Here is a 57,671-nt window from a genome sequence, read left to right as displayed (position 1 = left end):
AACGGCGTAACGTTGACCAACGATCCAAATATAATCAATCTTTGGGGCGATCAATTGAACAGCGTCCCATGATGATTAATCAACGTAAGCGCATCGGCGATTTTGAACTAGATACAGTCGTTGGTCCTCGTGGGCATAGCAAGGCAGTTTTATTAACTTTAATCGATCGCAAATCACGGTTCCTTTGGGCATACCGGTTAAAAGATCGGACGACAGCGACTGTTAATGAAGCACTAACTAAGTTCCTAACCACTTTTAATGGTCCGGTGCACAGCTTTACTGTGGACCGTGGCACTGAGTTTAGTGGGCTAGTATCACTTGAATCACAATATGGTATTAAGACCTATTACTGCCATGCTTATACGCCAGCTGAACGTGGTAGTAATGAACGCTTTAATCGGAATTTACGTTATTTTTATCCTAAAGGGACTCGTTTTGAGCACATTAGTGTTCAAGATTTAACGACGACGTTACTCCAAATTAACCAGCGACCGCTTAAAATACTCGACTGGCAAACACCGTATCAGGTTATGCTGACAAATTTGTCCAAAAATTCGGATTAAATTTGCAATCTACCAAAACATTATAAATTCAATTAATTCGCAAAATGGTTACGTGCTAGTTTCATTAAATCTGAAACCAATCGAACCTTTAACAAAAATAATCCACCAAAGTAGACCGCAGATACGATTAAACTTACAACAATCATGTCTAGAAAATGCACATCAGCAAACACGGGTAGATTCAATGATATAAGTAATGCAAGTCCAAACGCAAATATCATTTTTAATTGTCCAGAAAACAGTGTGTTATACGGAAGATGTTTATGCACTGTAATAACTCTTGACACACAAACAAAAAGTTCCGTTATAATGATGGTTGCTGTTCCCCCGTCAGCTTTGAATAGCGTGACTAGAATTATGTTTAACACAACACTAAACACAGCACCAATATAATATGGAAGTGCATACTGCTTGTATAGTCCCTTAGCCAAGGTATACTGGTTTGCTAAAACACCTCCATATGAAATAAACACAACAATCGGGCTCACAAAGTACATATTATCGATCATTGAAGCAAATTCATTACCAAAAAACCATGGGACAAAATCATTTGCATTCGCCATCAATAGTAACGTAAAATACAAACTAATCATTAGCGTATAATCCAGTGATATCTTCAAAACTTTATTTAACAAAACTTCATTATTTTGCCTTACAAATTGTGCCATCTTAGGCATTAATACAGTACTGACAGATGTTATTACCGCCACCACGATTCGTGCGGTTTTTTGTGACTGATCATAATATGACAATTGCAACGGTCCTGCTATCATTCCAACTAACGTACTATCAAAACTAGCGTATAATTGCACAGCAATTTGTGGAGATACTAAAAGCAAAGATTCCCTTAAATACACCAAATTAAAATTACGAACCAATATTTTCAGATTTAATTTCCATTTTTTAACTAAAGTAACCCAAAATACACCATTTGCAAACACAATTCGAGTACTGTTGAGAAGTACATATAACCATAAATCTGACGAAGATTTTACAAATGTGAAAATAAAAATTAAAGACCCAGCCTGGACTATGGTATTTCTCAATACGACTTTTTTTACTTCACCGATTCCAGTAAAAAACCAGGAAACATCTAATACATATCCCAATAAAATCGGTGCTTCCAGTAAAAAATAAAATTTGTATGGTAAAAATAGAAATACAACCATTAAATATATTATGATTATCAAAATCCCAGATAAAAGCTGAATAAACCATAGCCGTGAAAAATTGTCCATTATCGTCTCACGACTTGACTGAGCAATTACCCTCGATCCTAATTGTAACATTCCCATGGTCACTATAATTCCTAGAAAAACACCTATTGAAGAAACATATGAATTAATACCTAATAATGTAGCACCCAATACTCGTGCAACATATGGTACCGTTACAATAGGGATAGCAATAATTAACAGTTGGTAAAGACCGTTATAGAAAATGTTTGAAATAGTTTTATTAATTAGTCTCGCCTCCATGCATCCATACTCAACAAGCTTTTAATGAAGGAGCTAACTAATCAGTCAGTCATGCATCGAGACTCTATCTCAGTAACTACCTGTCGGTCTTTTTCTAAATTAAACTTCCTAGCAAATAGGCAGCCACTTCTATACATTTGATCTAAATCCTTCATAGTTAGATCTTGAGGCCCAATATCTGACCAATGTATAAACCGTTGGTTAGCCGTTAACGAATCTGAAAATTGCCGTTCATAAATATAGTTCTTAAAACTTGAATTAACTAATATCGTTTGAATAAAAATTTCATCACAACACTTTGTATATCTGAAAGTTTCATTAATCATTTTTTCATTAGCAACTATTAATTTCGCAAAATTATCCGTTATGCTAAACCAATTCGATCCCATCTGAAACTCAATATTTGTATTACTAATTCTATTAATTCGAAGCAGCTCTTGTAAACGCAAACTTACCTCTTGAAAATGCGCTAATATCCCTGCTTTTTTCTTTAAATGTTCTTGAAATAAATAAAAGTACTTAACTCGTCTTTTCTTAATTTCGCTAATTTTTGATTTTTGAAATTGAACAAATTCCATTCCCTGATTCAGGTCAAAGAAATTGTGAATTTTATCCTGATTAACAAGCGGTAAATCTGCCCCCGAAAGCAAATGGTAATAATCATAATGTTGCTGTTTCGTTGCCGCTTTCAACAATATGATTTCACTCTTTATTTGTGAATACCCCCCCCATTTGACTCGTGTTCGGGAAGTAAAATATAACTTTGATCTGCCTACGCTCTCTTTAATTTTTTGATATGGAACATGATCTGCTTTGCCATCAATGTGAATAAATATATCATTTCGCACATCATCAATCAGGGTAAGTAGTTTACATAACAATTCAAACTGATGATGGGCGATGATTAGATACGCATGTTTTGACATTTTGTAATCCCCCCTCGCATTATTATTGAGTATTCTTTGTAATAATATTCACCGCAATATCCGTTGCTTTTCCACATTCATAATTACCAACATAGCTATTCAAATCTCTTGTTTTCTCTGACAATTCATCTAACGAATTTTCCTCAAGTATTTTGCATATTTCAATTGCAGTAGTCGCATGTGTAATCGGTAATTCATTAATGTTTAAATATGTTCCACGTTCCTGTATATAATCTAGATAATCATAGGTAAATAATATGATGGGTTTCTCCATTAACGCATAATCAAAAAAGATGGAAGAATAGTCCGTGATTAGTAGATCCGCTACACAAAGCAAATCTTCAGTTTGGTAATCGTTAGTTACATCTTGAACTTTTCCACCGTATTTACTGAAGATAAATTTACTATCTATCTTTTTAGAGACATTTGGATGAAAATGTGTTAAAACCATGCACTTACGTTTGAATTTTTTTAAGAACATCTCACATAATAGGTTTGGATTTAACTGTTCAATCTGTGTGAATCCATTCTTACTATCATTTTTTTCATAAACTGAGTTTCGAAATGTAGGTGCATACAGTACAACAAAACAATTTTCATCAATATTCAACTGTTTTCTAATACTAGTAACTAGTTCAGCCTTATCTGAAAAAAACACGTCATTTCTCGGAATCCCCGACCGAACATAACGACTGCTCGAAACTCTTAATGCAGTTTGATAAACATTTTCAGAATATTCATTTCCAACAAGCAAATACGTAATACTCTGATTGTCCACCCGACTATAATTCAAGTAATGTTTTGGTAACTTATGCCTAGCATCAAATTCAATCTTCTTGAGGGGAGTACCATGCCAAGTTTGTAAATATAACTGTTTTTTCCTTATATGATATACAATTTGTTTTTGACAGTTATCAATCAGGTATTTTGAAGTCCATAATAAATAAATTGATTTGATTGTATTGATTTTTACGGGAATTACATATGGAGGAAATATATCAGTCTGCATTTCTATATCACAAATCCAATATATCTTCGCATTTGGATCAACTTCGTGAAGGTATTCTGAAATATTTTTTGGGCTATCAGTATACTTTCCGTAATAACTTGAGAATAAATACTGTTTTCGAATAGGAAATAATTTGAAAACCAATGGCATTACGTTACGAAGAAGTAATTTTTTTATTTTTAAAAGATTTTTCAACTTAGCTCTAACCTTCTAAACATCAATCTCACCATCCTAAATTTTGATAATATATAAAGTCCACCCGGCATAAGCATGATTAACATTACAAGTCCACGGTATCTTAACGATAAATTTGAATCATGTTTTACGCTATTACCATATAATCTAATAATTTTCTGACATTTTCGATAATTACCTTTATCTCGATTATTTGACTCAATCAAAGCCATCTGCATTCTAATTGCTTCATAAACATATCTTTCTCGAACTAAGGGAATTAATTCAGGGTGACAATATGACATGTAGTGTAATATTTGGTCATGAATTTCAAATGAATCAAATTTTTTAGCATTAAAGTTGCTCTTCATAATACTTGTTGAACGCATAAAATAATGATATTTGGGACAACTTGATACAACAATTCCATTTCTAGCCTGATCAATAACCTTATACGTTGTTGCCTTATCTTCCATTAGCTTACCATAAGGGTATCGAATGTTATTAAACAAACTAATTCTGTATAGCTTGTTACAAGCAGAATAGCCAATATTGTTATTAGTAAAAAGTTCTTGCAATGCTTTCGTTCGTTTAAAATGACGCCACTCATAACTATCTTTTTCTGTACTATCATACATATTCGAGCATACTTCTTTTTTCATATGAAAAACTGAAATATCTGACTTTGTATTCTCTAAAACATCTACCATTGAACCAATATAATCGTGATCAATCCAGTCATCACCATCAATAAAAGCTATATAATCACCTGTTGCAATATCAAGTCCAGCATTTCGAGCACTCGAGAGACCGCCATTTTGCTTGTTAATAACAGTTACCCGATTATCCAATTTACAGTATCTCTCACATATCAATTGTGAACGATCACTGGAACCATCATTAACTAAAATTATTTCAAGATTTTTATAGCTCTGTTGCCTAATACTTTGAATACAATTCTCAATATAACTTTCTACATTATATACAGGAACCACAATTGAAACTCTATTAGTCATACCATACCTCCAAACCAGTCTGTTAACTCGAATATTAGTGCGTGAATAGATGCAAAACTAAACGATGCATACTCGTTAAAAGTAACAATGTTTGCAATAAACATAAAAAAGCATCCGATGAAAACACAAAATAAAACTATAGATACAATGTCGGAGGAAATATTTTTCCTAGATAAAAAATCAGAATATTGAGGCACTGAGATCATCAAGAAACCAAATAATAAACGCATATAGACCGGCATTCTTATCGAAAATGATACACATGTTATAATTCCTAGTAAAAATGAGAATAAGTTCCATTCCGTCTTTTTCGCAATATAGTTTCTGTAAATCACAAGTGTAGTTATAACAGAAACAACTGCATTCATTGCTTTAGTTATTTGCATGAATAAGCTCTGATTTATATACGCGACATACTCGACATTACCATCGTTAACCGTTGCATACTGGGTACCTTTACTAATTATTTCTATAATAACATTTCTGCTATATGGAATAAAAAAGATGGCAATTCCAACAACTATTAACAATAGAAAATTAAAGAAACTTTTATTTCTACAGATATTCAGAGCGATTCGTAACATTATAATAACTGCTACTGCAATATGAAAACTTAATCCCAGAAGGTAGAGAACAATCGTACCAAAATTCATTTTCTTCTGTACCAAGTCTCGATAAATAGCAACCATAATCAAAGAACACGCTAAAATATTTCTGACATTACTATACGCAGCTGCAAACGGAAAAATAAACATAATTATCAAAATGAGATATATTCGTATCGACTTAGATGTGGAGTTTCTTGAAAACGAATCCGCAGCAATATACAGTAAGCACGTTCCAGTGACAAATCCAACAATTGCAGGCAATAATTGTAAATTATTCAATATCGCAACTAATTTAAATAATAAAAAAGCGCCTAAAAAAATACCTTGCGATTGAAGTACGTCTGAAATACGGGGGGGAGCTACTTGGTATTGCTGTATAATAGCAAAATACCTTGTCAGATCAATCTCATGAGATGGTAAAAAATAGTACCCATATAGTCCTAATAATACTGCAAATGCCATAGAGTATATTAAACGGTATTTGTTACTGAAAATAATTCCTGAGAATCCAATAATAGCCGCTCCAAATGGGTAAAAAAACAATGCAATTACAGTTACAATCAGTGATAACACCGTTTAACCTCCGTTTACATAGGAACATTTTCGCAATTTCCGATAAATTAGCATCAAGAACCTTTTCGGTATTAGCCTACTTCCACCCCTGGTCAAAATATTGAATAGGAATTGGGGTTTATTGATAAAATTAAGCTTGAGAAGCAAATACTGAAAAAAAGATTCCTTTTTAAAATAAGAAAAACCTCCTCGCTTATACACAAAATATTTATCAACATGAGCACATACTAAAACATCATTCAAGTTGCCTACCCGATATTTATTTTGTATTACTCTAACCCATAAATAATAATCTTCAAATAAGGAGACATTCTGATATCCTCCCACACTCTCAATAACTGATTTCCGAAACGTTACAGACATATGGTTAAATGGATTTCTTTTACGAGCCTTATTTCTAATACAATTCAATGATCTAGGTACAGATTTAATCACAGGTGGATCATTTCTTTTGTTATCAAATTCATATATTTGAGTTCCTAGTACCGCAAGATCTGGTGTAGAACTATAGTAACTGATAGTTTTTTCCATTCGCTCTGCAAAGTTAATATCATCTGAATCAAATCGAGCTACTAATTCAGTTGGACATTCCTTAAGTCCAATATTAAGAGATCGTCCTAGCCCATAGTTTTCCCTATTAGTAATTTCAATAAATTCAATATTGAAAGTTTGAAATCGTCTTCGCTGATTTTTAATTATTTCATTCAATTCTTTCCCTAGCGCACCATCTTTAACAAGTACAAAATAAGTTGGTCTACACGTTTGCATAAGAATCGACTCTAAAGCTTTTTCAAAAAGCTCTGGCTCCTCTCTACTGTATACAGACATTAGTCCGGTATACAATGTTGATGTAAGTTTGGGAATTTGTCGATATTTTGATTGCATCCCCTTCAACGTGCACCATCTCCAGTAAACACAATTTTGACTGTTCCTAATAACATCTTAATATCGAACCAAACCGAAAAATGTTCAATATAGTAATTATCCAACTTACATTTCTCATCTGGCGTAATATCGTAGCCACCATTAATTTGTGCATACCCTGTAATACCAGGAATAATACGTAACCGTTTAGGGAAATCTGAAAATTGCCGACTAAACTCCTCTGTCAGCACTGGCCGTTCTGGTCGCGGTCCTACCAAACTCAAATCACCTTTTAACACATTCCAAAATTGCGGTAGTTCGTCTACTCGAGTTTTACGCATAAACCGACCAATGGGCGTAATTCGCGGATCATTCTTTTGGGCCCAAACCGCACCGGTTCGTGCTTCAGCATCCTTATACATCGACCGCAACTTAATTACATTGAAACTCTTTCCCATTAGGCCAACCCGTTCTTGCTTATAAAATGCTGGTCCTTTAGAAGTCAGTTTTACAAGAATGGCAAACACTAGGACAATTGGCGCACTCAAAACCGTCCCGATTAACCCAACAGTAAGGTCAAAAATCCGTTTTACAAATAGTTTCCAGCCTGTAACTGGCTTTCCAATCATAGTTGGAAAACGATAATCCGTTTGTGGTTGTACATGACCAACTTTAACTGTTTCATTAATTTCGACTTGCGTCACGTCGTTGTGCCCCTTCCCAATATTTGCTCAAACCCGCTTCTAACGACCACTTCGTCGTGTACCCTAACTTAATTAACTTACCGATGTTGGCCACTGAACGTTTTACTTCCCCTTCACGCCCTGGCGCCTTTTTAATCTGCAATGACGTTCCTGCAACCTTCTCATATGTTTCAATAATGGCATTTAAGCTGGCTTCATTACCATTGGCGATATTAAAGACTTCATGCTCAGTATCACTTTTCGTTATCAACCATAATGCTTGGATAACATCTTCAACATACACAAAATCTCGTGTCTGACTCCCGTCTCCGTACAAGGTAAATGGCTTCTTGTTATTGAGACAATCAGTCAAGATCGACAGCACCCCTGAATATGGCGAACTGGGATTTTGACCAGGGCCATAAACATTGAAGAAACGCACACAGACAGTTGGTAAATCATAAAGTTCACCATATGCTAGTACAAAACGTTCCGTAGCATACTTATCAATCGCATATGGTGATAATGGATCAACTCGTGAGTCTTCTTTCTTAGGTAATTCTGGCAGATTACCATAAACCGCTGCCGAAGACGTAAATAGGAACTGTTTAATTGGTAAATTAGTCTTCCGAATATATTCCAACATATTGAATACTGCAGTTTGATTCACTGAATGGGTTTCAGCTGGACGTTCAATCGAATCGGCAACACTAGCAACAGCTGCTAAAAAGTAAATATAATCAGGTTGTTCTTCCTGTAACAATTGTTGCATGAATTTTTCGTTGCGAACATCTTCGACATAAATGGTGACTTCATCCTGATGCTTAACATTATGTAGGTCCCCCATGGACAAGTTATCAACTACGACAACGTCCAATCCTTCTGCAACCAAGTGGTCCACAAGGTGGGAACCAATAAATCCCGCTCCTCCAGTTACCAATGCTTTCATTTAACTCGCTCCTTCTTCTAGAACAACCAGTGCTTTCGCTGTTTTCGTGGTATTTCAATTCCGCCAATATCAATCTGTTCACCATTCAACAAATCCCGAGCATTGGCTGCAAAACGTTCAGGATATTGAGAATCCATATCATTTAAGACTTGATAGGTCTTAGTCATAGCAAAGCCCCGATTTTTCAGCGTATGCGCATCTGATGCGACCACTTGAACCAAACCACACTTAACGAATTCTTTTGCAGTTCGCTGGACGTGGTCCCCAAAAGTGCCAACTAAACTCGTGGCCGTAACCTGTGCCAAGACCCCATCCTCGGCCAACTTGTATAATCGCTGCGGTTCGGCAATAATTTGAGCATTCCGTTCAGGGTGTGCAATGACCGGGGTAATCCCCTCACAAGACAATTGAAAAATCATCTCATCCAAGTAACTTGGTACCATCTCGTGAGGAAGTTCTAACAATAAATAGTGTCTACTGGTATCTATGCCCAACAAATCATCAATATTTTCCATCAACTGACCATTCAGATGTACCTCCTGACCAGGAAAAATAGTTAATGGAATATCATTTGCATCTAGCTCTGCTTGAAATGCCTTAACCGCCGCTGCCACATCACCGGCATGATTGAGATAGTGCCGATCCATATGATGTGGTGTCGCTAAAATATAGCGAATCCCGTCAGCAACCGCCTGCCGTGCTAATTCCAATGACGCTTCTAAGGAAGGCGAACCATCATCAATGGCTGGTAAGATGTGGCAATGTAAGTCAACTAAATTATTTATCTGCATCGCTGTAGTACCCATAACCGCTACTATAGCCGTAATAGCCATGGTGCGAACCATCGCGAACATCATTCAGTACTGCGCCCAGAATATTGGCTTGAGATTTTTTCAACGAATTAACAGCATCACGAACCGCTGCTTTTTGGGCTACACCTTGGCGAACAATTAAGACCGTGCCATCAACTTTATTAGCGAGCAATTGTGAGTCAGCCACCGGCAAAATTGGTGGTGCATCAACGATTACTAGATCTAACTTGCGAGTTGCCGAAGTTAAGAATTCTGTCATTTTGTTGCTTCCTAACAGTTCCGCGGGATTCGGTGGCTTAGGACCACTCGTCATCACAAATAAGTTACCAATTAACGGGATGGATTGCATCATTCACATTGTCCATTTGATTAGCCAACCATTAACACCAAAAAAAGCTCCTAGAAGCAATATCATGCTATACTTATACTTCTGCGTATCACTAGCAGCCAACAGAACAACTGGAAATCCCAGTACCGGTAACAAAAGCATTACTGGCGCCAATATTAATACCATATATCAATACCTCTTATTTAACCCCAGTGACTAAGAGTTAAAGTATCTATTACAAGTCTTAAATCAATTAAATGACTCAAGATCCTGTTTAATTTTAGTTGTTGAAATTCCTTCCGTCCGAGGAATATAAATAACTTCACAATATTCTTTCAAATAATCAAACTTGCCCTTCCAATCATCACCCATCACAAATATATCAATATTATTAGTCATCACATCATGTATTTTTTGATCCCAGCTATTCTCAGGAATCACTCTGTCAACACAACTTAAAGCTTCTAAAATATACTTTCTATCTTCAAAAGAAGTATATGCTCTTTTACCCTTAATCGAATTAAAATCATCCGTAGAAACTCCCACAATTAAGTTGTCTCCTAGATCTCTTGCACGCTTTAAAAGTCTGACATGGCCCTTGTGTAGCAAGTCAAACGTGCCATACGTTAATATCCTTTTCATAACCAATTACTCCTAATTTCTCATTAAATTAACAATACTCATTTGCTTGTATTTCTTAGATGTAAATATATCAAACGTAATACCTTAGATGGTAAGATTCTGATACTACCACGCACAACTACATTATATACATATTGAAAAATACCTATATAATGTCCTTTTAAAAGTAAATTTTGAAAATGAATTTCTTTTAATAGATAATGAAATCCACCACGTTTACTTGTAAAACATCCATCAACATGAGCTTTAACTAAAATATCATCTAAATTCAATACTGGATATTTTGAATGAATAACACGAATCCACAAAAAATAGTCCTCAAACAATGGCACATCAATGTAACCGCCCACTTTAGAGATAACACTTTTTCTAAACGTTACAGACATGTGATTAAAAGGATTCCTTTTTACACTGCATCTTTTAATATCATCATTAGATGTCGGCACATTTTTTACGTCCAATGGATGACTCTCGTCTGTATTAAACTCAAAGATTTGGGAACCGACAATTACTAGTCTAGGATTTTCTCTAAAAGCATTCATAGTTTTTTCCATTCGTAAATCTACATTAACGTCATCTGAATCAAAACGTGCGACAAATTCTGTTGGACATGCCGTCAAACCTCTATTTAAAGATGCCCCTAACCCTAAGTTTTGCTTGTTTTGTAACTGGATAAATCGGATTCCGCAGTGTTCAAATTTATCTTTGACCATCTTGATAGTATTTTCTAATTCATCTGTTAACATTCCATCTTTGACAAGCAAGAAGTAATCAGGTCTTATGGTTTGATTCAATATAGAGGTCAGTGCGTTTTCAAACAACGTCGGATTTTCACGTGCATATACGGACATCAAGCCAGTATATGTATACTCTTCAGAATCAGTTATCAACGTGCACCATCTCCAGTAAACACAATTTTGACTGTTCCTAATAACATCTTAATATCGAACCAAACCGAAAAATGTTCAATATAGTAATTATCCAACTTACATTTCTCATCTGGCGTAATATCGTAGCCACCATTGATTTGTGCATACCCTGTAATACCAGGAATAATACGTAACCTTCTAGGAAAATCTGGAAATTGCCGACTAAATTCCTCTGTCAGTACTGGCCGTTCTGGTCGCGGTCCTACCAAACTCATATCACCTTTTAATACATTCCAAAATTGTGGTAATTCATCTACTCGAGTTTTTCGCATAAACCGACCAATGGGCGTAATTCGCGGATCATTCTTTTGGGCCCAAACCGCACCGGTTCGTGCTTCAGCATCCTGATACATCGACCGCAACTTAATTACATTAAAACTCTTCCCCATGAGGCCAACCCGCTCTTGCTTATAAAATGCTGGCCCTTTAGAAGTCAGCTTTACAAGAATGGCAAACACTAGGACAATTGGCGCACTCAAAACCGTCCCGATTAACCCAACAGTAAGATCAAAAATCCGTTTTACAAACAGTTTCCAGCCCGTAACTGGCTTTCCAATCATAGCTGGAAAGCGATAATCCATTTGTGGTTGTACATGACCAACTTTAACTATTTCATCGACTTGCTTCACGTCGTTGCGTCCCTTCCCAATATTTGCTCAAGCCCGCTTCTAACGACCACTTCGTCGTGTACCCTAACTTAATTAACTTACCGATGTTGGCCACTGAACGTTTTACTTCCCCTTCACGCCCTGGCGCCTTTTTAATCTGCAATGACGTTCCTGCAACCTTCTCATATGTTTCAATAATGGCATTTAAGCTGGCTTCATTACCATTGGCGATATTAAAGACTTCATGCTCAGTATCACTTTTCGTTATCAACCATAATGCTTGGATAACATCTTCAACATACACAAAATCTCGTGTCTGACTCCCGTCTCCGTACAAGGTAAATGGCTTCTTGTTATTGAGACAATCAGTCAAGATCGACAGCACCCCTGAATATGGCGAACTGGGATTTTGACCAGGGCCATAAACATTGAAGAAACGCACACAGACAGTTGGTAAATCATAAAGTTCACCATATGCTAGTACAAAACGTTCCGTAGCATACTTATCAATCGCATATGGTGATAATGGATCAACTCGTGAGTCTTCTTTCTTAGGTAATTCTGGCAGATTACCATAAACCGCTGCCGAAGACGTAAATAGGAACTGTTTAATTGGTAAATTAGTCTTCCGAATATATTCCAACATATTGAATACTGCAGTTTGATTCACTGAATGGGTTTCAGCTGGACGTTCAATCGAATCGGCAACACTAGCAACAGCTGCTAGAAAGTAAATATAATCGGGCCGTTCTTCTTGTAAAAGCTGTTGCATAAACTTTTCGTTGCGGACATCTTCAACATAAATAGTGACTTCATCCTGATGCTTAACATTATGTAAGTCCCCCATGGACAAGTTATCAACTACGACAACGTCCAATCCTTCTGCAACCAAGTGGTCCACAAGGTGGGAACCAATAAATCCCGCTCCTCCAGTTACCAATGCTTTCATTTAACTCGCTCCTTCTTTTAGAACAACCAGTGCTTTCGCTGTTTTCGTGGTATCTCAATCTTACCAATATCGATCTGTTCACCATTCAACAAATCCCGAGCGTTGGTTGCAAAACGTTCAGGATATTTCGAATCCATTTCATTTAATACTTCGTAGGCCTTGGTCATAGCAAAGCCCCGATTTTTCAGCGTATGTGCATCCGACGCGACCACCTGCACCAAACCGCACTTAACAAATTCTTTTGCGGTTCGTTGGACTTGTTCCCCAAAAGTGCCAACTAAACTCGTGGCCGTAACCTGTGCCAGGACCCCCTGCTCAACTAGCTTGTATAACCGTTGAGGCTCCGCAATAATTTGAGCATTACGTTCAGGATGTGCAATAACTGGCGTGATACCTTCGCATGACAATTGAAAAATCATTTCATCAAGATAACTTGGAACCATTTCATGAGGTAATTCCAACAGTAAATAGTTTCTACTAGTATCTATACCCAACAAATCATCAATATTTTCCATTAGCTGACCGTTCAGATGTACCTCTTGACCAGGAAAAACGGTTAATGGAATATCATTTTTATCTAACTCTGCCTGAAACGCTTTAACAGCCGTTTCAACATCATATGCATGATTAAGATAATGTCGATCCATATGATGCGGTGTCGCTAAAATATAACGAATTCCATCAGCAACCGCCTGCCGCGCCAATTCTAACGACTCCTCTAACGAAGGCGAGCCATCATCAATAGCCGGTAAAATATGGCAATGTAAGTCAACTAAATTATTTATCTTCATTACTGTAGTACCCATAACCATTGTTATAGCCGTAATAACCGTGGTGCGAACCATCACGAACATCATTCAAAATCGCACCCAGAATGTTAGCTTGCGATTTCTTTAATGAATTAACAGCATCACGAACCGCTGCCTTTTGGGCTACACCTTGGCGAACAACTAAGACCGTGCCATCAACTTTATTAGCGAGCAACTGTGAGTCAGTCACTGGCAAAATTGGTGGTGCGTCAACGATCACCAAATCTAATTTACGCGTTGCCGAAGTCAAAAATTCGGTCATTTTATTACTACCCAATAGTTCGGCAGGATTAGGTGGCTTAGGACCACTCGTCATCACAAATAGATTGCCAATGACGGGATGAATTGCATCATTCACATCATCCATTTGGTTGGCTAACCATGAACTTAATCCTTTATGGTTTTTAAGGCCAAATGTCTTATGGATTGTTGGCCGACGTAAATCGGCATCAACTAATAGGACTTGCATCCCTTCTTTAGCATATTCAACAGCTAAATTCCCGCTCACCGTTGATTTTCCTTCTCCCAGCATTGCGGAAGTTACCATTAAAGTTCGTAACTGATGATCCGTAGCCGCAAAGTTGATGTTCGTTCGAATCGTTTTAATTTGTTCTGTAATCACTGACATTGGTTCATTAATCGTCGTGAGATTAATTGGGGCCGTAGTCGTTATATTCTGTTCTTTACGTTTAAACATCTAGCACCCTCCTAAACTCGTTTCATCGCTTGTGACGATGTTCGATCATTATGCGTATGATAGCCACCATTCAGATTCAAGGCCTGTTTCTTCATTGAATGGTGATGTTGATGATTAACCAAGCCTAAACTAGTCAATCCTAATTCATCAGTTAAGAAATCAGCGTCGTGAACGCGACGATCAGTGAGCATCCGAATCGCTGCATAAACAAATCCTAGTAACAATCCTGCAACTAACCCAACCAACATATTAAGAGGTTTTTTCGGTGATACCGCACCATTTGGCGTTTCGGCTGGAGCAACAATCGTGACGTTGTTAACTTTAATAATCTTTTGCACTTGGTTCTTAAAACTACGAGCAATCTGATTGGCAATTGTCGCACTAGCTTTTGCATCAGTGTCAGTAACTGCAATCGAGAAAACTTGTGAGTTGGTCGTACTTGTCACACTAACTTCACTTTTCAATGTGTTCAGTGAGCGCTCAATACCATAACGCTCACTTAATTGTTGCTGAGTTGGTTTTAAAACCACTTGTCCAGCAATTAATTCCTTGTAGGTCGTAATCATCTGAACGTCAGCCTGCTGCCCAGCGTACTCAGTAGCGGCATTAGTATTCTTACGGTTAACCAAAATCTGAACACTCGATTGGTACTTAGGCGTAATTACAAAGAAGGTCAACCCTGCGGCAACTATCAATCCCACCACCGTAAAACTGACAATTGCACGCCAGTATTTACGGACAAGCCGGATAAAAAAGTCAAAACTTACTGTTTGATCCATCATTCACTCTCCAAAATTTTAACAAGATTAAAACACGTTTTAACTAACGCTATTAAATACAATCTATCATTAAATATAACACCGCATTGGTTGATTTACAATTGAAGTCCAAGAAGCGATCTCACCTATTGACTGCAATTCAAGATTTTTCATTTACCTTTTGATAGAGGGTTCCATGATAGTCTCTATCATGTTTTTGGATGTAAGCTGATTCCTGAGACAACTTTTAAGAGAGGGTATAATGAATAAATCGTCTCTCAAAAGGAAGGAATTTTTACATGCCAACGAATAGGTTATACTAGACAAAAGATCAGCTCCTAAAAGATGGGTTTGTGGTAAACACCATTTTAAAGGAAGCTGATCTTTTTTGTCCGAACAGCGTTCGGATTAATTTTACAATCTACCAATTACGTTAATGCCCATAAACCGAATAAATTTAAAGACGATCAGCCTAATAACTAGGCCGATCGTTTTTATTTTCTGGATCATTTTTGGGCTTGATTTCTGGGTTCTGATCCGCAAAATCTTTTAACTGTTTTTGAATTCTTTTACTAGTTTTGTCTTTAACTGATTTAAGCGCTAAGTTTGCTCTAATTTGTAATCCTTGAATGCCATTGTCATATGTCCACCGTTTAATTTTAGCCATGTCATTAGTTCGATAATAATTGGCAATTAGTTCGTTCCATTGATCCCACTTATCTAACGGCACATTGATTAAGCCTGCACCACCGTCAATCATAATTTTATTAGCACTTAAAGTCGCCGTCCTTTTGTTCCCGTCCCAAAAGATTTGTTGGCGCATATTATGATACATGACAGTCAATGCTTTATCAGTAATCGTCGTTCGTGGATCAGCCAAGATTTTTTGTAAAAAGGATTGTTCTTGTTTTTCGTTAATTAAAGGTGGTTCAAAAAAGTCTTCACTACCTAAATCAACTCCTCCTTTCCCTTGCCGTAATTCTCCTGGTACTAAGGCGTCTTCCGCTGCCACAATCTTGTTGATTTGTTTTTCCATGGTTAACGTTAAAGGGGAATTTTGAGCAGTGATATATTGCCACCCACGCTTTAAATTAACAATCGTCAAAACATCTTCAACAGGTACTCCTGCTACGCTCATACCGTCCATAATAGTTTGTGTTTGTGGCAAAGTGGTATTAACGCCTTCAAAACGAGCATTAGTATGCACTAACTTGGTAAAGTTTGCTCGGGCAAACCGTTGGTTTTCTGCAGCTGTGAATTTATACTTGTCCATATATGTTCGAGTTTTAGCCATATTTTGTGCCTCCTTTCTATTTCAGTCACTGATTATTTGACCTGTCCATGTTAAATCACAAAATGCTTTTCGTTGATAATTTGCTCTTGGCGTTTATCTAAGAGGTAAGTGTGTAACGCGTCAAACAGCTTGTGTTTATCAGGATCTGGATTATATGCCGCTTGTTCCCAAATGTCTTGAATATTGACTGCCCAGGGGTCAGCCAACAATTGATCAATTGTTTCGATTTCTTTGCTGGGTTTGGTCATTTAAAAAGCTCCTATCCCGTTTTCTAGCTCAGCTATCGTCAATTCGGCCACTTAAGGCACCTATTTTTACTTCTAAGCGATTTTAAAGCAGTTTTAATATAATTAATTATGCATGTAACACTTAAAACGGCTTAAATGAGTCCATATGACGTTTAATTTCAAGAACGCTCATTGTCAGTGTTCTGTTCTTCGGGGTGTTTGGCCGCATATTCTCTAGCCGCTTGTTTATTCCACCAAACGCCAAATAGGTTTTGCATGGTGCCGTACAAGTAGTTTTCCACGTTCTTGATATGCTTTTCATTGCTTCTTAGGGCGTTAAAGTAGCGTCTCAAGGCTTTAGTCATCAAAGATTTTAGTTCTTCATCGTCTAGTGGGATTAGAACGCCAATGTCCTGATGATCCTTCTCAACTCGGTACTTAGCATTTAAGATAATGCCAATGAACCGGCGCATTTGTTGTAGAGTTCGGCACCAGAAGCTAAGTAATTGCACGGCTTCGGGTTCTAAGAAAACGGGGAGCCCACTGTCTTCATCAGTTAAGAAGTCATTAGCATGGTTCACCAAATCCTTGTTTTGCTTTTCTAGTTCTGCTGGTGAGAATTGGGCTGTGGAAAAGTCCAACTTTTGAGTATCTATATTATATCTATTAGTATCTATATTATTAGTATAGTCTAGATCTTGTCTCTTTTTGAGGAGTCCGCTTGTACCAAGGGATTCAGACGTATCAGAAACGGTGTCATGCGGGTTTCTCTTTTTGAGAAGTCCGCTTGTACCAAGGGGTTTAGGCGATTTCATTGGCTCTTACTTAATATAAACGTCTTTTGCTGTTACTTCCAAATCTGCCAAATATAATCTATTTGGTTCGTTTTTGCCTGATCTTGGATTAAAACCCATATGTTTTTGATACAAAAGGTTTGCGTCCATTAATTCGTGTTTAATCTTATTGATTTTATTATTTGACCAGTTTCGTAAATCTTTTAGTTCATTGTTTGTGTATATGAAATATACGTTGTTATTTTCGTCAACCCAATTATTGCTTAGTGAGTAACTTAGACGATCGCGTAACACCGAATAAAGTAAAATGGCACTATCGCTAAGATTCTTATATTTTTCTCCTTGGAGTAAGATCTGCAGCAAAGCGTAGAACTTTACTTCATAGGCTCTTTTAGCATTTGTAAAGTTAAAGTTTGATTGATCCATAATAAAAGCTCCCTTTCTTAACTGACACAGGCCGTCTTAAAAGAGAGTTGCTAAAACATCTGACTTGTTTTAAAATACAAATCTGGTATGCTTTAACTGAATTACAAAGCGAACATTGGACGTGATCGGCTTTGTAAATTCACCGGCATGTGTCTATTCTGGGTTGCCCATACGGCAACTTTTTTAATTTCTAACAACAAAAATGGACTAAATAGCATTGGTTAGCTACTTAGTCCATTGGGTTTAATTTGTTTTTAACTATCCTTCACTTGTCCCATAGGACTGGTTTGCGGTATAATTAACCTACAAATTAAGAACAATGTTCAGACGATTTTAACTTGGCGGTCTAAATCGTCTGAATCTAAGTGGCTCTCTATTAGCTACTTGCTAAACCTAAAATCCCCGATTCCTCGTGAATCGGGGATTTTTCTGTTTAGCTTGATCTCTTTATTCGATTGTTAAATTAATCTTAGTCTAGCATAGCGCTTACCTACAGGCAACCGTATTTGGTTCAGTGCACTTTACTAGATTTTACCTAAATACAAATTAGCCAAACAAATAAATTGTGTATTTGTTTGTTTGGCTAATTATTTATTTAACTGCTAAATTGCATCTATGATTGAAGCTAAGAATTCTGAACGATTTTTAAATCCGTTTTTTCGGGCAGCCGCATCCATTTTTTTAAGTTGACTTTCAGTAATTGAGAAGGTCACTGATCGCTTACGCTCTACTTCCTTTCGACGAGAGCGTAAAACATCTTGTGTAAATGAAATGCCTTCGTACATATAATATGTATCTAACTTAAATAAATGATGCTTCCAAGGTGTCCTGGAGTCCTTTGAACCCTCGGTGGATCCGCTTCAGAGACTTCTCGTTATAAACATTAAACTGAGAAACCAGGAAGCGATCCAGTGAATCTTCCGTTGGAAATTGTTCTTTGTGGTGGGTGGTGCGCTTGAGATGCTTATTAAAGTTCTCGATCAGGTTAGTGGCGTATAGTGATTGCCGGATAGCTGGTGGAAAGTCCATGAAAGTGAGTAAATTCGGCATTTTAAGCAGATCTTTGATTAATTTGGGATAGGTCTGATGCCAGTTGTTGGCGAACTCATTCAGTTTCAGTTCGGCTGCTTCACGGTTGGCGGCCCGATGAACTTGTTTAAAGTCACTGATCACGGCCTTGCGGTCTTTTACGCGAACTTTGTTCATCAGATTCCGCCCAACATGAACCAGGCAACGTTGTCGTTTGGCTTTAGGGAAATGCCGATTCAAGCCTTCATCCAAACCAACTAACCCATCGGCCACAAACAACAGCACATCTTTAACGCCCTGCTTGATCAAGGTTCCCAGCAGTTCAGTCCAGATTCCAGTCGATTCCGTTGGCGCCACTTGGTAGTTCAGCACTTCTTTCGTACCATCTGGACGAATGCCAATCGCAATATGAACGGCTTCTTTTTGAACGGTATCCCGCTTTAACGGCAAGTAAGTGGCATCTAAGAAGATGGCCGCATATTGTGAAGCCAGTCGACGTTGCTGGAAAGCTTGAACCTGTTCATTGACGGCTTTAGTCATGTTGGAAACCGTGGCTTTGGAGTAGTGAGCACCGTACATTTTCTCAATGAGTTCGGCAATTTCAGCAGTGGTAATTCCCTTGGTATACAACTGAATGACCGTTGTTTCTAAATTATCACTGTGCCGACCGTAGGCTGGCAAGGTATGATTTTCAAACCGGCCATTGCGATCTCGAGGAATGGTTAAGTTAAGTTGGCCGTACTTCGTATCAAACGAGCGCTCATAACTGCCGTTGCGGTTATTACCAGTGTTAATCCCAGCGTATGAGTAGCGTTCGTAACCCAAAAACTCTGCCAATTCGGTTTGAAGCAGCTGGTTAATCGCAATTTCGAGGTGGTGACGAAAAACTTCGTCCAAATCTTGCTTTTGGGCTAGTGCAGCGATAATTTCTGTGGTAAGTTCATTCATGGGGAATGCCTCCTGTGATGTTTTCTGTGGTTACTAAATATCATAAGGGAAGGCATTCCCTATTTCTATACAATTCAGAAATCTTTTATGCATTTACACAAGATATTTTACGCTCTCATTTAATCAAGCACCAGCCCAATGCAAGGATATGGCGTGCTGACATTACTTATTTGGAATTACGTCCAGGAACCTGGGTTTATCTCAGTTCTATTTACGAACCAAAGGTTCATCAAGTTCTTGCTTTCAAGATTGGTCGTCAGATGGAGGCGACGTTAGTTGTAGAAACGATTAATCAGGCGCTTGAATGTCATCAAAAGCCACAATATTTTCACTCTGACATGGGTTCACAGTACACCAGCAACGAGGTTGAAACTTTACTTGAACGGCATCAGATTAGCCACTCATACTCAAAACAAGGTTATCCTTATGATAATGGGCCAATTGAAGCTTTTCACTCATTGTTGAAGAGAGAGTTTGCCTTTCAAACAACTTTTTCCAATTTTGAGGACTTGGTAATCCGAACCTCAAATTACATCAGTTGGTTTAATTCCGACAGAATTAGAACGAGTGTTTAGAAAAAGATGTGCCATTTATTGACATAGGAGCAGATTCCTGAGACAACTTTTAAGAGAGCGTATAATGAATAAATCGTCTCTCAAAAGGAAGGAATTTTTACATGCCAACTCGTTACGACAAAGAATTCAAACAAAACATCATCATCCTATATAAACAAGGCGAATCAGCCGCCCAACTGGCCAGAGAATATGGCATTGGCTATTCAACCGTTCATAAGTGGATCCAGGGCCAAGCCAAAACTCAATCCGGTAAATCGCCAGACGAAATTAAAGCGATGGAAAAGCGGCTGGCTTCCCTGTCTGAGGAGAACGAAATCCTAAAAAAAGCCCTGGGCTTCCTTGCGCAGAAGTAACCAATATTTTTGATTACATTCACCAAGAAAGCCATAACCACCAGGTAACTAAGATGTGCCGAATCCTCGGTGTTTCCAGAGCTCAGTATTATCGTTATCGATCCCCAAAGCCATCAAAACGCCGGGCCGAAGATGCGGACTTAAAACAACGGATTCTGCGGATCTTTGCGGAATTCAAGCAGCGATACGGCGTTATGAAGATCCACCATGAATTGAATCTGGAACTTCAACCACTGCAGCGTCGGTGCAGCCCAAGACGGATTTCCCGGCTCATGAAGGAACTGGATATCCACTCCATTACCGTCAATAAATGGAAAGCGGCTTCGGCTTCCAAAACCAAGGTTGAACAGCGTCCCAACTTGCTTAAGCAGGATTTCTCGACCACTGGTTTAAATCAAAAATGGACCGCTGATATGACCTATATTCAAACGAAGCGTAATGGCTGGTGTTACTTATCAACCATCATGGATCTGCACTCAAGACGAATTATCGGCTATTCATTCTCAAAAAAGATGGATACTGATTTAGTCTTAAAGACCCTGGAAAGCGCGGTTAAAAATCGAACCATTACTGGGGACCTGATTATCCACACAGACTTAGGATCACAGTACACCAGCGATGATTACAACCAACGGTTAACAGAACTACATATCCGCCACTCTTACAGCCGTAAGGGGTGTCCATACGATAATGCACCAATGGAATCTTTTCATGCTTCCCTCAAAAAGGAATGTGTTTATCCAGTGCCGGTCTTTGAGAATTATGAAACTGCCGCTGCTGTCCTTTTTGAATATGTGCATGCTTTCTACAATAGGAAGAGAATTCATAGTTCACTGGGCTACCAGACCCCCTTACAAGTTGAAATCGCAACACTTACGAGCCAAATGGCCGCCTGATTTAATGCTTTCCAGGGTTCAAATAAGTTATTAATCACGATTAATGATTTATTTGAGCTGTGGAAGGTAAACGCGGTTCTGAATGTCTCTTAAAACCTGTCTCAAATATTGACTTCAATCCATCTCTTATAACATCGCATATTGACTTTTTCCATGATTCCGTCATTTTATCAGCCATTGAGCATTCTCTCTTGATTAATTTATTAGAGTTTTTTTACTACAAGTGAATACATATTCCAGGTATAAGTCTGCTCTTCTTTATTTCATCCACTATGCCTACGGATACCTTGCTTGGCGTAACAGTTAAGTTATGAACTAGAATCTTGGGGGTGTTACACCAGTTATATAGTATGGAAAAGGCTGAGCATTAATATAGGTGCGCAAGGAAAACTCCAATTTTTGCGGACAATCATCTAATTTGGACCAGTTTGTAATATCTAAACCAGTGTCAATAGTTTCCTCCTTATCAGAATTTTCTAACTTGACAAGCGTAAACCCCAAAGGAAAAACTTGAATTTCACTACCAATGCTTGCAGAACCTCCTGATAAATCTAACCCTACCATCAGTCCATTTTGTCTAGATAATTTAAAATCAAGATATCCATTCATAATTATTTTAAAATTTTTGCTTGGAAAATTGGAATTACTTTCATCTAACAAGTAGTCTTTAAAATAGTCTTTATATATACCCTTTGAAGCAGACATTAACATAGCTACCACTTGCTTTTGAAATCTAAAGAAATTTGTATTGGCCTGTATTCTAATATCTAAATAGCCATTTTCACTGTTATCAATTATTTCCTGATAGTTTTTCTTGAAGAAAAGAGCTAATCCATTATAAAAGGGGATAAATTCATTCACATAGCTTCCACCCAGAAAACTGTTACAACTACTGCATAACGTATAATCTCCCATACCCTTTTGACTACCAAGCCTGAACTCAATTTCCTTTATCTTTTCATTGAATGCTTTTTCGCTTTCAAAAAATTCAAGGGGATGCAGAATGTTTTTTACCTGTGTATTATTATTAGCTTTCTTTGGCGGTATGTGTTCAAATGTTAATTTTCTCTCTTTTCCACATACACAACATACACCAAAATGCGTTTTTCCCATAATTGTAATTCCCTTTGGTCCCCTGTCAATAAAATAGACAATTTAAATAGAGACTTTTTTGTCCTATGCCACGACTAAATTTTGAATTTGAGTTTGATACTCATCTTCAAGTTGCTTTGGTGATTTGAATCCACAGTGACTGTGAATTCTAACTGTGTTGTAAAACGTTTCAATGTACTGAAAAACTAGTCGTTTAGCTTCGGAGTATGAATGGATTTTAAACCGATTTATCCATTCACGCTTAATCAAGGCATGAAACGACTCAATGCAGGCATTATCCCAAGGATAAGCTTTCTTTGAATAGCTTAATGTCATGTTAGCTGTAACTTGATTGTAAGCTTCAGACGTAAACTGACTACCACGATCACTGTGCATGATTAATGGCTTGCTAATATGGCGACTGTGCTTAGTCTTTTCAATAAGTGGGATGACATTCGATACCTCCAAGGTTTCAGATAAGTCCCAACCAATGATCCGTCGGGAGTACAAGTCCATAATACTGGTTAAATAAACGAATCCGTCATGAACTGGAATATAAGTGGTGTCAATGCACCAAACGGCGTTTGGTCGCAATGGATTGAACTGCTCGTCTAAAATATTTATTAGCTGTTTATCAAACTTAGAATTGCGAGTGGTAGTCGTCCAAGGGGTTAGGTAAACGGCGTGAATGCCAAGTTCACGCATATACTTACCAACAGTTCGTTCAGCGATCTTATATCCTTTTGAGCGAAGTTCTTGGGTGATTTTGCCGGCACCGTAAATACAAAGGCTTTTGAGCCAAATTGCTTTAATTTCACCTTGAATAAACTTCTTCCGAAGCTTTCGCGGTGATTGGTGTTTATGACGCTTTTCTCGTTGAAAGTAACCACTTCTTGAGATTCCAACATAATCACACATACCATTGATGGAAGGGTGGGATTCCAAAGCGTGCTGAACGTCCATTTCTTGGTATACCTTTTCGGTAGTTACTTGCTCAGAATCCCGATTGATTTTTTTAACACTTCGATCGCTCCTTCAGCGTCACGAAGTTGACGCTTTAGTCGTGCAATCTCCTTGTCCTTATCGCTGGCAAAATTACCAGAGCCACGGCCAAACTCCCCAGTCTCAGTAAACAGCTTAATCCATTTATGTAATGTACTAGCCCCAATACCTAGATTCTTACTTATTTCATTCATGGTCATGTGATCCTTGTTATCTAAGTAATACTGAACGGCCTGTTCCTTAAATTCCTTGTCATAACTGTGCTTCGTCATTATTTGATCCTCCAATTTATTTCCTTAATTATACTAAATCAGAGTCTCTATTTAACTTGTACACTTTTTATTCTAGGCCCACTTTCAATTTTAAATTTTCAAACAGCCTATTTACAACTCATTACTCTGAAATGTTCATTGTTCCGCACAATCCTCTGTGAAATAACAATATTGAACAATCTATATAATAGGTTCTTAACTGTGCTTCCCTTAGTGTAGAATCTATCGCTAAAAATCGGAATATGTGAAAAATCAATATCGTCCGTTACATTCAAACTCTCCAATACTCTTTATCACTCATTCTACCACTACCCTATATATAGGCTAACATTAGTATTTTAAGACTATTCCTAGATTTTGAGATTAAACATTAAATATAAAGTTTGATCATTAAAAAATGGCCCATACCAACATAATTTATTTCACGTTGGTATGGGCCGTTAGATTATTTCATCAGGTCATCAAACATTTGATTAACCGCCTCTTGATCACGATTGTTCGTAAACGCTTTAACTGGTTGTAAGTCACTTAAATCATTGGCAACTTCCTTCGTCGCATAAATCATCACTGGGGTACGCTTCGCAAACTGGGTTTGGACTAACGCCACATTACCAACTACCGGGGTGCCCTTCGTCTTTTCGGTAATCCGCCACTTATACAACTTTTTCGTATTCAAAACATGTTTTGCCCGCTCATCAGGATCATGCACAATATGATAGGCCATTAAAACATTATCAGCCATGTTGATTCCTCCCATTATTGGCCATTAGTCATTTCTTAATACCATTAGTATACGTGTTGAACCCTCAGACTAGCAATTATTTGAACCAAGCCACCAATCGATCAAACCAAGTTTTGTGATAACCAGTCTGGGCCATCTTAACTACTTTAGTAACCGTTGACTTAGCTGCTGGAGTCGTTGGTTTGGCCGGGGTTGCTGGCTTATCGGTATGATACTTAACCGTACTGGTCTTATCTTTACCGTTAGAGGCTTGGTTATTCCAAGTATAGGTCTGACCTTGCTTGGTCAACTCACTAGCAACTTTGTCAGTTGGGAGACTGGCGACAAAGCGTGTTTTAGTTTGCTTACCAGCATACTCAGCGATTTTATCAGCTTTTGGCGTCACGGTTAGCTGACCGTTCTCAAATTTGACTGTGAAATCAGCGGTCACATCTTTAGTGTAAGTCAATGTCGCTAGTTTTTCCTTAGTCATTGTTTTAGCATCAATCTTGCTAGTATTTGATGTTGACTGATCATCAGTCTTAGCTGACGAACTAGCACTCATTGCGGTTGAGGACTGGTCATCGGCCTTAGATGATGAATTGGTATCGGTTGTTGTGGTATCAGCTAGATAGACTTTCACCGCTTTCAAATCAACTTTCGCATCTTTCGGCAGTTGATCAGTATCGGTCATATACTGAGTTTCACCTAAATTGTTATACTGATTGAAAATGTTGAAAGGCACGGTTTTGGCGTTGATAATATTGGCATTGGCTACGTTATCGGCTAACTTGCCGTCCTTGGTTTCGACCTTCTTAGTGATTAAATCAGGGTCTTTTTCAGCATTATAATCAACGTTATTGGACGTTTGATCGCCCTTAGCGACTTTATTATGCCAAACGTAGTCGCCATCTTTCTTCGTTAGTTGACTATCAGCTTTTTCCTTAGGTAGACTCGCCGCAAACCGCACTTTCGTTTGTTGATTTTTAAACTCAGCTTCCTTACCAGCTTTCGGCGTCACGGTTAACTTACCGTCCTTATAAGCAATCGTAACATCGCTGGTCATGTCTTTCGTATAGCTCAGCCCCGTGAGCTTATCAGCCGTCATGCTAAAGGCGTCGGCCTTCCCATCGCTCATCATCACCTTGATCTTACTGGTATCAACTTTCGCAGCTTTCGGCAATTGATCGGTATCTGTTAAATCGTCAGTATGTGAGTTGTTATCGTACTGATTGAAAATATCAAAGTAAACGTCCTTACCCGTCAAGATATTAACGTTGTCACTCGTTGTTGCAAGCTTGCCTTGGGCATCTTCCACGCGCTTAGCCACCAACGATGGTGAGAGCTTCTCAACTGGGTTACTTGGTGTGTTTGAATCTGTCGTTACATCATTGATTTTGGTGGTGAAATTGTTCTTGACCGTCACATTGTCGGCATTGACGGTTGTGACTAACTTAGCTTCTGGTACCGCATAGGCCTTGCTCTTGTCGGCGTTCATCGTCTTTAACAAGTCCGCTTTAGCGGTATAAGTGACCGTTTGACCGTCAACCTTCACGTCCCAATTCTTAGTATTAGCTTTGACGGTTTCCGCCTGGTTGACTGTGAGTTCTTTTTGAACCTTATCAGTCAGCACATAACTCTTAATGTCATCAGTTCGATTAGCTGGCAAATCAGAATTGGTTAGCGGATAAGTCAAGGTATCGCCCTTATCCACAGTCTTACCATTAATGGAAGCTGTGTCCTTCCCCTGATTATCACCGGCAGTGACATCTTTATGATTACTTGGGGTGACCATCAAATCAGTTAATTGGTAACTAGCCGTTTCTGCTTTAGGCTTGGTTGGGGCGACCGGTTTAGGCTTTAGCTTGATAGAAAAATCAATATTGCCAACCGCAAAATAATCATCAGATTGATAAGGAGCTGACCAATGGTCAATCGCTTGCCCCCACGTATAACTAAAACCACTTACATTGTCTAATCGCCGCCAAACCTGGGTCCCGGTTTCTGAATCGTCATATGCTGTATCATCATGAGCCTTATAGCTATCATCGCTAACCTTGGTCACCTTATCACCATAAATCGTCTTTACAGCCTGGCCATCAAATTTAACATATTGACTGGCATCTAAGTCGCCCATACCAATTAGGGCTTCCTTTAAAGTGACTAGTTTGCCCGAAGCATGATCATAAAAATTGACCTTATAATGCCCATACAAATTAGGGGTTGCTAAATTAGCGCCCATCGCGTATTTGCTTAAATAAGCATATGCGGGAGTCTTTTGGTTATCCAATTTATCAACTGTAAATTTAACATCAACTGGCTTGCCGGTTGAAACATCAACGAATGGTGATTGATATGTGAATGTTGACCCAACTTTCAAGACTACCCACGTGCCATTTTTATTATCAACACTGCTAGTGGTACTGCCACCCTTATACGTTTCTAGGAAAGTCTTGAATTGCGCGGCTGTCATCTTACTAACGTTGCCATAATCCAGCTTCATTTTATTAGTCGAGTTAGAGACATACGTCACATTAGCGGGATTATTACCAATCAAGTCTTGTAATGTCTGTTTAGACCACTGCGTACTGTTGGTATATTCCGGATCTTTCATATAAGCTTCCCACGCCACCGAATCCTTTTTATATTGAGCCTCTGCAGTATTGTACTTATCCATTGTGGCCTTTTGGGTCGCAGTCACTTTGGCTAATGCGGTCGCTTGGGTGTTGTAATCCGTCGCAATATCTTTTTGCGCTTGAGTCGCTTGGCCACTCGTTGCGACCGTATTTTTAGTGGCCTTTTGCGTCACGTTAACGCCGGCCGCTTTGGCTTGTGTGACCGCGGTTTGAAGGGCTTTATCATCAACCTTAACTTTCAACCCGTTAGTTTGACTACCGTTCCCAGTGCTATCAGCGCGTGCTGTCATGCCACGCTGGTTACCAACTGCGACTAATGGGGCTATCGTCAAGGTTAAAGCTGACAAAACTAACATCTTCTTACCATAAAGCTTTACTTCTGCGGTTATTTTGGGATTCATCGTCCACCACTCCTCTTTTTTAATTGAACTATTCTGCGCTCGTGCTGGTTAAGTTGCCTTGCACCACCTCCCGCATTGACCCCGTCGCATTACAAGTAAACAACGTGACCATGGCTTGTTTAGGTTGTTGATATAACACGCTAGTGCTGACTGGACTACCGTTAATATAGGTCTGGTTAGGGGTAACTGCTTTTTTACCAGTCAACAGCCGGTTAACCCGGTAGTGATAAACCTTGGTAGCACTAATCAAGTTCACTGTCGCACCCATTTTGATTTGGGGTACATTTGAGAATAGCACCCCCGGCATCGTCATATTATGACCAGCTAACACGTAATTGCCTTGTCCCATCTGCTGATGGGCAAAGTAAGTTGTCGCCCCTAAACTTAACGTATATTGATTCGTCCCTTGATAAATCGGTAACGCTAGCCCAATTGAGGGCACTTTCACGTAGGCCACTTGCTGACCTTCTAAGCCTACCTTTTTGGCTTTACGCTGGGTTTTCAATAGTTGTTGATAATCCTGATTAGTGACACCGGCGTTGTTATTTTCCGTATAGCGCTGTGGTAGCGTCTGGCTCTGACTAGCTTTAGCTACTCGCCCTGTTCGACCACTCACCGTTTGCTTTAACTGCCCTTGTAATTGCCGATTGCTTTTACGTCCCAGTCGCTTTTGCGTCTGCACATACTCAGTGGTCATTTCATGAGCTTGGTACTGCGCCCAGCCCCATATCCCGCCGCCAATCAGTACGATTAGACTGACGATGCCAATTAAAGCCGACCACAGCTGATGTTGCTTAATCCATTTCATCACTCACACCTACTTTTCACTCGTTTTTTTAGCCGCTGATTTGGCGGTGGCTTGGGCTTTAGTTAATTGCGCCTTAGTTTGACTAGCCTCTGCCTGTGCCGTTTTTTTATCCTGCTGTGCCGCTGAAACTTGTCCTTTTAAGGCCGTATTATGTTGACTCAATTGATAATATTGCCGGTTTAATGACGCTGTATTCGATTGGGCTTGCCGCAATTGTTGTTGATTGGTTGTTAAGGCTTGGGTCACTTGTTGATGATCGTGATAGGCCCACAAGCCACCGCCACCCAGTACCGCCAAGCCCACTGCGGTTCCCAGCCCTAAGCTCACTTTCTGTAGTGTCTTAGGCTGGGGCTCGCGCTCGACCGACTTAGCTGGGGCTGGCTGTTGTTTAGTTGCCAATTGCGCGGCTAATAACTGCTCTAACTGACTACTCGCCGCCGGCGGTTGAACCTGCCCGGATTGTTGCTTCAACTGCGTCAATTCCGTGGTTTGCGTTTGTAATAGTTTTTGCAGGTCTTCCTTTTCTTGCATCACGTTTTGCTTCTCAGCTACGACCCGGTCTAACTTGTGTTCTAGCTGTTGGACATCAACTAAGTTGAATTTGGCGCGATCAGCACTGGCTTGGGTTTCAACCGCATTTAGATGCACTTTCGTCACTTCTAAGGCGTATTCGTCCAACTTTTTGGCCAGATTCTGATAAACCGTCCCGGCAATATTTTGGTTATTGGCCACCAACTTCCCCACACGGCGGTTATAATCCGCTCGTGTTTGCTGGTCTAATTCATGCTTTAAGCTGGCCAATTGTTGCTTTAAAGCTGTCTGCCGAGCTTTCAGTTCACTAGCATAGCGCTCGTTAGCGTCCTGCACGGCCTTGGTATCTAAGTCTTGCTTAGTCGCTTGCACTTGTTGCTCATACTCAGCTTGGCGTTGCGTCACGGCCCGTTCGGCGTCTGCTTGAATTTGTTGCACGTCAACGTCACATTTAGACTTCAAGTCAGCCAATACCTTAGCCTCGGTTTGGGCTTTACTTTGGGCTACTTGAGATTGAATTGTTTCCCGCAAATCGGCCTGTGGATCATGTTGGGCCTGATAGTCCCGCAACTGTTTAGCAATCGCTTGCCGCTGTTGTTCGCTATAACTCACTAAGTCCTGTGTTGCGTCGGCATTGAGCCGTTGTTCGAGTGTGCGCAAGTAAGTATTGCTATGGCGCTTCTTTTGTTCAACTTGATAAGCGACGTATTGTTGATCGGCCTCGGGCACTGCCGCCAAATTTTGCACCTTAAACTGGGGCACTTTTATTTGGCCAATCCGAGACGGCTTAGGTATCACCGGCATTTTTTCCGGTTTAGCCGTTGAACTACTTTCCGCTTGACTGGTTGGTTCATTAGACCCAGCTTTACGCTCACCTGTACGATCACCCGAACTGGTTGGCTGACTCGTTGTGTCCCTCGCTGATGTAGCTGCTACCGCAGGTTTTATTTTTGCTGGCTTTTCTATTTCAGCTACCTGACTGGCTGGCTTATTTTCTGTGTCACTGGTTGGAGTGTTCACGGCGGTCTCAGTGGTAACTGGTTGAACCATCTCATCTAACCCTGCATACCGGACGTGAAAGTCATCAGCCTCAGCTTGGGCTTCACTTGGTACTAAGGCCACAACTTGTTGATCGGGATTGGCGGCTTGATAAGCCGCCATAAACTCACTGGCCCAAGTCCGCTTATCATCATAATCAATGTCCGCAAACTCTGGTGCATTGAAGATACTGTTGACCACGGCCCCGGTAAAATCACGATAGTCACGATCTAAAGTAAATTGCCCCACCCGCACATAGGGCTCATATTTAAACCCCCGACCAGCTGCTTGCCGTTGTAACACGGTAATCGTTTCAAAACTCATGGGGTCCCCTTGGTCAATCACGTACTCCCGTAGGCATTGGAACAACTGACAAGCCACGTTCAACGTCATCAATGGTAGTTGCTGGATAATTCCTGACCGGGCCACGCGTTCTTGTTGGCCCAATTCTTCAATCAACTCAGCTACAACGGCATCGTGCCGTAATTTTTGACTATCCCCCTTACTAAATTCCAGTACAAATGGCTCTTGTAACTTCGCGCGTTTTTTAAATAATGCCATGTTGTTAACTCCTTTCAAACTTGCGGGTTATGTATTAACGGGGTAGTAACGTCTTCGTTACCCCCGCTACTGCCCCGTTTAGAAAATCCTCACATCTAACTGCCGAAGGAACCTTGCGAATACGTCTTCGCTAAGGTTGCGATCGCTGAAATGGCAAACAAACCAATCACTGAAATAATGATCCAAATTAGGTGACTCTTGATCTTGTCACGTAGCCGATCACCGCCCCAGGCCATCAGGGCAAAACACCCCGCACCAATCGCGATAGCGCCGGCAAACCCGACAATTTGAAAAGCATTCGTCACCTTTTTCATAATGCTTTGCGTGTTGCTAACCGCATCTAAGCTCGGTAATACTTTTAAATACCCCGTCACTGCGGCCAATTTGAAACTAGCTAACCATGTTGACATCGGTCTTCCTCCTTTCCATAACCCCGAGTTTACGTGCTCCGCCAGGTCACGGCGTAACCCTGCCCTTTAACGGGCTTCAATAATGACCTTTAAATCACCAAAGCGATCCTTTTGCCCTTGAAAGACCCCTGGCCACCGGCCGACAACCCGGACTAAATAGTGATATTTAGTTACTTGGGTCGCATCTTGTTGTAATAGCACCCGCGCTAGCGCCGCTTTAATTTTGGCATTCAACATATACGCAATTGGCCGGGCCCCATTGGTCATATCAAAACCAACGGTCGCTAGGTATTGGGCCACCTCGGGACTAAAATCGACTTTTAATTGCCGTTGCGCTAACGTCACTTTAAATTCCGTTAAATACTTGGTCGCAATCGCCAGCCCAATCTTTTCATCAAGCATGTTAAAAATAATTTTGTGCTCAATCCGATTCACAAATTCCGGTCGAAATTCATTCTTCAACGCTTTTTCCACCACGGCTTTAAACTGTAGTTGCCGTTGTTCACCCTGACGCAAGTGATTGAATTGTTGTTGATCGTTAACCACTTTAGCGGCCAAGTTCGTCGTCATAATAATGATCGTGTTCTTAAATGAAACCGGTTGATCATCACTATCATGTAAGATGCCATCTTGGAGCACTTGTAAAAATAAGTCTTGGACATCATGACTGCCCTTCTCAATTTCATCTAACAACACGATGGCAAAGGGTTGGTGCTTAACCGCTTCGGTTAAGGTTCCCCCAGCGTCAGCGGTCCCTAATAAGCGGTGCACCGCGTCTCGGTCGTTATATTCCGACATATCAAACCGGATTAAAGCGTCGGGCGACCCAAACATGGCCTGAGCGAGTTGTTTAGCCGTTTCCGTCTTACCCGTCCCTGGCATACCCAAAAACAGAAACGAACTAATGGGCTTAGTCGGATCTTGGAACCCCGCAAAATACAACGTTAGGGCATCTAAGACCCCTTGAATGGCTTGCGGTTGGCCCTTAATATTCTGATTGAGCCGACGTTGCACATCATTGAGCTGGGCTTGTCGATTCTTCATAATCTGATGTAAGGGAATGTGCTTGCGCTGTTCAATGACCTTCGCCACTGTCACTGGCGTGACGACTTTCAGGGCATGGGCCTTCGCATACGCACAACTTTCATCTAATAAATCAAACGCCTTGTCCGGTAAATAACGATCAGGTAAATACCGCACGGCATAATCCACTGCCGTCTTCGTTGCGGTCGCGTCAATGGTTAAGTCATGGTAAGCTTCGTAACTAGCCTTTAAACCGCCTAGGATCTGATAACTTGCTAACACACTCGGTTCAGCTAATTGAATCACATCAAACCGTCGGGCTAACGCCCCGTCTTTTTCCAAATAACGGTGATATTCTTTCGTCGTGGTCGCACCAATTAACGTGATTTCGCCTCGAGCCAAGGCTGGCTTTAAAACGTTACTAACATCTAGGGCATTGTCACCATCACTACCAGTGCCCACGATTGTATGAATTTCATCAATAAACACCATCGCCTGACTGGCTTGTAATTCCGTCAGTAAAGCTTTAAAAAGGCCCATGAAGTTTTGATCACTTTGCTTTAACTGGGATAGTTCCAACACATAAATGGGCTGAGCTTGTAGTTCAGGAGGCACTTTTTGCGTCACAATCCGCTTAGCTAAGCCTTCAATTAAATTAGTCTTACCGACACCCGGTGGCGCAATCACTAACGGATTCCGTTTGTTTTTCCGGCACAGCGTCTCGATCAACTGTTCAATTTCCCGATCTCGACCAATCGTTTGATACTGATCAGGATTAGCTGCGACCAGCTTGGTCAAATCTTGGGTATACTCCGCCAATAAACTCATGACTATAACCCCGGTAGTGAATCTGATTCTGGCGTGCCATCAACCTCTTCACGGGTTAATTTGTCACCATCGGCGCCAAATATTGTCGGCTGATTAACAGTTTGTTGATTAGTCGGTTGTTGTTCAAAATCAGTGGCCGTAAATGGTTGGGGGTGCCCATGACTTGGTAACGCTGATGGCACATTTAACTTAGGAGTCGCTTGATCCACTTTAGTGGCGCTAGCCAGGTGATCTGCCACCGCAGTTCCAACCTTTTCCGGGTCAAAGTCTTGGGTTTCGTCAACTGACTGTAAGTGTTCTCCTGGCTTATCTTTATCGATTTGATCAGTGCTGGTAGCCGGTTCGGTTCTCTGGTCTGGTGCCATTTTAGGCTGATTATTAACTAATTCATTTGTCCCTGCTGGTATCTTTTCCCGTGCCTCACCAGTTAGCGTCAACACCTGTTTTTCTTGCAAAGCTTGTAAAACCTGATCAACCAGCGCTTGATCAACCGGTTTTTTAAAAATCAGTTCAACCGGAGTCTCTAAAGGAATTAATTGCCCATTCAGGCAAAGATCTTGGCCTGCTCCCCAGGTAATCCCCGTTAGTTTAATCGTTGTGATTGACATGCTTATAACCCCCGTTCTTTCAGTTGTGATAACCATTGCTCAACTTGTTTAGTGCTCGTAAAACCTTTGGCTTCAATTACTAACCGTCCAGTTTCCTTTTGTAACGCGTCTTCTTGGGCTCTAAACGCTGCTTGAGCCTTTAGCAGACGAGCTTGTTCTGCTTTAATATCAACGATACGTGAACGTCGACTACTCATGATAAACACTCCCTTAATTTTTTAAATAATTGAAATTGATCAAAAGTTTGCATATCAAAGGTCAATTTGGTATACGGTCCAGCCTTAGCCGGTTGTAATTGGGCATTCCAATCCTTGGCCCCTGACCATTCCACCAAGTTTTGACACGTTTGGTGGGGCGTGATTAGCCGCATGTGTTGGAATTTTTCAATCAAGGCGCGCCCTGCCACATCATTGTCCGGTGCCAAATGTAAATAGGCCGGTAACGCCGGTTGGGTGAGCAGATAATCATTAATGGTCTGTATCTTGGCACTGGCCCCACTCAAACTCAGTAACTGACTGCCGCTTAACTCCCGGGCGTACATTTGCCAGTACGACAGTAAATCGATTGGTGATTCGAAGACGTACAAGTGTCTAAACGGCCCTCTAAACCGAACATTAAATCCGTAATGAGGCTTGGAACCGGCTTTAATCTGCTTTAACGAGCCATGTTTGGGGTAACGTTGTCGATTGATCACCGTGCCTTGCACATCTTGGCCCACCAAGATGCCAGCTGCATCAAACCAGTTAAAAATCACATTATGGTAGCCATCACTGCCTAATAGGCCTTGCCGCGCGGCAAAGGTAATTAAGCGTGAATCCAGATGCCGATACTGCGTCAGATAAGCCATGCCAGCCGCATCTAACGGCGCTACCGGTCCTACCGCTGACTTCGTGGTATAGTCAGCTTTCACTGCGACTTTCTGCTGGGGATTAGTCTTGGTAAACGCTTTGAGTCTAAAGTGCATTTCGCGATCGCTAATACCGTAATAGGCCTTAATGAATTGACTCAAATTACCAGCTAACCCTTGGCTGTTCCAAATAAAGTAATTTTTGCGGGTATCAATGATTAATGAATCGTGTTCTTGTGAGCGTAAATACCGGCCTTCATGTTTAAAGGGCAACCCAGCATAGCTAACGTAATCCGCAAGTTCTAACGCCATAAAAAAAGACCTCCTTTACCAGTAAGGATACTTACTACTGATAAAAGAGGTTGAAACCTGTTAATTAATGATTTGTTAATCCTGCTTATGTTCTAGATACTCGCAATCTTCATCAGCTTCAACGCCTACAAATTCCGGTTCTAATATTTCAGGCATCCCATAGCATCTTAGGTAAAAAGGTGCTGCATAGGCTAAACTATGCTTTTCTGCGTAATCATACCGTTCTTGCAAATCTTTGTTGCGAACTGCAATAGCCTTTTTTCGAGTCCACTTTTTACCATCATCAATCATTGGTAATCCCATACGTTTCTCACGCTTTTTAGCCTCGCGATAAGGCCAAACTAACTGTCGCCATTCACTATCTTTTTTGAGCCGCTTAACTTCTAATAAATGACCGTCATTGTCCCTCAAAACTTGAGTTTCTATATCTTTGGCTATTTCCTTCCAAACACGTCTTTTGAGATAAGGTAATACCGAAAAACGCAGTACTAGCAACAACATGGTCATATACAGAAAGAAAATTAACGCATAGGTTAATGTTTGAAAGAATAATCTTTCTGGCTGTCTTTCGTAAGCAACTAGGACTGAAGCGCCACCGATTAATAGCGCGAAAATTATTATGCCGTATAAATATAGAAACACTAAGATTCGTCGCAAAAGCGCTGTACCACCAATAATCCGCACTATCTTCTTCTTGCTATTCAATATGATTCCTCCTCTACCTTCAACTTGGCACTAATTGTTTTCCTCATATGGAACAAGTTTAATAGATACTTTGATAAATTGACTTTCACTAAAATTACGAACAACTTGTTTAGCAAATCTGTAGGTCGGATCTGTCCGAGTTTCAAAATCAAAATGCATTACTTTGGCTAAGTTTGTTGTAATAGACACTTCATCTTTAGTGAAATCATCAGCAAAAAAACTCCAACCAGGCCAATCAATGCCTTGATTTGTTAAATACCAACCAGGCATAACTTGTAATACCGTCGTTTTTTTACTGCTAAGTATATTTTTTTTATACTCTTCTGCTGTCATTTTTTCATCTCCTAATTATTTCTGCGTTAATATTTGTAACGGCTTCCAAGTATCCTGTAACATTCATTAACCTCCTGTACTTATTATTTTGAGATTTCAAATCCAAAAAGCCCCTTTAATCAACACTGTAACTTGTGCTAACCAAAGAGGCTTACTACTACTTGTACTTATCAAAATCAAATTTTAGTTTGCCAGCTTCTAACTTCAACTTGGCACTAAATGTTTTTCCCGTTTTCTTACTCTTAAAACCTTTGAGTTGGGCCGTTTCAGCAGTCTTGATCAGTTGCTTGATGGCACTTATTGGCAATTTTTTGCCACTCCATTGTTTGGGCAACGTAAACTTACAGCCATTTTTGTAATTTGAACACCCATAAAACTTGCCACGATCTGAAATCTCACCCGTTTTACATATTGGACAAACCCCAACAGCGGCCTGCGCTTGCTGTTTTTGTTCTACCTGTTGTTGGGCCACCAATTGCGTCTGTAAGTCCGCATTCTGGGCAAACTGCTCGGGAACTTCTTTAAGCAATTTTTGGATTAACAACTTAATCTGGCCTAAAAAGTTTTCGGGCGTGCGCTTTTTCTCACCAATTTCTTTTAAAGCTAGTTCCCATTTAGCCGTCATCGACGGACTCGTTAACAATGGTTCTAATGCCACCGCTTGGCACAGTGTCACACCAGTGCCACTAACATGTAACTCATTTTTATTCGTAACTAAATAGTGCCGACGCTTCAGCGTTTCTAACACATTGGCACGCGTAGCTTCGGTGCCAATTCCCTCGACAGCTTTTAACACCGCCGCTTCGTCTGCGTCCAAAGTCTTGCCGGCCGTTTTCATGGCTGTAATTAAGGTCCCTTCGGTAAACGGCTTCGGTGGGGTGGTCTGTTTCGTCGGGGTGGTTAAGACAGCTTGTACCGTTTGACCAGGCGTGACCACGGGTAGTGTGTCTTTCCCCTGCTCAACTGATTTTGTCTTGAATAGGCGTCGCCAACCAGGATTGATTGGGACTTTGCCCACTGATTTAAACAGTGCCTGTCCGACCTGCGTTATAATGGTCGTTTCTGTATACTCATAAGGCCCCGCAAACATGGCTAACGTGGTTTTTAACACCAAGTCATAGACCTGGCGTTGTAAGACGGGTAATTTAGCCAATTGAGTTGAACTAGGCACCACTTTCGTCATAATAATCGCGGGGTGTTCCGTCACTTTCTGATCATTGACATAGCGCTTTTGCGGCGTGGTCTGTGGTAAAGCCATTTTTTCAGGCAATAACTCTTGGTACTGATCCAGGTTCGCCGCCAAATAGTCAAACTCTTGCTGCGTAAGGTACTCACTATCAGTGCGCGGATAAGTTAACCACTTTGCTTCATATAAGGCCTGCACCGCCGCTAGGGTTTCACTCGCACTCGCATGAAACCGTTGGTTAACCGCACTTTGTAGACTAGATAGTGAAAACAGCCGTGGACTAGGGGTCTTTTTGACGATGTTTTGGACATCTTTTATTAAAGCTGTCTGCGGGCCCCGCTGAACGCTTTTAGCCTGCATGAATATCGTTAATCCTTTTTCGTCTTTAAAGCGCTGATAGGGGTCTAATTTTGCCTCGAATTTTTGCTGATTGGCTAAAATTTCAGCATTTAGCTCCAAGTAGGGCTCCGGTTTAAAGTTTTTGATCAGTTGATCTCTTTGATAGACCATATAGAGCGTTGGCGTTTGGACGCGGCCAATGGCGTACACCCCCGACAACCCATGTTGCCGTAATAACAAGGTGTACAGCGGACTAGCATTCATGCCAACGAGCCAATCACTGATCTGTCTGGTCTGGGCTTCTTGGTAATTCGGATAAAATTGCCACCCATCTTTCAAATTGCGAAAGCCCGCGATAATCGCTTCTTTTTCCAAACTGTTGATCCACAACCGTTGCATCGTTTTGTGTTCGACATCAATTTGAGCTTGTTTCATGATCGACCAAGCAATATTTTCACCCTCACGACCATTATCACCAGCCACAATAATCGTATCGGCCCGATTTAATAACGTCTTAACCACCTGAAACTGCTTTTGCTTGTCCGCAATAACTTCGAATTGATAGGTGGTTGGAAATATTGGTAAGTTGGCCAAAGCCCAATTGCGATACTTCGCATCATATTTTTCTGGCGGGACGAGTTCGACCAAATGACCCAACGCGTGTGTCACTAGCGTATCATTGGGTAACACTGGATCACTAACCTCATAGTAACCCGACTTTTTCTGACTCTTTTGAAAGGCCGCCACATATGCCCGGGCCTGGCTGGGTTTTTCTGCTAAAATTACCGTTGTCATAATTTGCACTCCTAACATTAATTTAGTCCCAGCTTACCAGCTTGGCGGCCGTAGCATTAAACTCACCCTCAAGAAATATTTGTTATGAGTAACGATGCTTGCATTACGGCTTGCACTGTACTAAAGTAACAGTCGTATTAATATTACTTCTCCAAGGTAATCCTTTTGATACAAAGATTAGTCCTATGTACTATATAGTCTACTCCGACCACTCATAACCCCCATTATGAGTGGCTTTTTGTTCTTAGAACTACCTTTTAGCCACTGAAATATTTATTGCGAGTAACCGGTTGTATATTGATTGCTAAATTTTCCAATATACGTTACTTTAAGAGTGCCAAAGCTTCTCCTGTTTTGGCATTGCGGTATATAACCTAATCAATTTTCATCACATAGTTTCCTCGAACCGTTCGCAATCCTCATTACGAGCGGTTTTTTAATTTTTGTGGTAGAATAAATTATAGAAAAAGGAAGTCCTGATTGCACAAGACTTCCCGTGTAGAGCCGTTTAAGACGGTGACAAATTTTAGACTAGATAGCCGCTAGCTTGCCAGAGCTAAGGCGGCTATTTTTTGCTGACTTTTAATCAGCTCAACAATTAATGCGATTAAGGCTACGATAAAGGTACCGAAAGCCAGCATTAATTGTAAAGCGTCCGACACGGACACTTGGGCTACTCCTTTCCTGGAATTTGGGTTGGCTTATTAGGTTTACACCATAAGCACCACCTCCAATACTGGAAATAGCCACCGCCTTAACTTCTCTACTAGCATAGTATAACATAATGCACGCTGTAACTACCGATACTACGGTATTCACAGCGTGCATTTTAGCTAATTTATCCATTGTTTAATTGCTTGTTCATAATGTCTATCTGACTTTATTTGTGGTCTACGGGACGGCTAGGATTTAAATAACACCCTAGTCTAGCCCAACCCCACCCTGGAACTAAATCAAACTCAAGCCATTATATAAACTATGCACCACTAAATTAAGGCGCAAGTCGTGTTGCCGCTGGTATAAGCAAGCTAAGATCAAACCAGCCCCAAAATACAGTAACCAACTTAGACTGAGCCGCATTTCATGAACGCTCGCAAAAGCCCCGGCACTAACAATGGCTTGCCAGCTTTGATGGTTCCCCAAAAACCAGCGACAAAATAAGCCTCGAAACAACAATTCCTCCATCAGCGGCGCAATAATGACCAATTGACCGATCAACCAAACTTGACGCCACCCGCGCAAACTAATCAACCAGTCGGTTAAAACTTGTTGATTAGCGGTAGTATCCTGCCCACCACGGTGCATACTGGTCATCATAATAAGGCTAAGCCCCAACAGACTAACTAAAGCCCAGCCACCATTAATTAGAACCGGTCGCCAATGATCAATGGGGCGCCACCAGGCCTGACGACTACCATAACCCAGGCCTAACGCCAAAACCATTAACACCAGTGTGCCACTACCAAGTAAGAAAATGGTGGCGCCCCCGGACCTAGCTTGCAGCCTCGTTAAGCACACCCCGGTGGCCCATTGTTCAATTAGGATTAATCCCAACCAGCCCCCTACTTTGACCACCAGCTGCATCTCACCGCCCCCGTTCTTGTTGGGCTTGTTCAATCGCTTGTTGCTGGTTAAATAACGCATTTTTGGCCTTTAAATCTTGATAATGAGTCTGTTCGGCTCGCCGCAATTGCTTTTTCACTTGTTGCCCCTCTTGCTTTAAGATTTGGTGACTAGCCTGTTGCTGTTTGCGTTGAAATTGCTTTAAATGTCGCGGCTTCCAGTGGTTGGTCTTCGCCTCAATCGGGCCCCAGCCAGCTTTTTTAGTGGATTGTTGATCCCGCTTGATTTTAGCGCTGAGCCGTTCGCTTTTTTGGTACCGCTGGTGCACTACGGCCGGCGGTAAAGCTTCCTTGTAGCTAGCCAGCGTGGCTTTCAACCGTAACAATTCCTGTTGTTGTTTAGTGATGGCTTGAAGTTGGGCGCGCATCTGGCTTGGCTTGGTTAATTTAACACCCAATTCCTCACTTAACGCTTGCTGGAGTTCTGGTCGGAGCTTTGACCAGTTCACCCCACTAACGACGCTACCACCATTAAGTCGATGTTCCGCAGCCAATCGTTGTTGCATCTGGGCCACCCGCTCGGAAGTTAATTGCGTGATGGGCACATTTACGACGTCCGTGAAATAAGCCGTTAAATCTTGTAACTGTTGCTGTTCCGTGGGGCTTTGTTCCCATGGAGCTTGTAGCTTCAATTTAGCGAGCGTTAATCGTTGCTGATACCGGTCACTTAAAAAGGTACGGGCCTCCCGTTCGGCCGCATTGAGTGGCGCGGATTTCTGACTCAGTTTCGTTAACTCCCGCTGAGCTTGTTGCACCTTGCCCTGACTAGCTCGAGCATTTTGCTGACGCAAGGCCATGCGCCGTTGCCGCAGTTCCTTAGTCTTGGCAGGGGTTGGCTGTAGCCGATTTGCTTGCCGTAAAGCATCGATCCGTTGACGGTTGGCTTCAATATCGGCCGTGGTAAAGTTTTTAGCTAAACCGGCAATCGTCAGTTCTTGCTCATTGTCTGGTAGCTCGCGACAAGCCTCAAATAACGCATTGGTGAGTCGCTCTCTTAGTTCGGCTTCTTTATGTGCCAGCGTCCGCCCAGCCGTCCGTTGACCAAAGGCGGCTGCATTGTACTGATCTAGGGCCTGCACCGTTTGCTGAAAGGCTTGGAACTCGAGATTGTCTTGTAAATATTGATTGACCAGGGCACTCGCAATTTGCTTAGGCTTTGCCATATCGCGGGCATTACTTCGATACCGCCACCGCTTTTTATCAGCCGGCAGACTGGCAAAGAGAGCCTGCAGCTGTTGTTCACCAACGGTCTGCCTCAGTTGTTGGCGCAGACTAGCTCGTTGAACCCCTAACCGCTTTTCCAAATTCAATTTGCGTGTTTTAGCCTGCGGTCGTTCCAAAGCAATTAAGTCCTGAAAAATATGACTTTTGATACTCCGAATGGACGGTTGGGTAAATTTTCGCCGCGCTTCTTTCGCAACGCGTTTACCGTCTCGATAACCGTTTCTATCGGGTCGTGGACTTAGCTCCGAGATACCCAAGTGTACATGAATATGATTCGTATTAAATTGAATATCACCCCACCAAAATCCTTTTTCGGCTAACCCATTAGCTTTCAAGAGTGGGCCCATACTGTGACGCACCGCCGCTTTGATCTTCTGCTGATCACAGGCTTCAGTCTTAGGGTCATACAAGTGATTGTCAATCAAATATTGCGTTGAAAATGAGATAACCCCGGCCCATAAAACGCCTTTATTCGCCTGGGCGGTGTCTAATTTTTGCCGTAATTGATCCGTCTCGGCCACCGTTAAGTGATCGGTTCGTTGGTCAAAGTTGGGCGTTAATTGTTGCTGCTTGGGCTTGGCAACCTCGTCACCTTGATCTAACTCAGTCGCCGTATTGCGCGCCGTATAATCAATAAATTTTTGATAAGGCAAGCGCGTTGCCACCCCGTCTACCGGCTCAACTGGTTCCTCATCAGGGCGCTGACTAGTTGGCGCTAATTCAGCTAAATTGTCTCGTTCCAGTTGATCTAATCGCTGTTGTACTAAATTAACATCATTGCTTAAATCTGTTGCGTTATCACGTTCTGTGTATTTCGTATACCCACTGTAGCTCATTTTATTGGCCACCGTCGCGGCGGTAAAATATTGCAACCTAAAGACGACTGCTGGTTGCTGGTGCTCAATTGGTTTCGACATAATGCTGTGCATACCAGTCCTTCCATTGTCTAAATTCAGTTCGATTAATCTTTAAATAATTGGCATTCACTTTTAATAACGCACAAATTTCTTTCTCAGTAAACTCAAAGTAAGCCAGTCGCGCGGCCTGTTTTAAAATGGGTACGCGCTCGCTTGCGAGGACTTGATCATTAGCGGCAAATTCGGTAAACGGCACTGGTCGAATCTTAACTAAGATCTGATACAGCTCACGTTCCCGAGCAATTCGCGGCCAGTCTTCCGCACCAACTTGTTGTCGATACGTGGCATCGTCAACGACAAACTTTTCTTCATCATTATCATAGGCGCCAATTTCCACAGCCCACTTATGGTCAGCCGTATCAAAGCTCGATAATTGCGCTAACACATTTAGAAACTCGTCGGACAAATGCCAATTTTTTTTGCTAGCGGTCTTGAATTGATTAACTAACATGTCCGTCCCTCCCACTTTTAGTGTTGCCGTAATTGATTGGCTTGAATATCAGTTTCAATCATCTTTTGCACTTGTTGCATCGCCATATTGTTATCCGAACCGGGCGTATAAATTGACCCACCCTCCGTCACAACTCCGGCCGTACGATTATAAATCGACAATAACAGATACTTGATTTCGGCTTCATTTTGCCGATTTAACCGCAACTGCTTATCAATTTTCTGGTTCATTGGTGACTCCTGAACGCGTTTCAATAGTTCAGCTTCGCGCCCATAAAATGATTTTTGCCCTAAATTCGTGTAAAGAAACAGTTGAATAAATTCGCTGATGATGAAGTTATACATTTTATTTTCCGTGCGCACGAGCCGGGCCAAATCAGGATCACTTTCAAAGTAAGCTTTAAGTTCGGCAACCCGTTTTTGATTATAAGTATCCAACCGTAAATTGATTTTGCGGCCCCGTTGCTTGTTACTATCGGCAACCTGGTCATTGTAATCTAGTGGATTTTCGTTAGTCATTTCAATAATCTCCCTTCACCATGGCGGTCAATAAATTCTTAATCTCGGTTAATTCATTGGTATTCAAATTAGTAACTTCAACAACCCGATTCATCAGGGCCGTTTGTTCAATTAAATGGTTCGTAATATTCCCATTAATCAGGAAATCTAAGTTGTCCTGCGCCACCACTTCATTAATAATGGTGCGCATAAAATCAGAAAGGTTATCATAACCCGCTAACTTACCCAATCGTTTTAATTTATCTTTATCAACTTGATCAACATTGCGAATATAGAGATTCGTTTTACCAGTGTTCATTGGAACAACCTCCTCAAAAATAATATCGAATAAAACTTAATTGTCACGGCTAGTAAAAAGAAACTAGCAGAAAATTAGCGCTTAACAAGCCAACTGCATTAAAGAAGTAAAGAGCATAAGGGAATCTGTTGACTCGCCATTAAAAATGGCCAGCCAACCCGCCAGTGGCGGGGATTCCAGGTGCGGACTGCGTTTGCTCGTTTTTTGACGTTTTGGCCACCAAATAGCCACCGCTTGACCGCCTTTTGACCACCAGTTAACCACCGTTTGACCACTTTTAAAAATTTAGTTTTTGTGCGTTATTTGGGTACTTTTAGTGACCTTAGCGAGTTTAAAAGTACCGTTCCTTATCGCGGTTTGTTTCTTTTTAAGTAAAGCTTGTTCCGCTTTTAACGTGCTAATACGGTGCTTCGCACCCGTTATATTTTGTTGGTTTTGTTCGATGTCACCAGTTAAAGTTTCAATATCATTGTCCGTTTGGGTCTGTTGACTAGCGACTTCATACTTACGATTCGTTCGCTTCGTTTGGATCTTATCGTGGTCCGCACTAATGGCCGTCTTGGCCAGTTTGATTTTGTTTTGTTGCCGCTTAATGCTGGTGTTTCGCGCTGAAATTTCATCATTAATGGTCTGGCTGGCAAAGGCTTTTGGCGATAAAGCCGAAACCTGGGCCCGTCTAATTTTCGCCTGATTAGTCACAATAAAGTCCGCTTGTGGCGCTGACGAGCTCGTTTGATCTGTCTTAGGCGTGGCATTAATCAACCGGAACCGAATCGCTTCAAAGTTCTGATTTAAATGATCAACCATCACGACATACTTGTTTTCGGTGACTGGAATCACGACCATTTTTAGTTTTTGTGGCACCACTGTCGCTAACTCAAAATGTAAATATTGCGACAGAATTTCCGTGGTGGGGTCCGTTGACGCCTGCATTTCAAACGTCGCAATCAGGCGTTGTTGGGTCGGGCTATACTGGCGTTGGACTAGCTTGACACCTTGTGCGCTGTTGTCACCACTGAAGCTCTGATAACTGTTCAACGGCGTATCATCATTCTTAGCCGTTTGGCGATTTAACAGGCCATAATTAATAATTAACCCACCGGTTAAAACCAGGTAAAGTCCGATAATAAAAAACCGGCGTAGCCGGCTATGTTCTTTTAAATACCGCCACCCGGTAGTTAGTTTTTTCATCATTCAATCTCCTTTGCAGGGTTAATTTGCAGTCAATAAGTGTTTAATTTTGGTTAAGTTCGTTCCTTGATACCGAGTGACTTGACCGTGATCGTAGCGGATTAAAGCGGGCGTTTGGGTGACTTTAAATTGCGTTAAGTACCGTCGATTTTCAGCCTTTTGGGTATTAATATTGACGATTTGTAGCGTCCCACTAAAATAGTTCTTGAGCTCACTGCGCAACACTTGTGGCGCAATTTGGCGACAATCCCGACACCCCGGTTGGTAAAATAGCAACACCGCCGGGGTCTTTTTCGCTAACCGTTGCCGCACAACTTGCGTGACAGTCGGCGTTTGACTGGGCCGAATTAAACGCTCGGGTTGCCAATAAAACCAGCTCACTATACCGACCATCACGAGGACTAAACTAACTGATAAACCTTTCAACAACCAGTGCTTGTTAGTCATACTTGCCCCTCCATTAGTTGTTCCAATTTAAATTGGGCGACTAATTTTTTTAACGGTTTAACGGGCCATTCAATACGGCCAACGACGGTCGGTCGCCGACTAGTTAACGCATCAGTAGTCACTGGCACTTGCTTAACAATCCCAATTTGAATCGCATCATTACTGGGACACCCAATTAATACAACATCATTGGGCTTCAATTTAATTGACTGGTTTAACGCACTATCATATTGCACCACCAGTGGTTCTGATAGCCGATCTAGTTTAATAAGTTGAACCGTTAAAGCAACTTTCATTCCTCAATTGCCCCCAATCTAACAATCCGTAACGGGTGGGTTAAGACGCGTAAGCTTTGGCGTTGACCACCCAAATAATGGCCACGGTTGTTTTCCGTATCAACCAAACTAGGAAAGTTGGCCAACAACCATTGTTGGGCTAATCCTCGCGTGGCAAATACTTTTCCTTGAACTAAATCCCCGGCAGTTGTATCTAAAATACCGTACTGACTCATCTTATAACGTCCCCCGTTTCACTAATTGGCAGTGCTTAGCTAAGGTCCAATCATTTTGGCCTTTCGCATTATGCACAATATTTACAGTCGTGCCATTTTCCAAATGTTGTTCGATTAGCTGGCCCACTTGTGGCGCTTCTGACACTTTAGTGTTCCCATTCGTAGCCCGCGGTTTGTATGTCACCCAATCCCCTAAATGGATCGTTTTAGCCATCATTGTTCTTCACTCCAAGGATTTTGTTCAAGTCCGGCTTCTAACCGTTGCACGTTATGCGCCATCTTATCTTTTAACCGTAATAAGGCTAGAATGGCATTGTCATAGGCATCAATCTTGGTAAAGTCACTGCGCTCGACCACTTCACTTAACCGATCAGCCGCGTCAATGGCGGCCTGAACCAGTTGATTAAATTGCCGATTTAACTCGTTGTTGGCCATTAACAACGTTTGTTGGTGCTTCAATTGTTCGATTTTCTTAGTCATCTGTTCATATTTTTCACTGGTTTCCGCGTATTGATCGCGTTCTTCCCTAAGGGCTTCAATCTCGCGATCACCTTCGGCATTAACTTCTTCTAGCAGCTGATTTTTAGTCGCTAAAAGCTTAGTCTGCTTCTTTAGATCTTCGTAATCATCAGGCACTATCGGTACTGGAATTTCCACTTCACGAATCCCTTCAGCCTTAATCCGTTGTAATCGAGCTTCATACTTATCTTTTAAAGCTGCTTGTTCTGCGGCGTGTTGGTCGTCTTTAGCTTTTAACTGCTTTTTTAGTTCACGCAATTCACGAACAGTCATTTCATCAGGGGTCTTTTCCTCACCTGACTCCAAGCGATGCAACTTTTGGCGTTCTTCTTCGGGCAATGTGGCAATTTGATATAGGGCTTCCACTCCCAAATGTTGCGACATCGCAACATTTGATTCTCCTAATCCATCAACTATTTTCACTGCTCTATTTGCAAAAGTCTTGTCAACACCTACTGATTTCAACCATTTCTCATACTCACCATGCGCTAAGTCATTTTCTTTAACCCACTTCAATCGGCGACCAATTTCAAAAATTGACTGGCCTGCAATTGACTGATAACTCTTAATCTCCGTCGTAATTTGGGTTAAATCCGTTGATAAAGCTTGGTCACTAGGTGTCTCCACCACTTGTTGGGTAATATCTTTTCGCTCCATTTACTGGCCCTCCTTATTTTTAAAGCTCATGTGAAGGCAACAAAAAAGGGAACAACTGGTTTCCCAGTTGTTCCCTCATGTATCTACTATTTCCTCAGTCAGCGCCAGAATAACATAACTAACAAAAAAATTTAGTCTTTAAACCTTGCAACCGCAACGTTATACCGCGACGACTTCAAATAGTCTAAAGAAAATCGACCAAAAAGGCCTATTTTCTGCTCATTTTATGCTAAACTTAACACCGTTGCTGCTGAAACTTAGTAGTAACATAAGAGAGCAAGTAGGAAACATAGACAAGTTATGCTTCTTACGTCGAATCATGCTAAAGCCCGGACTGGTAATCCAGGACCAGTGATTCCCAAGCTCTCTTTTTTGATGCCCACACATCAACAAAAATTCAAAATAGGTTCTTAAATTCCAGCTGTAGGTTGTACACATCGCGAACAAGAACATACGTTCTTGTTCGCGACTTTAATTTATCACTTCTTTAATAAGACGTCAATACTAATACTCATTTATCAATACCAGCAATCTTGATACCAGATTCATTTTCAGAATCAAAGGTTACTATCCCTTGATTTTTGGTAATCCGCTGTACTAACAGTGTTTTAACTTTATTAGTCGTAACAGCAATCTGTTCTGAAACAATATACCCTATGAATTTATGATCACTAATTAAATCAGACTGAATCGGCTTAATTAGGTCATAACGTACAGTTCCACCATTAAATTGTTTACTAGTAAATGTTATGCTCTCCTTTAAAATTTTCTTTTTATTTTGAGTCTTTTGGTAGATTGTTTTATTTCTTTCTAGTCCTTAATCCGTCTTGCTGATTAAACTATCAATGGCCGTAACCTGCTGCTTAGCACCGTCATAGGTGACTTCATAAACACTTGTCCCGGCGTTCCAAGTTTTAGCATTAGCGTATTTGCTCTTATACTTCGCAACCACTAAGACCTTTAACTGAGCGCCACTAACTGCCTGGCGGTAAACCCGTAATTGCGTTAGTTTTGAGGTGACTTGGCTCCCATCACCATATAATTGGCTCTTGCCGCCAAAATACTGTTGGTTTAACTTGGGCGCTAACCATTGCTTAACTTTCCCTTGCCGCTGTTGGTAAGTGTCTTGATTATAATTATATAAACCATTAAACACCGTCGTAATATTTGCCACCATGGTTGCGTTAATAGTTTGAACCGTCTGATTATCGGCACTATTGTTTTTAACTCGCTCTTGGGCCTTAACCGCCGCCTGTTTGGCTTGGTTGGCCGCCAAGACGGTGCCTTTTAAGTGGGCCTGCGACTTTAATAAGGCCGCCCTTTGGCGCTTAACCTGACTAATTTCAGCGGTCTTAGCTTGCACCTGTCGGTACTCATGACCACCCCAAATTAATGCGCCAGCCGCAACTAAGCCCAAAAATACGATGATAACTGTTTTGCGTTCCATATCCTAACTCCTTTACTTCGCTTTGATCGCCCGGGCAAACGTGGTCTCGCCCGATAAGAGACTACTAAACGCCGTCCCAAACTGCGCAATATTAATGCTTTTACCAGTACCCCCAGATTCGATAATCCGGGTCCGATTGCCATGCCAGTCTTCCGTTAGAATGGCCGTATGGCCGTTATTTCCACTACCTTCACCCTGGTTCACAATCACAATATCGCCCGCTTTCGCTTCATTTTTATCAATGGCTTTCAAATAATGGTGCGGCCCAGTGGCATCGCTCGCCATCGTGCCAGTAAACCAGCCCATATTAGCGGGCACTTTATAACCCGCTTTATTTAGCACGAGCCACACAAATCCTGAACAGTCGGTACCACCGGATTTATTAGGATTCTTTAAGTCTTTCCCCAAATCTGAACTCGGGTGCGTCTGGACATAATAGAAATACCCTAACCAACCCTTGGCTGTTTTGAGAATATCACCATCATTCTCACTAGTCGCGTCACAACTACTCCCAGTTGTGTCATCACTAGCGGTCGCTAACCCATCACTCGTGCCCGGATCAGTATCACCTAATTTGGCCAGCCAATGATCCGCTAATGGATACCGCCCTAGTTGCCCTGACGGTCCCTTCTCCAAGAACCACTGCTCGGGATTATTGCGCATACCCTCATATTCCATCAACCAATCATACGCGGCTTGGTGCGCGCTGGTTTCCTTAAAAATATGTTTCGCACCTTGATAGCTATGCGCCATCTCGTAGACCATAAAATTCAATTGGGCATCTAAGAAGTTCCATTTTTTATTATTTTTAGCCGCAAAGCTCATGAGGTTATCGTAGCGATTACTCATCCACTGGGCGAGGCCCGTAGCCCCCGAACCGCCCGTATTCTTAACGCTCGGATTTAATTGTGACTCAAACTGCCAAACACCCAAAATGCCGGCTGCAGCTTGTGGGGTCGCTTTAACATCTTTGTTCGTCCGTAAGAACTGATAAATCGTCTTAGCATTCTTATTCATATCAGCGCTGGTCACCACATTACTGCTAGTCTCAGTGGTCACCGCACAATCATTGTCATCATCACTACTGGCAATAAATGTAATGAGTAGTAACAGACAGCTGATCAAGAGGAGTGGCACGCCCAAACCTAGACTGGCCATAATAACTTTCTTTTGCATTTATCCGAGCCACCACCTCATTACCAAAATCACCACCACCAATGCAAAAATTAACCCTATTGGTAAAATTAACTTATCCTGAATTTGCAGCGGGTTTTGGGTTTGACTTAACCGTTTCAGTTCCACAATCCGGGCTTGCCGGGCCTGTTGCCGTAACGCCTTGCGTTGCGCCCGGGTTGGCTTGTCTGACTTGGGTTGCCTTTTCATATTTAGCCCACCCCGCCATCATAACGATCTAGCATGGCTGGTGAAGCCTGCACCGTAAAGACATAGTTGCCATTGCCTTCAATGTGCATAAAACATTCATGCTCACCTAACTGGGCCACCGTGGCCAGTTCTTCCGGTGTGATTGCTTTACCAAAAGCTTGTTGTAACCGGGGTAAATCATCAGCGGTCAACCGAAAGAAAATGGGATAAGTAAATAACCCAAACATCTTTTTCATCGCCGTATCATACTTTTGATACCGCTCACTCGGCACGATACTTTTGCTATCACCCAACATTTCCTTGATCGTTGGCATCACTAGGTTCAAGCCGCAAAAATTCTTCCGCATTTCTTCCATCAGGTTCGTCAACCAGGCCACCCCTTCCGCAAACTCTGGCTTGGCGTAATTCTGAAATTCATCAATATTCAACCAGTAGTAGGGCACATCTTCTAACGCCACTGCGTGGTTGTTATACAGGGTGCGATACTTTTTCCCGTTATTGATAATGTCAGCCGATAATAAACTCAAAGCTGAATAGACTTGCGCGTTAAAGGTCGCTGAACCATTATTTTTCAAACCTGAACAATCAAAGACCACCGCTTTAATCTTAGAAAAATCTGGAATTGTGGTAATACCATTGAAAATGTCACCGTCTTTCGTCATCATATTCTCAAAGGTGTTCACAATCCGGTTAATTGATGTAATTTCAACGTCCGGCCGCCGCGTAATTTGATAATTATCTTGAACTTGCCGTAAATAGACCACAAATTCCCCTAAAGTCGGGTATTGATCATGGGGTAACCCAATCGCGTACAATTTATTGCGATTTTCAGAAGGATTGGCCACCCACATCTTTTGCATGATATAAAATTCTGTGGTGAGATTTTGCAACCGAATCCGATCATCATTGGTCAAGTCCAGATTCTGTAAACAAGCCATACTACTGATCTTTTCGATATGGTGATTAAACGACCCAATTTCATCAATCGCTTGGCCGTCTTTCGTCGTGGCCGTTGGAAAAATTTCAAACGGGTTAATTCGATTCTCACTGCCGTCTAGTGAAATCACAAGCCCCCCTTGGGAGCGACATTGCTTAGCGTACTCGTTAGCGACATCAAAAGTCCGGGTAAAACCCCCGCGGGCAAAGGCGATGTCATTCAACATTTTAGCTAACACGGATTTACCAGAACCAGGGCGTCCCGCTTCCATGAAAAACGAAGTTAAGCGGTTTTGCCCGACATAAAAGGGATCCAGCATGATTTTTCCTTGGGTCTTCGAACAACCCAAGTACACCCCGTGGGGATCATCAAGTTCGATATGATTGAACGGAAACCCATGACCAATGACACTCGCAGCTACTGGCGTGCCTTGCCGGTGATTATCCAATAAACTTTGCTTTTCGGCCGGCACATATAAGCTTCTAAACTCTGCTTCTTGTTCACCATAGAAAACCCGCACCCCAAAATCATCGGGCATATCATCAGTAATCTTGGTTAGCCGTTGCCGCAATTGGGTTTCATTATCGGCATAGACAAAGACACGAATGCTTAACCGCTTCATCTTTTCAGCGTGTAACAAATCCCGCAACAACGCGGCTTGTTTTTGATTGGCCTCGTCGGCTTCCATACGCGCAATCGGCTTGGCATTTAGATCGCGGGCCTGTGAGCTGGTTTCCGCCACTGATTTTTGTAAGGCTTTGCGAATCTTTCGTTGATCCTCAGTACCTAAACTAATCGACGTCACCGTAAAATCATATTTCATAAACTTGCGTAACCAAAAATAGGCTAAGCGTTCTTTGGGAAACTTAAAAACGTGCAAGCACGCCACACAACTGCCGCCAAAGACGAGGTGACTATCTAAAGTCGTATCCACATTTCCCTGCGGCTGGGTATGCGCTAACAGTGCCAAATCATAGCCCGCGGCTTGTAATTGTTTAACTCTACGTCTAGTTAACATGGCCTCCAGGCCTCCTTTATATTTTCTTGTCGTTCATATTATTGAGACTGTATAAAAACTTAATTTTTCGATCCAAGCCTAACGGTTCAAACCGCAAATAATGGCCTTGTCGTTGAAACAACGTCGCCACTCGTTCGGTCAACTCCGCTGGGGTGTCCCCAAAAATCAAGGCTAAATATTCTTGGCTTTTCAAGGTTTTCTCAACCGCCGTCGCAATTTGTAAGCTTTCATTGATATACCGTAACCGCGTCGTTAACATTTGCCGTTGTTGATCGTCATGACAATTGACTAGGGCTTGTTCAACTTTTAAATAATCATGGTTCAAACTCAGCTGTTGTTGCGCGGTGGTCGCTGGAAATTGGGTCGCAATAAAGCTCCAATCAGGATCATAACGTTGTAAAAATTCGGTAAACTCTTGTGTCGGTTGACTTAACATATTATCTGGCAGTGCCGTTAGTCCTACCCCGGGAATCCGGCAAATTTCGGCGTAGCCCCAATCATGCGCCAAAACTAAATAGTGGTGGTCATCATTGGTAAAGCCTTTGTAACCAAGCAGTTGTTCCACACTGCGCCATTTTTTAAATTGTTTACTCGGTTTCACTTGGGCTTGCTCAACTTGGCGCGCCTGCCCTAACGGGGTAATCGGTTTAACCGCGCCGTTGCTTGTTTTGCGCATTTTGTTTTAACCCTCCAATCGTTAATAACGCACTGAGTGAATCAAACTCGTAATACGAATAGCTGTGGTAATAGTGACCACCCATTAGCAGATCATTAATCACTAACTGGTAATTTTTCTTACCTGGGTTGTGATACGGTGTGATGACTAACCAAACCGCAAAAACCAGATTAATTCCTTGAAACAGCCAATTAATCCCAGCTCGACTGTCTGGAAACACTAAGTTAGCGATAATCATCGCCACCCCACACCAAACGAGCACTAAGACAATATCGGCGACGTAAAACAAGAAGACCTTCATACGGGCCTTCACGTCCGGCGTCACCCCGACATTGGGCATATTATTCTGATTCATCAACCTCGCTCCTTTCTTGAATAGCCTTAGCTTACCTAGTGCTTTGATCATGGGTGCACTACTACCTTGACGACCCAAATAAGCGCACAAAAAAAGCGCGCCCCCGGTAAGGGACGCGCTAACCAAGACCGTGATGGTACTCACCATCACTAGCCTAGTTGAATACAGGTTGATTTGTTTGCGAGGTAGGTTACCTACCACCATTAATAGCCGGTAAGCCATTAACAATTGTTATAATACGTCCTTCCTCTGATAATTGCAACCCTAGTAAATCGAGTCATCAATCTTAATTTCGGGTAAGTTAACCATACTTTGCTTATCCCCACCCTGTTCACGGGCAACAGTCGTTAACACTGTACCAGCCTTGGTTAAGGTCTTACCCGCTGAACGCTTGGGCCCACTGGCCATTACCGGTTGCCTACCTGATGCTGACTTTACCTCGTGCGAGCTTTGCGGCTGTGTAGTGGTACGGTCAACTGGAGCGGCATCATTCACCGACCCGGGTTGATCATCAACCGGCCATTCAGGTTGATCATCAACGGGACGCTCAAAGACCTCTCGCTCATCCTCCTCATAGTCCGAAATGACACCTTCCGGAATAACGCCTTTGTTTGCTTGATCACCATGTGCTGGTCGTGACATTGGCTCGCTAGCACCATCTTCACGGGTTAAGCCTTCTGGACGATCCGCTGAATTAAACTCTGCCCCAACTGTCGGTGCACCCTGATCAAATTGTTGATCATAATTGCTAGGAACAGTCCCCTCTACAGTTGGGTTTGATATGGTTCCCTCAAGACTAGCCTCAGTCTCTTTAGCAGTTGCCGTACCAGCCTTATCGGTTGGGGCTTCCTCAGTTGTCGGATCAGGTAAGGTCCCGTTAACATTGGTGTCGGTTGCTTTAGCTGGCCCTTGATTAGTTCCTTTGTCAGTAGTGACACCAGCTGTCGGATCTGGCAAAGTTCCCTCCGGACTAGCCTCAGTTTCTTTAGCAGTTGCCGTACCAGCCTCATCGGTTGGGGCTTCCTCAGTTGTCGGATCAGGTAAGTTACCATTAGCATTGGCGCCGATTGCTTTCGCTGGTTTTTGATTAATGTTTTTGTCAGTCGTGACACCAGCTGTCGGATCTGGCAATTTCTCATCTGAATCCTTATCTGGTTCCTGATCAGCCTTTACAGTTGGGTCAGGCATCGGTGGCACTTCCTTACCAGAACCATCGCCCGTTGCAGTCTTGGTGCTATCAGGGTCAGCTTGAGAAGACGGATCGGCCTTTACGGATTTACCAGCCTCGGCACTCGTCTCCGTTTCTTCGTTGGTTGGTTGCTGATTGCTTTTTGGTTGATCACCCTGATCGGCGCGATCCATTGTTGGCTGACCAGTGGTTGGATTCGTCTGTTGCTGGTCTTTAGCTTGTGTCGCTTTAGTTGGATCAGGCAGAGCGGAAGCCTCACCAGTCAAACCATCAACCATTTTCTGATAAGACCCTTTCATGCCTTCCCGGGCCATGCTAATTCCCTTAACTCCAGCCTTAACGCCTTTAGCCCCTGCCTTAACTCCAGTTAGACCCAGTCCGAGACCCATCAGAGCACCTAATGCGGTGCCATTTTTGGACTGAGGTACCCCCGTCCAACGTTCAATCAGACTAACTCCGGACATAAACGCCACAAAACAAGACAGATACATAAGTACTAAGAAAAAACCAATCGGCAACGCCGAATTTGGATATTGTTTTAGAAAAGCCACGCCCGGATTATCGGCTGACCCCAGATAATCTAAGGCAATTAGAAACAGCCGTAAGCCAATCATTTCAGCGAATATCCCGATAAACGAGCCTTGGATTGCTTGCATGACTTCTTTTAACCGTTGATTGGTACGTAAATCTTGAAACCCCATCAGCGGCGCTGAGGCATTGAGCATCAAAATTTCAAACCAAGATTTGCCAACTCGAAAAGCAATTAACCCAAACATACAAGCAAGCAATAAGAGTTGTAAATCGGCGATAACGAAATGGCCAGTATAACGTGGATAAACCGACTCAAAAGCCTTGGGTAACTGACTTTGCTTACTTGGCAAGGTAGCGTCCTCAACCGTATATTGATTCGTTTCCGCCCCCATTTTTACCCGATGCTTAAAGACATTATCAACACCCTTAGGAATCGCATTCGTTTTCAAATTATCCGACGCAATAACTTCTGAAAGGTCCAAATAACCAATGTTGTCCGCATTAATCCCGTTATATTTGGCCATTTGACCATCTAATTTCGCCGGATTAACGTCAAACCCTTTTTTGGCTAGGGCTACTGAATCGACAATATTATTCTGAACCGGTTGGACCGCAATGCTGGTTACACCACTGCCATTATTACCAACAATATCTTGGGCACCGGCCGTCACGAATTGACTAAACAAGTTAGTCCCAAACGGCAACATTACTAAGATTGCAATCACCACCACCAAGTTCGTAATCACTTCATGTAGTTTCGTCTTAGCCCGAAAAATATTCTCAACCAGCAAGTAACCTAACCCAACAGTTAAAAGCGCAAATCCTAATAATACGATGGTCTTATAAAGGGTCCCCATCTCACCAACATTAAAATTAGCAAAAAAGCCAAACAGTTTTAAAATCGCCATGAACACACTCTCTAAAGCCTGAGCCGTGTGATACAGGCCTAATAAGATCCACTCATTGACCGTCCCAATAATCTTCTGAACCGCTAAAATATCCGTGTGCAAGACAGCATGCCATGATAGATAAAACTTAACAACTCCATCACCCTGCTCTCCTAAAGAACTGCCGCCCCAATTAAGAATCTTATCTCCTAATTGGTTATTATTAAGCAATGCTTCGGGCACTTGATAACCGGACGCTAGTACCACTAACCACTGAAAAAACGTTGTCATAACCAAACCCCTCTCACTTTCGATTTACAGTTAGCTTAACTACTGCTCATCAAAAGCGAGCAACACTACTCACCAGCCTTAACTAGTATTGGCCGAATATTCCCGGCTTAAAACCCGCCTAGGCGGAGTAGCTTAAATCGCGATCATGCGTCTCACGTGAGGAGCTAGTTCTAAACGGTTTGGAGGCGACGGGACGACTAATAACTAAACAACACCCTAGTCTAGCCCAGCTAACGCCCAGCATACCTATTCAGTCCCCAACCAAGAAACCCTTGTGCAGAACTATAAATACGTAATGGCATTTTAGAACACTAAATTTTAACCCGTATCTAGCAAGCTCAATTGGGCATTGCGGTAATGATCTTGGCGATCATCAAGACTCAATTGTTGTAGTGCCACTAGTTCTTCTGAGGGTTCTAATAACCGAGCCACCGTTAGCCAATAGTTTAATCGCTGTTGGCGTTGTAACCTCATCGCATGTTGTAACAAACTACTACGAGTCGCAAACTTCGTTGCTTGCCGACCACTGCCTTTTTCACGATAAACTAAGCCTTGATCAATTAGATCTTTCAGGGCCTTGGTTAGACTACCTAAGCAAATATTTAATCCTTTAGAAATGTGACGTAAAGATGTTTTGGTAAACCAATTATTGTCCTGAGAAATGGTTTTGTTAAAATAGGCCAACAAATCAGCTTGCCATTCATGAACGTGACTGTTAACGCGTTCTGAACGCGGCTTCGCATACTTATACCAGGTTGTTTGTGAACGCTGCAAATAAACCCGCCTGTCAGCATCGGGAACCCAAGTTTCTAGCAACGCATTCACATATTCACGGCTGGCCGCATGGAACTGACCTGAATAAGCATCATTAATTACTTTTTGAACGTGCTGTGTCGCCAGCGGGTGGTTAAGATTGCTGTTAAATTCGTCCAAAATATCAAAGCACTGGGCTTGCGAGACATTTGAGGCATAGCAAGCTAAAGCCAGTGTGAAGATGGTATTGTGCCGACCATAGCCCACGTTTTGATCAATGTCCGTTTGGTTAATTAAGGCTTGAAACCAAGGTTGGTCAATCTGGCGACTAGTCCGCCGAGCATAAAAAGACCGTTGAGTATTTTGGAGCTTAATTTGGTGCTGGTCATTCGCAAAATTAATACTCCAAGTCATTAAAGCTTGGAAGTCAACCGTCATTTTAGGCTCAAAGTATTCAATATTGTCTGGCCGCGGGACTCTGAAAATACCAAAGCTGTTGCAAGTCACATCGACCGCTGGTAATTTTTGCGCGTAGTATTGCTTTAACGACTTAGCAATAGCTTTAGCCGCACGTACTGCCGGCAATTTTCCATTAGCATGCCGGCGCACAAAAACCGGCTTATCAAAGACATAGTAGATATGATAGCCCTTTGGGTCGCCAAAATTAACGTTGGCATAAACTGTACGTCAACATAGCCGTGTCCCAAACCTCGGCAAACTTTGCTTGCGCTCCTCAGCATCACCGTAGTCAACGTCAACCACTAACGTATTGAGCTGACTTAAATTTTGTTCCTTAGCCCTTTTACATAATGCTTAGCCGTGTCTGTATAGGTGAGGTAGTTAAAAACATTGGGCGTCCAATGCGTGCTGGTCGCATAATTATCATAGACGGCTTCTTTGGAGGTATAAATCGTCCCCCAGCTTTTCGCCATTTGGGCTTTACTGCGATACATGGCAATCGCACCTTGCTTATTTTGTTGCCCCGGAACCGTTTTTTCTAACTTCAAGACGTTACTATGCCGGGCTTTAGTTTCCCGTAACCCTTGATGCAGAATCAAATCAATCGCTTGTTGTGCTGTTTCCATCGCTACCATGCTGGTCACCCCCTACTAAAAAAGAACGCCGTAGCGTTCTTAGTCATCATTTTTATGTATTAAAATTAAACGTTCAAACACTAGATTTTTAAGCAATCGCTCCAGTTAACGTGGCTACTTGGTATTTAAACCCCAACTTGGCTCTTAGGGCGGTCAAATTCATCAAACTGCATTCTTGCCAAACGTAACTGGCACGAGTACAATTAACTCAATCGTAATGGTTACAGAGTTCCCGTGGCCTAGACCCCACGGGGATTTTTTGTTTATTTAATTTTTAATTGGGATTAGCTTAACAGGTTTCAACAAACATGAAGCACTTCTCCCTTTAGGCTTAATCAAACAAAAAACAGATTAAGCCGCCCACTGGGGTAACTTAATCTGCTTTAACTA

At 41.6% G+C, this 57,671-nt stretch carries 58 protein-coding genes and 3 pseudogenes (1 of these 61 running past the window's edge); 4 read left to right on the top strand and 57 right to left on the bottom strand.

The window, feature by feature from the left end; translation table 11 throughout:
* Positions 1–563, top strand: the 3' portion of a protein-coding gene (locus tag LP667_RS15645; protein ID WP_121018946.1) for an IS30-like element ISLpl1 family transposase. 367 nt of this gene lie to the left of the window's left edge; the window shows 563 of its 930 coding nt (coding positions 368–930); the start codon falls outside the window, past its left edge; the stop codon is at positions 561–563.
* 32 nt (positions 564–595) lie between these two features.
* On the opposite strand, the gene LP667_RS15640 is transcribed toward LP667_RS15645, so the two are convergent.
* The 21 genes and pseudogenes from LP667_RS15640 to LP667_RS15530 all read right to left on the bottom strand — a co-directional run bounded on the left by LP667_RS15640 (position 596) and on the right by LP667_RS15530 (position 20,093).
* Positions 596–2,041: an oligosaccharide flippase family protein gene (locus LP667_RS15640; RefSeq protein WP_082618946.1), complete on the bottom strand. Its 1,446-nt coding sequence runs from the start codon at positions 2,039–2,041 to the stop codon at positions 596–598.
* 41 nt (positions 2,042–2,082) lie between these two features.
* Entirely contained in the window at positions 2,083–2,967 is an 885-nt protein-coding gene (locus LP667_RS15635; protein WP_056988647.1) for a beta-1,6-N-acetylglucosaminyltransferase, read from the bottom strand.
* A 22-nt stretch (positions 2,968–2,989) separates the two neighbouring features.
* Positions 2,990–4,171 (bottom strand): CDP-glycerol glycerophosphotransferase family protein, encoded by a 1,182-nt coding sequence (locus LP667_RS15630; protein ID WP_056988645.1) that lies wholly within the window; start codon positions 4,169–4,171, stop codon positions 2,990–2,992.
* Positions 4,168–5,166 (bottom strand): glycosyltransferase family 2 protein, encoded by a 999-nt coding sequence (locus tag LP667_RS15625; protein ID WP_056988642.1) that lies wholly within the window; start codon positions 5,164–5,166, stop codon positions 4,168–4,170. Before LP667_RS15625 ends, LP667_RS15630 begins: the two co-directional genes overlap by 4 nt.
* The gene (locus LP667_RS15620; RefSeq protein WP_056988640.1) at positions 5,163–6,347 is read right to left on the bottom strand and encodes an EpsG family protein; all 1,185 of its coding nucleotides are present in this window, start codon (positions 6,345–6,347) and stop codon (positions 5,163–5,165) included. Before LP667_RS15620 ends, LP667_RS15625 begins: the two co-directional genes overlap by 4 nt.
* A gap of 3 nt (positions 6,348–6,350) precedes the next feature.
* A complete protein-coding gene (locus tag LP667_RS15615) occupies positions 6,351–7,175 on the bottom strand; it encodes a glycosyltransferase (RefSeq protein ID WP_162985039.1) in 825 nt (274 codons plus the stop codon).
* 62 nt (positions 7,176–7,237) lie between these two features.
* Complete coding sequence (locus LP667_RS15610) at positions 7,238–7,915, bottom strand: sugar transferase (RefSeq protein WP_121018944.1); 678 nt, start codon at positions 7,913–7,915, stop codon at positions 7,238–7,240.
* Entirely contained in the window at positions 7,896–8,843 is a 948-nt protein-coding gene (locus tag LP667_RS15605) for an NAD-dependent epimerase/dehydratase family protein (RefSeq protein ID WP_121018943.1), read from the bottom strand. The genes LP667_RS15610 and LP667_RS15605 overlap by 20 nt, the downstream gene beginning before the upstream one ends.
* A 17-nt stretch (positions 8,844–8,860) precedes the next feature.
* Positions 8,861–9,634, bottom strand: a complete 774-nt coding sequence (locus tag LP667_RS15600; RefSeq protein ID WP_056988772.1) for a tyrosine-protein phosphatase — start codon at positions 9,632–9,634, stop codon at positions 8,861–8,863.
* Positions 9,621–10,035: pseudogene (locus tag LP667_RS15595) on the bottom strand (CpsD/CapB family tyrosine-protein kinase); the annotation flags it as partial. The gene LP667_RS15600 and the pseudogene LP667_RS15595, both read right to left, overlap by 14 nt.
* A 197-nt stretch (positions 10,036–10,232) precedes the next feature.
* Positions 10,233–10,625, bottom strand: a complete 393-nt coding sequence (gene tagD / locus LP667_RS15590; protein ID WP_056988770.1) for a glycerol-3-phosphate cytidylyltransferase — start codon at positions 10,623–10,625, stop codon at positions 10,233–10,235.
* A gap of 38 nt (positions 10,626–10,663) precedes the next feature.
* Entirely contained in the window at positions 10,664–11,515 is an 852-nt protein-coding gene (locus LP667_RS15585) for a glycosyltransferase (protein WP_121018942.1), read from the bottom strand.
* A complete protein-coding gene (locus LP667_RS15580; protein ID WP_191988599.1) occupies positions 11,512–12,135 on the bottom strand; it encodes a sugar transferase in 624 nt (207 codons plus the stop codon). Before LP667_RS15580 ends, LP667_RS15585 begins: the two co-directional genes overlap by 4 nt.
* Before the next feature lie 31 nt (positions 12,136–12,166).
* The gene (locus tag LP667_RS15575; protein WP_121018940.1) at positions 12,167–13,111 is read right to left on the bottom strand and encodes an NAD-dependent epimerase/dehydratase family protein; all 945 of its coding nucleotides are present in this window, start codon (positions 13,109–13,111) and stop codon (positions 12,167–12,169) included.
* 17 nt (positions 13,112–13,128) lie between these two features.
* Entirely contained in the window at positions 13,129–13,902 is a 774-nt protein-coding gene (locus LP667_RS15570) for a tyrosine-protein phosphatase (RefSeq protein WP_056988786.1), read from the bottom strand.
* On the bottom strand, positions 13,889–14,617 hold the full coding sequence (locus tag LP667_RS15565) for a CpsD/CapB family tyrosine-protein kinase (RefSeq protein WP_056988784.1): 729 nt from the start codon (positions 14,615–14,617) through the stop codon (positions 13,889–13,891). The genes LP667_RS15570 and LP667_RS15565 overlap by 14 nt, the downstream gene beginning before the upstream one ends.
* Positions 14,618–14,628: 11 nt before the next feature.
* Entirely contained in the window at positions 14,629–15,399 is a 771-nt protein-coding gene (locus tag LP667_RS15560; RefSeq protein WP_056988783.1) for a YveK family protein, read from the bottom strand.
* Between the two features lie 448 nt (positions 15,400–15,847).
* Positions 15,848–16,669 carry a Fic family protein gene (locus LP667_RS15550; protein WP_021731053.1) on the bottom strand — a complete coding sequence of 274 codons (822 nt, stop codon included), beginning with the start codon at positions 16,667–16,669 and terminating at the stop codon, positions 15,848–15,850.
* A 50-nt stretch (positions 16,670–16,719) separates the two neighbouring features.
* Positions 16,720–16,917, bottom strand: a complete 198-nt coding sequence (locus tag LP667_RS15545; RefSeq protein ID WP_121018938.1) for a hypothetical protein — start codon at positions 16,915–16,917, stop codon at positions 16,720–16,722.
* 158 nt (positions 16,918–17,075) lie between these two features.
* Positions 17,076–18,116: pseudogene (locus LP667_RS15540) on the bottom strand (replication initiator protein A).
* Between the two features lie 801 nt (positions 18,117–18,917).
* The gene (locus tag LP667_RS15530; protein WP_045353583.1) at positions 18,918–20,093 is read right to left on the bottom strand and encodes an IS256 family transposase; all 1,176 of its coding nucleotides are present in this window, start codon (positions 20,091–20,093) and stop codon (positions 18,918–18,920) included.
* Positions 20,094–20,203: 110 nt separating this feature from the next.
* Between LP667_RS15530 and LP667_RS15525 the strand changes: the two are divergent.
* The 3 genes and pseudogenes from LP667_RS15525 to LP667_RS15515 all read left to right on the top strand — a co-directional run.
* Positions 20,204–20,668, top strand: a pseudogene (locus LP667_RS15525) (IS3-like element IS1163 family transposase); the annotation flags it as partial.
* Positions 20,669–20,769: 101 nt separating this feature from the next.
* Complete coding sequence (locus LP667_RS15520) at positions 20,770–21,021, top strand: transposase (RefSeq protein ID WP_121018937.1); 252 nt, start codon at positions 20,770–20,772, stop codon at positions 21,019–21,021.
* Between the two features lie 5 nt (positions 21,022–21,026).
* Positions 21,027–21,917 (top strand): IS3 family transposase, encoded by an 891-nt coding sequence (locus LP667_RS15515; RefSeq protein ID WP_338084860.1) that lies wholly within the window; start codon positions 21,027–21,029, stop codon positions 21,915–21,917.
* Positions 21,918–22,232: 315 nt separating this feature from the next.
* Here LP667_RS15515 and LP667_RS15510 read toward each other — a convergent pair whose 3' ends face one another.
* The 36 genes from LP667_RS15510 to LP667_RS17170 all read right to left on the bottom strand — a co-directional run bounded on the left by LP667_RS15510 (position 22,233) and on the right by LP667_RS17170 (position 57,281).
* Positions 22,233–23,030 (bottom strand): hypothetical protein, encoded by a 798-nt coding sequence (locus tag LP667_RS15510; protein ID WP_056988538.1) that lies wholly within the window; start codon positions 23,028–23,030, stop codon positions 22,233–22,235.
* Between the two features lie 63 nt (positions 23,031–23,093).
* Positions 23,094–23,972, bottom strand: a complete 879-nt coding sequence (locus LP667_RS15505; RefSeq protein ID WP_056988537.1) for an IS3 family transposase — start codon at positions 23,970–23,972, stop codon at positions 23,094–23,096.
* 23 nt (positions 23,973–23,995) lie between these two features.
* The gene (locus tag LP667_RS15500) at positions 23,996–24,283 is read right to left on the bottom strand and encodes a transposase (RefSeq protein WP_003688751.1); all 288 of its coding nucleotides are present in this window, start codon (positions 24,281–24,283) and stop codon (positions 23,996–23,998) included.
* Between the two features lie 445 nt (positions 24,284–24,728).
* Positions 24,729–25,025 carry a DUF5839 family protein gene (locus LP667_RS15495; protein ID WP_056988536.1) on the bottom strand — a complete coding sequence of 99 codons (297 nt, stop codon included), beginning with the start codon at positions 25,023–25,025 and terminating at the stop codon, positions 24,729–24,731.
* Between the two features lie 76 nt (positions 25,026–25,101).
* The gene (locus LP667_RS15490) at positions 25,102–28,041 is read right to left on the bottom strand and encodes an isopeptide-forming domain-containing fimbrial protein (RefSeq protein WP_056988535.1); all 2,940 of its coding nucleotides are present in this window, start codon (positions 28,039–28,041) and stop codon (positions 25,102–25,104) included.
* Between the two features lie 28 nt (positions 28,042–28,069).
* Positions 28,070–28,849, bottom strand: coding sequence for a class A sortase (locus tag LP667_RS15485; RefSeq protein ID WP_056988534.1), 780 nt, complete (start codon positions 28,847–28,849; stop codon positions 28,070–28,072).
* 9 nt (positions 28,850–28,858) lie between these two features.
* Entirely contained in the window at positions 28,859–30,979 is a 2,121-nt protein-coding gene (locus LP667_RS15480; protein ID WP_056988533.1) for a coiled-coil domain-containing protein, read from the bottom strand.
* 95 nt (positions 30,980–31,074) lie between these two features.
* Positions 31,075–31,389, bottom strand: a complete 315-nt coding sequence (locus tag LP667_RS15475; protein WP_016526775.1) for a hypothetical protein — start codon at positions 31,387–31,389, stop codon at positions 31,075–31,077.
* Positions 31,390–31,455: 66 nt separating this feature from the next.
* The gene (locus LP667_RS15470; RefSeq protein ID WP_056988532.1) at positions 31,456–33,240 is read right to left on the bottom strand and encodes an AAA family ATPase; all 1,785 of its coding nucleotides are present in this window, start codon (positions 33,238–33,240) and stop codon (positions 31,456–31,458) included.
* A 2-nt stretch (positions 33,241–33,242) separates the two neighbouring features.
* Positions 33,243–33,848, bottom strand: coding sequence for a hypothetical protein (locus LP667_RS15465; protein ID WP_056988531.1), 606 nt, complete (start codon positions 33,846–33,848; stop codon positions 33,243–33,245).
* Between the two features lie 2 nt (positions 33,849–33,850).
* Positions 33,851–34,045, bottom strand: coding sequence for a hypothetical protein (locus LP667_RS15460; protein ID WP_022638683.1), 195 nt, complete (start codon positions 34,043–34,045; stop codon positions 33,851–33,853).
* Positions 34,042–35,007, bottom strand: a complete 966-nt coding sequence (locus LP667_RS15455) for a DUF3991 and TOPRIM domain-containing protein (protein ID WP_056988530.1) — start codon at positions 35,005–35,007, stop codon at positions 34,042–34,044. Before LP667_RS15455 ends, LP667_RS15460 begins: the two co-directional genes overlap by 4 nt.
* A 75-nt stretch (positions 35,008–35,082) precedes the next feature.
* A complete protein-coding gene (locus LP667_RS15450) occupies positions 35,083–35,712 on the bottom strand; it encodes a hypothetical protein (RefSeq protein WP_056988529.1) in 630 nt (209 codons plus the stop codon).
* 30 nt (positions 35,713–35,742) lie between these two features.
* Complete coding sequence (locus tag LP667_RS15445; protein WP_056988528.1) at positions 35,743–36,045, bottom strand: hypothetical protein; 303 nt, start codon at positions 36,043–36,045, stop codon at positions 35,743–35,745.
* Positions 36,046–36,202: 157 nt separating this feature from the next.
* On the bottom strand, positions 36,203–38,365 hold the full coding sequence (locus LP667_RS15440) for a type IA DNA topoisomerase (protein ID WP_056988527.1): 2,163 nt from the start codon (positions 38,363–38,365) through the stop codon (positions 36,203–36,205).
* 542 nt (positions 38,366–38,907) lie between these two features.
* Positions 38,908–39,006, bottom strand: a complete 99-nt coding sequence (locus tag LP667_RS15435) for a putative holin-like toxin (protein ID WP_105960751.1) — start codon at positions 39,004–39,006, stop codon at positions 38,908–38,910.
* Between the two features lie 307 nt (positions 39,007–39,313).
* Positions 39,314–39,949, bottom strand: coding sequence for a CPBP family intramembrane glutamic endopeptidase (locus LP667_RS15430; RefSeq protein WP_056988525.1), 636 nt, complete (start codon positions 39,947–39,949; stop codon positions 39,314–39,316).
* Position 39,950: 1 nt separating this feature from the next.
* On the bottom strand, positions 39,951–42,128 hold the full coding sequence (gene mobP2, locus LP667_RS15425; RefSeq protein ID WP_244926177.1) for a MobP2 family relaxase: 2,178 nt from the start codon (positions 42,126–42,128) through the stop codon (positions 39,951–39,953).
* On the bottom strand, positions 42,112–42,579 hold the full coding sequence (locus LP667_RS15420) for a hypothetical protein (RefSeq protein ID WP_056988523.1): 468 nt from the start codon (positions 42,577–42,579) through the stop codon (positions 42,112–42,114). Before LP667_RS15420 ends, mobP2 begins: the two co-directional genes overlap by 17 nt.
* Before the next feature lie 17 nt (positions 42,580–42,596).
* Positions 42,597–43,097, bottom strand: a complete 501-nt coding sequence (locus LP667_RS15415; protein WP_056988522.1) for a hypothetical protein — start codon at positions 43,095–43,097, stop codon at positions 42,597–42,599.
* Between the two features lies 1 nt (position 43,098).
* Entirely contained in the window at positions 43,099–43,395 is a 297-nt protein-coding gene (locus LP667_RS15410) for a hypothetical protein (RefSeq protein WP_016526763.1), read from the bottom strand.
* A 285-nt stretch (positions 43,396–43,680) separates the two neighbouring features.
* On the bottom strand, positions 43,681–44,589 hold the full coding sequence (locus tag LP667_RS15400; RefSeq protein WP_082618930.1) for a hypothetical protein: 909 nt from the start codon (positions 44,587–44,589) through the stop codon (positions 43,681–43,683).
* 18 nt (positions 44,590–44,607) lie between these two features.
* A complete protein-coding gene (locus LP667_RS15395) occupies positions 44,608–45,033 on the bottom strand; it encodes a thioredoxin family protein (protein ID WP_056988520.1) in 426 nt (141 codons plus the stop codon).
* Complete coding sequence (locus LP667_RS15390; RefSeq protein ID WP_016526760.1) at positions 45,030–45,329, bottom strand: hypothetical protein; 300 nt, start codon at positions 45,327–45,329, stop codon at positions 45,030–45,032. The genes LP667_RS15395 and LP667_RS15390 overlap by 4 nt, the downstream gene beginning before the upstream one ends.
* A complete protein-coding gene (locus LP667_RS15385) occupies positions 45,326–45,544 on the bottom strand; it encodes a hypothetical protein (protein WP_016526759.1) in 219 nt (72 codons plus the stop codon). The genes LP667_RS15390 and LP667_RS15385 overlap by 4 nt, the downstream gene beginning before the upstream one ends.
* Position 45,545: 1 nt before the next feature.
* Entirely contained in the window at positions 45,546–45,761 is a 216-nt protein-coding gene (locus tag LP667_RS15380) for a hypothetical protein (protein WP_056988519.1), read from the bottom strand.
* A complete protein-coding gene (locus tag LP667_RS15375) occupies positions 45,758–46,720 on the bottom strand; it encodes a DUF3102 domain-containing protein (RefSeq protein WP_056988518.1) in 963 nt (320 codons plus the stop codon). The genes LP667_RS15380 and LP667_RS15375 overlap by 4 nt, the downstream gene beginning before the upstream one ends.
* A gap of 817 nt (positions 46,721–47,537) precedes the next feature.
* Positions 47,538–48,167 carry a hypothetical protein gene (locus LP667_RS15370; protein WP_056988517.1) on the bottom strand — a complete coding sequence of 210 codons (630 nt, stop codon included), beginning with the start codon at positions 48,165–48,167 and terminating at the stop codon, positions 47,538–47,540.
* Positions 48,168–48,179: 12 nt separating this feature from the next.
* A complete protein-coding gene (locus tag LP667_RS15365) occupies positions 48,180–49,343 on the bottom strand; it encodes a phage tail tip lysozyme (RefSeq protein WP_056988516.1) in 1,164 nt (387 codons plus the stop codon).
* Positions 49,344–49,550 (bottom strand): hypothetical protein, encoded by a 207-nt coding sequence (locus LP667_RS15360; protein ID WP_041161907.1) that lies wholly within the window; start codon positions 49,548–49,550, stop codon positions 49,344–49,346. It lies immediately after the preceding gene.
* A 2-nt stretch (positions 49,551–49,552) separates the two neighbouring features.
* Positions 49,553–51,505 (bottom strand): hypothetical protein, encoded by a 1,953-nt coding sequence (locus tag LP667_RS15355; RefSeq protein ID WP_056988515.1) that lies wholly within the window; start codon positions 51,503–51,505, stop codon positions 49,553–49,555.
* 16 nt (positions 51,506–51,521) lie between these two features.
* Positions 51,522–52,181, bottom strand: coding sequence for a hypothetical protein (locus tag LP667_RS15350; RefSeq protein WP_016526753.1), 660 nt, complete (start codon positions 52,179–52,181; stop codon positions 51,522–51,524).
* Complete coding sequence (locus tag LP667_RS15345) at positions 52,153–52,536, bottom strand: DUF5592 family protein (protein ID WP_041161906.1); 384 nt, start codon at positions 52,534–52,536, stop codon at positions 52,153–52,155. Before LP667_RS15345 ends, LP667_RS15350 begins: the two co-directional genes overlap by 29 nt.
* A 264-nt stretch (positions 52,537–52,800) precedes the next feature.
* Entirely contained in the window at positions 52,801–55,434 is a 2,634-nt protein-coding gene (locus LP667_RS15340) for a pLS20_p028 family conjugation system transmembrane protein (protein ID WP_056988514.1), read from the bottom strand.
* Between the two features lie 318 nt (positions 55,435–55,752).
* On the bottom strand, positions 55,753–56,796 hold the full coding sequence (locus LP667_RS15335; protein ID WP_244926176.1) for a primase C-terminal domain-containing protein: 1,044 nt from the start codon (positions 56,794–56,796) through the stop codon (positions 55,753–55,755).
* A gap of 170 nt (positions 56,797–56,966) precedes the next feature.
* Positions 56,967–57,281: a hypothetical protein gene (locus tag LP667_RS17170; protein WP_244926175.1), complete on the bottom strand. Its 315-nt coding sequence runs from the start codon at positions 57,279–57,281 to the stop codon at positions 56,967–56,969.
* Positions 57,282–57,671: the final 390 nt, after the last annotated feature.

This window comes from Lactiplantibacillus paraplantarum, assembly GCF_003641145.1.
In the GTDB taxonomy this organism is placed as follows: Bacteria; Bacillota; Bacilli; order Lactobacillales; family Lactobacillaceae; genus Lactiplantibacillus; species Lactiplantibacillus paraplantarum.
The sequence above is the reverse complement of the archived record's forward strand: the minus strand, read 5'-3'. Positions and strand labels throughout refer to the sequence as shown.

Coding starts and splice junctions, on each gene's coding strand:
- LP667_RS15640 (WP_082618946.1), bottom strand. CDS start 2,041: ATGGAGGCGAGACTAATTAATAAAACTATTTCAAACATTTTCTATAAC.
- LP667_RS15635 (WP_056988647.1), bottom strand. CDS start 2,967: ATGTCAAAACATGCGTATCTAATCATCGCCCATCATCAGTTTGAATTG.
- LP667_RS15625 (WP_056988642.1), bottom strand. CDS start 5,166: ATGACTAATAGAGTTTCAATTGTGGTTCCTGTATATAATGTAGAAAGT.
- LP667_RS15615 (WP_162985039.1), bottom strand. CDS start 7,175: ATGTCTGTATACAGTAGAGAGGAGCCAGAGCTTTTTGAAAAAGCTTTA.
- LP667_RS15605 (WP_121018943.1), bottom strand. CDS start 8,843: ATGAAAGCATTGGTAACTGGAGGAGCGGGATTTATTGGTTCCCACCTT.
- LP667_RS15600 (WP_056988772.1), bottom strand. CDS start 9,634: ATGCAGATAAATAATTTAGTTGACTTACATTGCCACATCTTACCAGCC.
- tagD (WP_056988770.1), bottom strand. CDS start 10,625: ATGAAAAGGATATTAACGTATGGCACGTTTGACTTGCTACACAAGGGC.
- LP667_RS15580 (WP_191988599.1), bottom strand. CDS start 12,135: ATGGATTATCGCTTTCCAGCTATGATTGGAAAGCCAGTTACGGGCTGG.
- LP667_RS15575 (WP_121018940.1), bottom strand. CDS start 13,111: ATGAAAGCATTGGTAACTGGAGGAGCGGGATTTATTGGTTCCCACCTT.
- LP667_RS15570 (WP_056988786.1), bottom strand. CDS start 13,902: ATGAAGATAAATAATTTAGTTGACTTACATTGCCATATTTTACCGGCT.
- LP667_RS15565 (WP_056988784.1), bottom strand. CDS start 14,617: ATGTTTAAACGTAAAGAACAGAATATAACGACTACGGCCCCAATTAAT.
- LP667_RS15560 (WP_056988783.1), bottom strand. CDS start 15,399: ATGATGGATCAAACAGTAAGTTTTGACTTTTTTATCCGGCTTGTCCGT.
- LP667_RS15550 (WP_021731053.1), bottom strand. CDS start 16,669: ATGGCTAAAACTCGAACATATATGGACAAGTATAAATTCACAGCTGCA.
- LP667_RS15545 (WP_121018938.1), bottom strand. CDS start 16,917: ATGACCAAACCCAGCAAAGAAATCGAAACAATTGATCAATTGTTGGCT.
- LP667_RS15530 (WP_045353583.1), bottom strand. CDS start 20,093: ATGAATGAACTTACCACAGAAATTATCGCTGCACTAGCCCAAAAGCAA.
- LP667_RS15520 (WP_121018937.1), top strand. CDS start 20,770: ATGCCAACTCGTTACGACAAAGAATTCAAACAAAACATCATCATCCTA.
- LP667_RS15510 (WP_056988538.1), bottom strand. CDS start 23,030: ATGGGAAAAACGCATTTTGGTGTATGTTGTGTATGTGGAAAAGAGAGA.
- LP667_RS15505 (WP_056988537.1), bottom strand. CDS start 23,972: ATGGACGTTCAGCACGCTTTGGAATCCCACCCTTCCATCAATGGTATG.
- LP667_RS15500 (WP_003688751.1), bottom strand. CDS start 24,283: ATGACGAAGCACAGTTATGACAAGGAATTTAAGGAACAGGCCGTTCAG.
- LP667_RS15495 (WP_056988536.1), bottom strand. CDS start 25,025: ATGGCTGATAATGTTTTAATGGCCTATCATATTGTGCATGATCCTGAT.
- LP667_RS15490 (WP_056988535.1), bottom strand. CDS start 28,041: ATGAATCCCAAAATAACCGCAGAAGTAAAGCTTTATGGTAAGAAGATG.
- LP667_RS15485 (WP_056988534.1), bottom strand. CDS start 28,849: ATGAAATGGATTAAGCAACATCAGCTGTGGTCGGCTTTAATTGGCATC.
- LP667_RS15480 (WP_056988533.1), bottom strand. CDS start 30,979: ATGGCATTATTTAAAAAACGCGCGAAGTTACAAGAGCCATTTGTACTG.
- LP667_RS15475 (WP_016526775.1), bottom strand. CDS start 31,389: ATGTCAACATGGTTAGCTAGTTTCAAATTGGCCGCAGTGACGGGGTAT.
- LP667_RS15470 (WP_056988532.1), bottom strand. CDS start 33,240: ATGAGTTTATTGGCGGAGTATACCCAAGATTTGACCAAGCTGGTCGCA.
- LP667_RS15465 (WP_056988531.1), bottom strand. CDS start 33,848: ATGTCAATCACAACGATTAAACTAACGGGGATTACCTGGGGAGCAGGC.
- LP667_RS15460 (WP_022638683.1), bottom strand. CDS start 34,045: ATGAGTAGTCGACGTTCACGTATCGTTGATATTAAAGCAGAACAAGCT.
- LP667_RS15455 (WP_056988530.1), bottom strand. CDS start 35,007: ATGGCGTTAGAACTTGCGGATTACGTTAGCTATGCTGGGTTGCCCTTT.
- LP667_RS15445 (WP_056988528.1), bottom strand. CDS start 36,045: ATGACAGCAGAAGAGTATAAAAAAAATATACTTAGCAGTAAAAAAACG.
- LP667_RS15440 (WP_056988527.1), bottom strand. CDS start 38,365: ATGACAACGGTAATTTTAGCAGAAAAACCCAGCCAGGCCCGGGCATAT.
- LP667_RS15435 (WP_105960751.1), bottom strand. CDS start 39,006: ATGCTGGCTTTCGGTACCTTTATCGTAGCCTTAATCGCATTAATTGTT.
- LP667_RS15430 (WP_056988525.1), bottom strand. CDS start 39,949: ATGCAGCTGGTGGTCAAAGTAGGGGGCTGGTTGGGATTAATCCTAATT.
- mobP2 (WP_244926177.1), bottom strand. CDS start 42,128: ATGTCGAAACCAATTGAGCACCAGCAACCAGCAGTCGTCTTTAGGTTG.
- LP667_RS15420 (WP_056988523.1), bottom strand. CDS start 42,579: ATGTTAGTTAATCAATTCAAGACCGCTAGCAAAAAAAATTGGCATTTG.
- LP667_RS15415 (WP_056988522.1), bottom strand. CDS start 43,097: ATGACTAACGAAAATCCACTAGATTACAATGACCAGGTTGCCGATAGT.
- LP667_RS15410 (WP_016526763.1), bottom strand. CDS start 43,395: ATGAACACTGGTAAAACGAATCTCTATATTCGCAATGTTGATCAAGTT.
- LP667_RS15400 (WP_082618930.1), bottom strand. CDS start 44,589: ATGATGAAAAAACTAACTACCGGGTGGCGGTATTTAAAAGAACATAGC.
- LP667_RS15395 (WP_056988520.1), bottom strand. CDS start 45,033: ATGACTAACAAGCACTGGTTGTTGAAAGGTTTATCAGTTAGTTTAGTC.
- LP667_RS15390 (WP_016526760.1), bottom strand. CDS start 45,329: ATGAAAGTTGCTTTAACGGTTCAACTTATTAAACTAGATCGGCTATCA.
- LP667_RS15385 (WP_016526759.1), bottom strand. CDS start 45,544: ATGAGTCAGTACGGTATTTTAGATACAACTGCCGGGGATTTAGTTCAA.
- LP667_RS15380 (WP_056988519.1), bottom strand. CDS start 45,761: ATGATGGCTAAAACGATCCATTTAGGGGATTGGGTGACATACAAACCG.
- LP667_RS15375 (WP_056988518.1), bottom strand. CDS start 46,720: ATGGAGCGAAAAGATATTACCCAACAAGTGGTGGAGACACCTAGTGAC.
- LP667_RS15370 (WP_056988517.1), bottom strand. CDS start 48,167: ATGGAACGCAAAACAGTTATCATCGTATTTTTGGGCTTAGTTGCGGCT.
- LP667_RS15365 (WP_056988516.1), bottom strand. CDS start 49,343: ATGCAAAAGAAAGTTATTATGGCCAGTCTAGGTTTGGGCGTGCCACTC.
- LP667_RS15360 (WP_041161907.1), bottom strand. CDS start 49,550: ATGAAAAGGCAACCCAAGTCAGACAAGCCAACCCGGGCGCAACGCAAG.
- LP667_RS15355 (WP_056988515.1), bottom strand. CDS start 51,505: ATGTTAACTAGACGTAGAGTTAAACAATTACAAGCCGCGGGCTATGAT.
- LP667_RS15350 (WP_016526753.1), bottom strand. CDS start 52,181: ATGCGCAAAACAAGCAACGGCGCGGTTAAACCGATTACCCCGTTAGGG.
- LP667_RS15345 (WP_041161906.1), bottom strand. CDS start 52,536: ATGAATCAGAATAATATGCCCAATGTCGGGGTGACGCCGGACGTGAAG.
- LP667_RS15340 (WP_056988514.1), bottom strand. CDS start 55,434: ATGACAACGTTTTTTCAGTGGTTAGTGGTACTAGCGTCCGGTTATCAA.
- LP667_RS17170 (WP_244926175.1), bottom strand. CDS start 57,281: ATGGTAGCGATGGAAACAGCACAACAAGCGATTGATTTGATTCTGCAT.